This is a genomic window from Candidatus Latescibacterota bacterium, assembly GCA_020633725.1.
Taxonomy (GTDB): domain Bacteria; phylum Krumholzibacteriota; class Krumholzibacteriia; order JACNKJ01; family JACNKJ01; genus VGXI01.
Genome location: JACKDC010000006.1, coordinates 1 through 57,671, shown reverse-complemented (window position 1 = coordinate 57,671; position 57,671 = coordinate 1). Strand labels below are relative to the sequence as shown.

At 70.9% G+C, this 57,671-nt stretch carries 47 protein-coding genes (1 of these 47 running past the window's edge); 24 read left to right on the top strand and 23 right to left on the bottom strand.

The features are described from left to right. From H6693_12660 to H6693_12630, 7 genes are all read right to left on the bottom strand, one after another. A protein-coding gene (locus H6693_12660; protein MCB9517033.1) for an aminopeptidase crosses the window boundary here: on the bottom strand, positions 1–1,047 show its 5' portion. It extends 456 nt beyond the left edge of the window; the window shows 1,047 of its 1,503 coding nt (coding positions 1–1,047); the start codon lies at positions 1,045–1,047; the stop codon falls past the left edge of the window. A gap of 100 nt (positions 1,048–1,147) precedes the next feature. Beyond that, positions 1,148–3,046: a hypothetical protein gene (locus H6693_12655; GenBank protein ID MCB9517032.1), complete on the bottom strand. Its 1,899-nt coding sequence runs from the start codon at positions 3,044–3,046 to the stop codon at positions 1,148–1,150. Between the two features lie 173 nt (positions 3,047–3,219). Continuing rightward, positions 3,220–4,227 carry a methyltransferase gene (locus H6693_12650; protein ID MCB9517031.1) on the bottom strand — a complete coding sequence of 336 codons (1,008 nt, stop codon included), beginning with the start codon at positions 4,225–4,227 and terminating at the stop codon, positions 3,220–3,222. Positions 4,228–4,307: 80 nt separating this feature from the next. After that, on the bottom strand, positions 4,308–5,000 hold the full coding sequence (locus H6693_12645) for a hypothetical protein (GenBank protein MCB9517030.1): 693 nt from the start codon (positions 4,998–5,000) through the stop codon (positions 4,308–4,310). A gap of 215 nt (positions 5,001–5,215) precedes the next feature. Continuing rightward, positions 5,216–5,407 (bottom strand): ferredoxin, encoded by a 192-nt coding sequence (locus H6693_12640; GenBank protein ID MCB9517029.1) that lies wholly within the window; start codon positions 5,405–5,407, stop codon positions 5,216–5,218. A gap of 153 nt (positions 5,408–5,560) precedes the next feature. Next, positions 5,561–5,935, bottom strand: coding sequence for a hypothetical protein (locus tag H6693_12635; protein ID MCB9517028.1), 375 nt, complete (start codon positions 5,933–5,935; stop codon positions 5,561–5,563). A 361-nt stretch (positions 5,936–6,296) separates the two neighbouring features. Then, positions 6,297–7,841 (bottom strand): 2,3-bisphosphoglycerate-independent phosphoglycerate mutase, encoded by a 1,545-nt coding sequence (locus H6693_12630; GenBank protein ID MCB9517027.1) that lies wholly within the window; start codon positions 7,839–7,841, stop codon positions 6,297–6,299. A gap of 96 nt (positions 7,842–7,937) precedes the next feature. Between H6693_12630 and xseA the strand changes: the two genes are divergently transcribed. The 4 genes from xseA to H6693_12610 are packed head-to-tail and all read left to right on the top strand — an operon-like array spanning position 7,938 to position 13,028. Continuing rightward, positions 7,938–9,440 (top strand): exodeoxyribonuclease VII large subunit, encoded by a 1,503-nt coding sequence (gene xseA / locus H6693_12625; GenBank protein MCB9517026.1) that lies wholly within the window; start codon positions 7,938–7,940, stop codon positions 9,438–9,440. Then, positions 9,437–9,709 (top strand): exodeoxyribonuclease VII small subunit, encoded by a 273-nt coding sequence (xseB, locus tag H6693_12620; GenBank protein ID MCB9517025.1) that lies wholly within the window; start codon positions 9,437–9,439, stop codon positions 9,707–9,709. Before xseA ends, xseB begins: the two co-directional genes overlap by 4 nt. 32 nt (positions 9,710–9,741) lie before the next feature. Then, positions 9,742–10,290, top strand: coding sequence for a DUF1648 domain-containing protein (locus tag H6693_12615; GenBank protein MCB9517024.1), 549 nt, complete (start codon positions 9,742–9,744; stop codon positions 10,288–10,290). 50 nt (positions 10,291–10,340) lie between these two features. Beyond that, positions 10,341–13,028, top strand: a complete 2,688-nt coding sequence (locus tag H6693_12610) for a protein kinase (protein ID MCB9517023.1) — start codon at positions 10,341–10,343, stop codon at positions 13,026–13,028. On the opposite strand, the gene H6693_12605 is transcribed toward H6693_12610, so the two are convergent. Then, positions 13,025–14,566 (bottom strand): alpha/beta hydrolase, encoded by a 1,542-nt coding sequence (locus H6693_12605; protein MCB9517022.1) that lies wholly within the window; start codon positions 14,564–14,566, stop codon positions 13,025–13,027. The genes H6693_12610 and H6693_12605 overlap by 4 nt on opposite strands. Before the next feature lie 112 nt (positions 14,567–14,678). On the opposite strand from H6693_12605, the gene H6693_12600 reads away from it, so the two are divergent. Continuing rightward, on the top strand, positions 14,679–15,419 hold the full coding sequence (locus tag H6693_12600; protein ID MCB9517021.1) for an alpha/beta fold hydrolase: 741 nt from the start codon (positions 14,679–14,681) through the stop codon (positions 15,417–15,419). A 70-nt stretch (positions 15,420–15,489) separates the two neighbouring features. Continuing rightward, positions 15,490–17,193 (top strand): glutamate formimidoyltransferase, encoded by a 1,704-nt coding sequence (ftcD, locus tag H6693_12595; GenBank protein MCB9517020.1) that lies wholly within the window; start codon positions 15,490–15,492, stop codon positions 17,191–17,193. Positions 17,194–17,322: 129 nt separating this feature from the next. Here ftcD and H6693_12590 read toward each other — a convergent pair whose 3' ends face one another. Next, positions 17,323–18,258 carry a hypothetical protein gene (locus tag H6693_12590; GenBank protein ID MCB9517019.1) on the bottom strand — a complete coding sequence of 312 codons (936 nt, stop codon included), beginning with the start codon at positions 18,256–18,258 and terminating at the stop codon, positions 17,323–17,325. A 162-nt stretch (positions 18,259–18,420) separates the two neighbouring features. On the opposite strand from H6693_12590, the gene H6693_12585 reads away from it, so the two are divergent. The 4 genes from H6693_12585 to H6693_12570 all read left to right on the top strand — a co-directional run bounded on the left by H6693_12585 (position 18,421) and on the right by H6693_12570 (position 22,840). After that, entirely contained in the window at positions 18,421–19,668 is a 1,248-nt protein-coding gene (locus H6693_12585) for an aminopeptidase P family protein (protein MCB9517018.1), read from the top strand. A gap of 8 nt (positions 19,669–19,676) precedes the next feature. Continuing rightward, positions 19,677–21,005 (top strand): GTPase HflX, encoded by a 1,329-nt coding sequence (gene hflX, locus H6693_12580; GenBank protein MCB9517017.1) that lies wholly within the window; start codon positions 19,677–19,679, stop codon positions 21,003–21,005. A 141-nt stretch (positions 21,006–21,146) separates the two neighbouring features. After that, a complete protein-coding gene (locus tag H6693_12575) occupies positions 21,147–21,722 on the top strand; it encodes a hypothetical protein (GenBank protein ID MCB9517016.1) in 576 nt (191 codons plus the stop codon). Between the two features lie 125 nt (positions 21,723–21,847). After that, positions 21,848–22,840, top strand: a complete 993-nt coding sequence (locus H6693_12570; protein ID MCB9517015.1) for an HD domain-containing protein — start codon at positions 21,848–21,850, stop codon at positions 22,838–22,840. 2 nt (positions 22,841–22,842) lie between these two features. On the opposite strand, the gene H6693_12565 is transcribed toward H6693_12570, so the two are convergent. The 9 genes from H6693_12565 to H6693_12525 form a co-directional block, all read right to left on the bottom strand. Continuing rightward, positions 22,843–25,650 (bottom strand): hypothetical protein, encoded by a 2,808-nt coding sequence (locus tag H6693_12565; GenBank protein ID MCB9517014.1) that lies wholly within the window; start codon positions 25,648–25,650, stop codon positions 22,843–22,845. Positions 25,651–25,659: 9 nt separating this feature from the next. Next, positions 25,660–26,613, bottom strand: a complete 954-nt coding sequence (locus H6693_12560) for a hypothetical protein (protein ID MCB9517013.1) — start codon at positions 26,611–26,613, stop codon at positions 25,660–25,662. A 23-nt stretch (positions 26,614–26,636) separates the two neighbouring features. After that, positions 26,637–26,777 carry a hypothetical protein gene (locus H6693_12555; GenBank protein MCB9517012.1) on the bottom strand — a complete coding sequence of 47 codons (141 nt, stop codon included), beginning with the start codon at positions 26,775–26,777 and terminating at the stop codon, positions 26,637–26,639. A 206-nt stretch (positions 26,778–26,983) separates the two neighbouring features. Beyond that, positions 26,984–28,459, bottom strand: coding sequence for an HD domain-containing protein (locus H6693_12550; protein MCB9517011.1), 1,476 nt, complete (start codon positions 28,457–28,459; stop codon positions 26,984–26,986). After that, the gene (locus H6693_12545) at positions 28,456–30,288 is read right to left on the bottom strand and encodes a hypothetical protein (protein MCB9517010.1); all 1,833 of its coding nucleotides are present in this window, start codon (positions 30,286–30,288) and stop codon (positions 28,456–28,458) included. The genes H6693_12550 and H6693_12545 overlap by 4 nt, the downstream gene beginning before the upstream one ends. A 150-nt stretch (positions 30,289–30,438) precedes the next feature. Continuing rightward, entirely contained in the window at positions 30,439–32,031 is a 1,593-nt protein-coding gene (locus tag H6693_12540; GenBank protein ID MCB9517009.1) for a hypothetical protein, read from the bottom strand. Between the two features lie 85 nt (positions 32,032–32,116). Next, positions 32,117–33,028, bottom strand: a complete 912-nt coding sequence (locus H6693_12535; GenBank protein MCB9517008.1) for a GNAT family N-acetyltransferase — start codon at positions 33,026–33,028, stop codon at positions 32,117–32,119. 39 nt (positions 33,029–33,067) lie between these two features. Further along, entirely contained in the window at positions 33,068–36,571 is a 3,504-nt protein-coding gene (locus tag H6693_12530) for a DNA polymerase III subunit alpha (GenBank protein ID MCB9517007.1), read from the bottom strand. 169 nt (positions 36,572–36,740) lie between these two features. Continuing rightward, positions 36,741–37,406: a hypothetical protein gene (locus H6693_12525; protein ID MCB9517006.1), complete on the bottom strand. Its 666-nt coding sequence runs from the start codon at positions 37,404–37,406 to the stop codon at positions 36,741–36,743. Positions 37,407–37,752: 346 nt separating this feature from the next. On the opposite strand from H6693_12525, the gene H6693_12520 reads away from it, so the two are divergent. The 6 genes from H6693_12520 (at position 37,753) to H6693_12495 (ending at position 41,230) form a co-directional block, all read left to right on the top strand. Further along, on the top strand, positions 37,753–38,283 hold the full coding sequence (locus H6693_12520) for a hypothetical protein (protein ID MCB9517005.1): 531 nt from the start codon (positions 37,753–37,755) through the stop codon (positions 38,281–38,283). Positions 38,284–38,291: 8 nt separating this feature from the next. Then, complete coding sequence (locus H6693_12515) at positions 38,292–38,579, top strand: hypothetical protein (GenBank protein ID MCB9517004.1); 288 nt, start codon at positions 38,292–38,294, stop codon at positions 38,577–38,579. Between the two features lie 76 nt (positions 38,580–38,655). Then, positions 38,656–39,261, top strand: coding sequence for a hypothetical protein (locus tag H6693_12510; protein MCB9517003.1), 606 nt, complete (start codon positions 38,656–38,658; stop codon positions 39,259–39,261). A gap of 11 nt (positions 39,262–39,272) precedes the next feature. After that, positions 39,273–40,229, top strand: coding sequence for a GIY-YIG nuclease family protein (locus H6693_12505; protein MCB9517002.1), 957 nt, complete (start codon positions 39,273–39,275; stop codon positions 40,227–40,229). Positions 40,230–40,398: 169 nt separating this feature from the next. Beyond that, complete coding sequence (locus H6693_12500; protein ID MCB9517001.1) at positions 40,399–40,884, top strand: VOC family protein; 486 nt, start codon at positions 40,399–40,401, stop codon at positions 40,882–40,884. A gap of 4 nt (positions 40,885–40,888) precedes the next feature. After that, positions 40,889–41,230 carry a transcription initiation protein gene (locus H6693_12495; protein ID MCB9517000.1) on the top strand — a complete coding sequence of 114 codons (342 nt, stop codon included), beginning with the start codon at positions 40,889–40,891 and terminating at the stop codon, positions 41,228–41,230. A gap of 24 nt (positions 41,231–41,254) precedes the next feature. Here H6693_12495 and H6693_12490 read toward each other — a convergent pair whose 3' ends face one another. Further along, entirely contained in the window at positions 41,255–41,851 is a 597-nt protein-coding gene (locus H6693_12490; protein MCB9516999.1) for a hypothetical protein, read from the bottom strand. A gap of 43 nt (positions 41,852–41,894) precedes the next feature. Beyond that, complete coding sequence (locus H6693_12485; protein ID MCB9516998.1) at positions 41,895–42,656, bottom strand: hypothetical protein; 762 nt, start codon at positions 42,654–42,656, stop codon at positions 41,895–41,897. Between the two features lie 219 nt (positions 42,657–42,875). Between H6693_12485 and H6693_12480 the strand changes: the two genes are divergently transcribed. The 5 genes from H6693_12480 to H6693_12460 all read left to right on the top strand — a co-directional run bounded on the left by H6693_12480 (position 42,876) and on the right by H6693_12460 (position 50,136). After that, positions 42,876–44,621, top strand: coding sequence for a hypothetical protein (locus H6693_12480; GenBank protein MCB9516997.1), 1,746 nt, complete (start codon positions 42,876–42,878; stop codon positions 44,619–44,621). Between the two features lie 90 nt (positions 44,622–44,711). After that, positions 44,712–45,812: a threonine aldolase gene (locus tag H6693_12475; GenBank protein ID MCB9516996.1), complete on the top strand. Its 1,101-nt coding sequence runs from the start codon at positions 44,712–44,714 to the stop codon at positions 45,810–45,812. A 48-nt stretch (positions 45,813–45,860) separates the two neighbouring features. After that, on the top strand, positions 45,861–46,364 hold the full coding sequence (locus H6693_12470) for a GNAT family N-acetyltransferase (GenBank protein MCB9516995.1): 504 nt from the start codon (positions 45,861–45,863) through the stop codon (positions 46,362–46,364). A 31-nt stretch (positions 46,365–46,395) separates the two neighbouring features. Then, positions 46,396–47,196 (top strand): methyltransferase domain-containing protein, encoded by an 801-nt coding sequence (locus H6693_12465; protein MCB9516994.1) that lies wholly within the window; start codon positions 46,396–46,398, stop codon positions 47,194–47,196. A gap of 516 nt (positions 47,197–47,712) precedes the next feature. After that, positions 47,713–50,136 (top strand): hypothetical protein, encoded by a 2,424-nt coding sequence (locus H6693_12460; protein MCB9516993.1) that lies wholly within the window; start codon positions 47,713–47,715, stop codon positions 50,134–50,136. Here the strand turns inward: H6693_12460 and H6693_12455 are convergent. The 3 genes from H6693_12455 to H6693_12445 form a co-directional block, all read right to left on the bottom strand. After that, on the bottom strand, positions 50,133–51,554 hold the full coding sequence (locus H6693_12455) for an insulinase family protein (protein MCB9516992.1): 1,422 nt from the start codon (positions 51,552–51,554) through the stop codon (positions 50,133–50,135). The genes H6693_12460 and H6693_12455 overlap by 4 nt on opposite strands. Further along, positions 51,551–53,086, bottom strand: coding sequence for an insulinase family protein (locus H6693_12450; GenBank protein ID MCB9516991.1), 1,536 nt, complete (start codon positions 53,084–53,086; stop codon positions 51,551–51,553). The genes H6693_12455 and H6693_12450 overlap by 4 nt, the downstream gene beginning before the upstream one ends. A 113-nt stretch (positions 53,087–53,199) precedes the next feature. Further along, positions 53,200–55,425 carry a response regulator gene (locus H6693_12445; GenBank protein ID MCB9516990.1) on the bottom strand — a complete coding sequence of 742 codons (2,226 nt, stop codon included), beginning with the start codon at positions 55,423–55,425 and terminating at the stop codon, positions 53,200–53,202. Positions 55,426–55,578: 153 nt separating this feature from the next. Between H6693_12445 and H6693_12440 the strand changes: the two genes are divergently transcribed. The 3 genes from H6693_12440 to H6693_12430 are packed head-to-tail and all read left to right on the top strand — an operon-like array spanning position 55,579 to position 57,497. Next, the gene (locus tag H6693_12440) at positions 55,579–56,307 is read left to right on the top strand and encodes a hypothetical protein (GenBank protein ID MCB9516989.1); all 729 of its coding nucleotides are present in this window, start codon (positions 55,579–55,581) and stop codon (positions 56,305–56,307) included. Positions 56,308–56,309: 2 nt separating this feature from the next. Further along, positions 56,310–56,951, top strand: a complete 642-nt coding sequence (locus H6693_12435) for an NYN domain-containing protein (GenBank protein MCB9516988.1) — start codon at positions 56,310–56,312, stop codon at positions 56,949–56,951. Positions 56,952–56,960: 9 nt separating this feature from the next. Next, positions 56,961–57,497, top strand: a complete 537-nt coding sequence (locus H6693_12430; GenBank protein ID MCB9516987.1) for a phosphohydrolase — start codon at positions 56,961–56,963, stop codon at positions 57,495–57,497. The last annotated feature ends 174 nt before the right edge of the window (positions 57,498–57,671 follow it).

The window sequence follows — 57,671 nt, the reverse complement described above, 5'->3', positions numbered from 1 at the left end:
GCCGGCGGCGACGTCGTCGGGACAGACGACGCCATCCAGCAGGAAGCTGCGCTCCATGTCCACGCGCAGGCGCAGGTCAGTGCCCAGGGGACAGGTGACGCGCAGCTCGCCGTCGGCGGCGATCAGCGCCTCGAGCGCCTTGGCGCGACGCGCCAGGCGGCCGTAGTCGGTGTCGATGCACTTCCAGAAGATCTCGATCGCCTCTTCGGGCGTCGCGCCGCGAATGGGCCCCGAACCCTGCACGTCGAACTCGCGGCGCAGGGGCAGCGCGAACTCGAGGTAGCGCACGCGGCGGGCGTGCAGCGACTGCTGCCAGGCGGACACGCACTGCATGAGCGCGGGCAGCTTTGCCATCTGCTCGGGGCTGGGCGGCGCGCCCTGGGCGACGCTGCCGCTGAGGAAGATCACGGCGGCGAGGGCGTCATCGAGAGGGGCCGGCAGGAAGGGCTGCCGCGCCAGCTCCTCGGCGCTGAAGCGCTCGAGCGTGGCGCGAATGGTCTCGGGCGACCACGCGCGCGTGTGCGACAGGCAGCCCGCGGCGGCCAGCTCCACGTGAAGATGCTCGGCGAGGTCGAAGCCCAGCGGCCCGTGCATGACGAGCACCTGCTCGCCGGGCTTCACCATCAGACAGCGCTCCACCATGAGCCGCGCGACGCGCCCGAGATCGATCTGCAGCAGCTCCTCGCGATGCCAGTCGAGGAAGGCGTGCTCGATGGACGCCTTGATCGCGGCGTCGGCGGCGGTGGCGTCGCCGCCCAGCGCGGGATCCACGATGTAGTGCCGCGCGGCGCTGCGGAAGAGCCGCTCCTCCTTCCAGAGCTTGCGACCCTTGCCCACTTCCTCGATCAGCCGCCGTTCGAGCAGATGGTTGAGATGGTAGTGGACGCGATTCGCGGGCAAGCCCAGCTCGCGCGCAAGGTCGGCGCCGGTGCGGGGCTCCTCCCCTAGCGTGCGCAGGATCGCCAGGCGATCCCGATGCGCCAGCGAGGCGATCTGGTCGGGATCGTCAAGGAGCGAGAAGTCCTTGATGGGTTTGAGATTCTCCATGCAGCGGCGCTCCCCCCCAGGATGACGGCAGTGTAATGAACTTTCCTCGCCGAATCCAGGGGAGTGGGGCCGGGCGCGCCGTCGCGCCCAGCCCTTCGCATCAGCGCAGGAGCGTGAACTTGCGCGTCGCCGACGCCGAACCGGTCAGGTCGAAGAAGTAGAGGCCCGACGCCGCGGCGTGGCCGCGGGCGTCGCGGCCGTCCCAGCTGAGCCGCATGTCGCCGGCGGGCGCCACGCCGTCATGGAGAGTCGCCACCAGGCGGCCGGCGGCGTCGAGGACCCGAAGCCGCACCGGTCCTTCCTGAGCCATGGCGAGGTCCACGGTCACGTGGGGGTTCGCAGGGTTCGGCCACGGCAGGCCCAGCCGCGCGCGCGGCGTAGCGTCCACCGGCTCGACCGCCGTCACCAGGCCCTCGACCGCCGCGCAGGCGGAGAACTCGGAGGTCTGCCCGAGGGCGGTCCGTGTTGCGGTGGCGGTGATCACCCAGCCCTCCTCGACCGTCCCGGGCACGAAGGCGTCGAAGCTGGCATCGCCCGCCCCGTTCGTGCTCACGGCTTTGCTGCCGAGGTAGAGGAAGCCCTGGCCGTAGCCCGAGTCGTCGCAGTCCGGGGACGCGAAGAAGTCCAGGTCGAAGTCCTCCTGCGGCGCGCCGTGCAGGGTGCCGCTCACCTGCACGCCGCCCGCGGCATGCGCCGCCGTCGTGATGACGGGGAAGTTCTGCAGACCGTTGCCGCCCTGGTCGGCGTCGAGGACGTCGTTGGGTGTCACGCCGGTGGAGAAGTCGTTCGCGATGAGGTCGATGGCCAGCCAGCCGTTGTCATGGATGGAATTGCCGCGGATGGTCACGCCCTGGACGGTGCGTCCGACCACGATGCCGTCGAAGTAGTGACCGGCGATCGCGTTGCCCTGGCCGGCATCGGGCCCACCGATCGTCACCTGGGCGAAGGAGGAGTAGGCGCTGTTGCCGATGTCGATGCCGCGCACCGCGCCGAGGGTCGGCTGCCCGTTGATGTCCAGGCCGAGCGTATTGCCCACGAGCGTGATGTCGCTGAGGGTGCCCTCCATGAAGATCCCGTAGCCGAAGAGCTGGCCCGCGTGGTGGGGGCCCGTGCCATGGCCGAGGATCCCGGAGATCAGGTTGTCGCGCACGGTCACGCCCGCGCAGACGCCGGAGAAGTCGATGCCCATGGTCGAGGCGAGGTTGCCCTGGGTGAGGCCGTCTTCCGTGCCGATCCAGTTGTTCTCGATCAGCGTGTTCGTCACCTCGAAGAGCTCGACGGTGCTGCCCGCGGGCAGGCCCTCGCTGTTGATCGTGCCGTAGCCGCGCAGGAAGTTGCGGTCCTGGGCGTCGGGGCCGCCGATGACGTTGCCGTCGGCGAGCCACACGCGCACGCGACTCATGCGATTGCCCACGACGACGTTGGCGTCGGAACGGTCGATCTTGATCGTGCCGCCCTCGTTGTCGCGCATCGTGCTGCCGCCGCCGCTGAAGAGCGAGATGTCGGTGGCCGGGCCGCTCAGGCCTTCCACGAGGCAGTTCGCGCCGTCCACGTTGACATCGGTATTGTCGAAGCCGAAGACCTCGCAGTCGGCGGCGCCGAGGCTCAGCGAGCCGCTGTAGATCACCAGCTCCCAGCCGTCGGCGTAGGTGTCGCCGGTGAAGGCTGTCTGGGTGCGACCGTCGACGGTCACGGCGTCCTGCGCGCGATGAAAGCCGCTGACGCTGCTCTCCAGGACCGCGCGCCCGGGATAGAGCCACTGCATCCCCCAGTTGCTCTGGGGAATGGCGAAGGCGATGGTGTCGCGCCCCGCGCTGTGGTTGGTGGCGATGAAGGCTTCGGCCAGGGAGATCTCGCCATCGGGTCCTGGCAGGTCCGCGATCGTGGCGGAGGTCCAGTCGATGTCCACGGCGTTCTGGGAGATGGTGACCGTCACGGTCGCGGCCTGGGCGAGCCCCGTCAGCAGGCAGGCGCAGAGCGCCAGTGCGAATCGTTTCATCGTGCTTCTCCTCGCTGGGGTCCGGTGGTCCGGCACGCAGGGCGCGGGCAGGGGGTAGCGAGGCCCGCGGCGCCTCCAGGCAATATTCAAGCACGACTGAAAATGGCGATCAAGGCAATTCGGGTGCTTTTGATCTTTTTACACACGGTCGGCGGGAAGGCTGTAGTTGCCTTTCAGGCAGGGACTTGGGCGCCTATCGCGTCCCCCGCCCGGAGCGGCCGCGCCGCCCGCCACAGCTCCATGCTGACGTCCGCGCTCAGCCGCTCGGTCTCGCGGAAGCGTGCGCCGAGTCGCTGGGACAGCAGCAGCGCCGGCGGTCCGACGATGAAGAGCCGCCCGCGCGGGGTCATCAGGCGCGCGCTGGCGTCGATCATGTGCTGCAGGTTCAGGCGATCGGTTTCGAAGCCCCGGTGGAAGGGCGGATTGCAGAGGATGAGATCGAAGCTCGCCTCCGGCAGCTCGGCGCCGGCGTCCCCGGCCTGAAGCGTGGCGCGCTCGTCGGCGATGCCGTTCAGCGCGAGCGTGGCGCGGGCGGCCTCGAGGGCGAGGGCGTCGCTGTCCACCAGGGTGGCGTGCTCGACGCGGCCCTCGGCGAGCAGCAGGGCCGACACGACGCCGTTGCCGCAGCCGAGGTCGAGCAGGCGATCGCCGGGGACGGGCGCGCAGTGCTCGAGCATGTGGGCGGTGGCGTCGTCCAGTTCGCGCCAGCTGAAGACGCCGGGGCGGCAGGCCACCTGCGCGCTCACGCCGCGCGCCGTGGCGACGAAGCTGGCCGGAAGCTCCAGCGCGGGGGGTGACGCGTCCGCCCGCGGATGCGCCCGCACGAGGCGCAGGCCGCCGCGCACCACCGGCGCGTCCAGCGCGCAGAAGCCCGCGAGGTAGTCCAGCGCCGGCTCGATGCCCTCCTTGCGTCCCCCGTAGAGGGACAGCGTTCCCGTGGGGCCGATGGCCGCCGCGAGCGCGGCGAGGTCGGCGAAGAGGGCGCGGCGGTCCTTGTCCACGGGCAGCAGCACGTGGTCGCCGGCGGTCGGCGCCGCATGCGCGGCGTGACGAACGCGCAGCGACGGCAGCGCGGCTTCCAGCCGGCGCGCGGCGATGAGGTCGCGCTCCACGGCCTCGACGTTCTCCGCGCCACGCGCCGCGAGCGCGAGCCCGGCCAGGTGCTCCGACCCGGTGTTCACGAGAAATCCCCTCCCCCCGTCGGGGAAGGGGATCCAATCGGCGAAGAGGCGCCGCAGCTTTCGCGCGCGGTCAGTGGCCACTAGAAGCCCAGATCGAGGCCGAAGACCACCGAGGCGAACCTGTTGGTCTCGTCTCCATAGTCGTTCTCGGGCAGGAAGTAGTAGCGCGCTTCGACGCTGAGGCCCAGCGGCAGGAAGGCCGGCTTGAAGCGCAGACCCGCCAGCAGGTGCGCGCCCACGCTGCCCTCCTTGCTCAGCACCTCGCTGGGGTCGAGGGCGCCGCCGGTCTGGCCTTCATCGACCACCTTCTTCTTCAGTAGCTCCTGGCTCATGAGGGGCGAGATGATGTGATAGCCGAGCCCCGCGCCGCCGTAGCCCTTCATCAGCGGCAGGTTGATCAGGTTCATCTTGCCGCTGGCGTAGATGCTCACGCGGCCGAAGTAGACGTCCTCGTCGAACGGCTCGCTGATGGCGTCGGGAATGTCGTAGAGCAGATGGTACTTGCGCAGGCTGCCCTCGACGCCGAGTTCGACGTCGACCATGGGCGCCGCCGTGATGAGCAGGTGGATGCCGCCCATGAGCGGCGCCTTGATTTCCTCACGCTGAAGTGAGAAGTCGGTTCCGTCGCCGAGGTCGCCGGCGAGGTCCTTGGCGTCCTGGCTGTTGAGGTCGAAGCCGGCGTGAACGCCGAAGCCCACCAGCGCGGCGGCCGGGCTGGCCACGAGCGCGCTGAGGCTGAAGACGAGGGCGGCAAGGACGAGTGTGCGGCGCATGATCGCTCCTTTCGGCGGAGATCCCGTCATCCCCACAGCACGGCGGAGGCCGATCCCCTCCTGGGACGTTCTCTCCACGCCGCGCAACCGCCGGGCAGTATAGGCCCAGGCTCCGCGGGGCATCCAGCACTCTTCCTGCCCTGCCGGGGGGAAAAAGGGACGCCCGGAGTCTGCGACTCCGGGCGGACACGGTCGGTCACGATCGAGCGCGAGTGCTACTCGTACTTGATGATCTCGACAGGGCACTCTTCGGCGGCCTGGATGATCTCTTCCTCGTGAGCGTTGAAGTCAACGCCCTCGCGCACCTCGCAGGTCTCGTCGGTGACGTTGAAGACTTCGGGAGCCGTGTCCTCGCAGAGATTGCAGACCGTGCAGCCCTCTTCGACCCAGACTTTCGTGATAGCCATGCGAAGACTCCTGAGTGTTCCGGATGCGAATCCGCGTTAGCCCAACGGCGCTACGCGCCAGCACTATGCAGGGCTAAAGGTAAGACCCGCCTCCCGGAGAAACAAGGCCCACAAGCCCTGTTTTTCTCGTCGTACAGTTTCCGGTTTGTGCGACTACGCGCTTTCCTTGGCCTTGCCGGCGGCCTTGGCCTTGCCGGCCTTCGCGGCCTGGTTGCTGCGGACGGAATCGGCCCGCCAGCGCTGGTAGTGCATGCTGCACAGGCCCCTGGCCACTACGGGTCGATTGCAGTTCGCCTCGGAGCAGATGCGCTGGGCGCCAGGCTTCCGGCCGCGATTCGACTTCCGGAGAGGGTTCCCCCCCGACTTCTTCAGGATGTGGTTGAGCGTGACTTCGATGCTCTTGGTCCGCTCTTCCAACCCCTTGAGCTGCTCCTCTGATGGAAGCTCCTTGGCCACGGCCTTGGCCGTCTTGGCCACGATCTCTTCGATGAGCTGCTCAAGGGACTTCCCTAGTTCCTTCGAATTCATGTGCACCATCCTTTCCAGTTGCAAGCGTGACGTCGCTGGCCATCTTAGTCAAAATCGTGATCTTTGCAATACACTTTTCCCAGGAAAACGATTCCAGGAATCGTTTCCGAGAAGCGCCAAAATGCCGGGCGGGGGAGGGAAAAGTGGACGTGCTGCCCGTCGCAGGGTTCCGGAGCTGCCATCAGCGCGCGTCAAGAGGAGTGGGCCTGAGAGGGAAGCCGGCCACCTCTGGACGAGCAGCACGAGAATCGTGAGCGCCGTTTCCAGGGGTGCTTGCCGGCGGTGGCGCCGCAGGGGAGGCGGCACGCCAGGAACCGGGTGCGTGTAACATAGCGCCGCCCCCTGCCCGGGGGCAAATATCTCAACGCCGCCGGAGGTCCGCGCCGGTCATCGCGGACGACGGCTCGAGCCCGGCGTGCTGGAGCAGGCTGGGCACGACATCCGCCAGTCGACCGTCCGCCAGCCCTCCATTATAGGTCGGGTCGACCAGGAGCAGCGGTACCGGCGTCGTGGTGTGTGCGGTGTGCGGTCCGTGGGTCGCGGGGTCCCACATCTTCTCCACGTTGCCGTGGTCGGCGGTGATGAACAGGAAGCCGCCGACGTCGAGCGTGGCCTCCACCACCTGCTTCACCGCGCGGTCCACCGCCTCGACGGCCGCCACCGCCGCCTTGATGACGCCCGTGTGCCCCACCATGTCGCAGTTGGCGAAGTTCACGACGTGCGCGTCGAAGTTAGCCCCATTAACCTGTTCGAGGTAGCGCGCCGTGACTTCGGGCAGGCTCATCTCCGGCTGCAGATCGTAGGTGGCCACCTTGGGGCTGGGCACCAGGATGCGCTCCTCGCCCGGGTAGGGCGTCTCGCGGCCACCGTTGAAGAAGAAGGTCACGTGCGCGTACTTCTCCGTCTCGGCCAGGCGCAGGTTGCTGAGGCCGGCGGCGGCCATCACGTCGGCGAAGAGGCCGTCGAGGCTGATGGGCGGAAACGCCTCGGGCAGGTGCAGCGTGGCGTCGTACTGGGTCATCGACGCGAAGTGGACCTGCGGGAAGCGCGCGCGCGGGAAGCCGTCGAAGTCCAGCTGCGTGAGGGCGCGCGTGAGCTGGCGCGCGCGATCCGCGCGGAAGTTGAAGAAGAAGACGGCGTCATCATCCCGCATGGCGCCCAGCGGCCGGCCCTCGCCATCGACAATGACCACGGGCTCGATGAACTCGTCGGTGATGTCCTGCGCGTAGCTGCTCTGCACGGCCTCCACCGGATCGCGGTCCTGCGGCCCCTCGCCGAGGACGATCACGTCCCAGTGCCGCCGCGTGCGATCCCAGCGCTTGTCGCGGTCCATGCCCCAGTAGCGGCCGCCCACGCTGGCGATGGCCACGTCGGCGCCGTCCGCCTGCAGCGACTGCAGCAGCTGCTGCAGCTGCCGCAGGTAGCCCGCCCCGGCGCGCGGCGGGGTGTCGCGGCCGTCCATCAGCGCGTGCAGACGCAGCCGCAGGCCGGACTTCGCCAGCTCGCGCAGCAGCTCCTCCAGATGGGCGAGCGAGCTGTGGACGCCCCCGTCCGACACCAGGCCCAGCAGGTGCAGCGTGCGCCCCTTCGCCTGCGCGGCGAGCGTCGCGAGGGCGGGCTGCTCCATCAGCGCGCCCGCCTCCATGACCTTGTCGATGCGGGTGATGTCCTGGTCCACCACGCGCCCCGCGCCCAGGTTCATGTGGCCGACCTCGGAGTTGCCCATCTGCGCGACGGGCAGGCCCACGTCGCGTCCGCTGGTCTTGATCATGCAATGCGGGTAGCGTTCGAAGAGCGCGTCGAGGGTGGGCGTCTTCGCCAGGTAGACGGCGTTGGTCTCCGAGGGCTCGCCGAGGTTCCATCCGTCGAGGATGAGCAGGGTGGCGGGATGCTTGAGCTGGCGCATGGCAGGTCCTTTCGCAGGGGCGAATCATAGATCCGCCGCGGGATGCTGGCAAGAGCGCCGCTTGCGCACGGCGCGCCGATCGCCTAGCCTGCCGCCATGGCGGACGAGAAGCGGCAGCGCGGGCTCTTCGACGACGGCGCGGACACCCCGGCGCCCGCCCCCGCACGCCCTGCCCCCGAGCCGCCGCCGCCCCCCGAGCCCGCTCCCGCGCTGACGGTGAGCGCCTTCAACGAGCGCGTCGGCAGCTTTCTCAAGGGCCTCTTCCCGGGACGCTTCCGCATCCAGGGTTTCGTCAGCGGCTTCGACCGCTCCTGGGCGCGCGGCTCGCACGTCTACTTCGATCTGCTGGAGAAAGATCCCGCCGACGAGAGCAGCGTCCTCTCCCAGGCGAGCATGGTGCTGTGGCGTGGCGCACGGGGACGTCTCACGCGGGCCCTCGCCGAGCTGGGCCAGAGCCTGGACGACCAGCAGGTCTTCTTCGAGGTCTCCCTCAACTATTACGTGCCGCGGGGGCGCCTGTCGCTGGTGGTGGAAGATCTGGACCTCGAGGCCAGCCTCGGCGCCCAGCGGCTGGACCGCGAGCGCCTGCTGCGCCTGCTGGCGGCCGAAGGGTTGCTGGAGCGCAACGCCAAGCTGCCTCTGGCAGCGGTCCCGCTGCGCCTCGCGCTGGTGACGAGCGTGGAGAGCGCGGCCTATCACGACTTCACCAAGGAGCTGGGCCTGGCGGGCGTCGCGTTCCGGCTCACCTGCATCGACGCGCGCGTGCAGGGCAGCGAGCAGGAGGCGTCGCTGCGGGCGGCCTTCGCCTGGATCGCCCGCAACGCGGCGGACTACGACGCCGTGGTGTTGATCCGCGGCGGCGGCTCGCGCAGCGATCTCGCCGGCTTCGACGCCGAGCCGCTCGCGCGGGACATCGCCGCCTGCCCCCTGCCGGTGCTCACGGGCATCGGCCACGAGATCGACCGCGCCGTGGCCGACGAGGTGGCCCACCGCGCCTTCAAGACGCCCACCGCGGTGGCGCAGTTCCTCGTCCAGCGCGTGGAGCAGTGGCTCGAGCGGCTGGAGACGCAGGCCGAGGCGGTGCAGCGCGCGGCCGAGAAGCAGCTCGTTGTGGAGGGCCGCCGCCTCGAGCAGCGCGCCCGCGCTCTGGGCGACGCCGCCGGCCGCCTGCTGCGCGCCCGCCGCGAACGTCTGGGCGAGGTTGCCGCCGCGCTGCCTTTGCTGGCGCGGCAGGCCCTGCGCATGGCCGGCTTGCGGCTTCGCCACGCGCGGAGCGGGCTGTCGCCGGCGCGGCTCGCCGCGGCCACGGTCGGCGCGCGCCGCCGCGTGGACGCCTCCGTGCAGCGCCTGGGGCTGGCGGCGGGCGGACTCGTCGCGCGGCAGGGCAAGGAGCTGGCGCACCGCGAGGAGCGGCTGCGCCTGCTGGATCCGCAGCAGGTGCTGCAGCGCGGATTCAGCCTGACGCGCGACGCGTCGGGCCGCCTGTTGCGCGAGGCCGCCGGACTGAAGGCCGGCGACAGGATCGTCACCACACTGGCCGCGGGCAGCCTGGAGAGCACGCTGAGCGCCGCGACGCCCACGAAAGGAGAGCGCGAATGAGCGCGAAGAAGGACCAGCCGGTGGAGAAGCTCGGCTACGAGGAGGCGATGGCGGACCTGGAGGCCATCCTCGCCGAGCTGGAGGCCGAGGAGACGGACCTCGACCGCCTCGCCGAGCGCGTCAAGCGGGCCAGCGAGCTGGTGCGTCACTGCCGCGCGAAAATCCACGGCGCCGAGCTGGAGGTGGAAAAGGTCCTGAAGGAACTCCCCGCGCAGGCCGAAGCCAGGGACGAGGCTGCCACCGACGACGGGCAGGATCCGCCCTTCTAACCGCGATGGGGCCTCATGCGACGCGAGGAGACATGGCCCCACCCCGTCGACCCGTTCTCTGGACCCTGCTGACGCCGCCGAGCCTGGGCGTGCTGCCCTTCGTGTTGCTCGTCCTGCTCTGGGCCGTGGCGCTGGCCCAGTTCCCCCGCCTGCCGGACCTGCTGCCCACGCGTTTCATCCCCTGGGGCGAACCGGTGGCGTGGTCGCCCAAGAGCCCGGCCTACTTCGTCCTGCCGGCCACGGGCACGCTGATCCTCTTCACGCTGGGCCTGCTCCAGCGCCTGGCCCTGCGCCACACGGTGGTGGACGGCCGCCAGCTCCATGGCCGCGCCGCCCGCGCGGTGCGCCACGTGCTGCGCCGCTACCTCTTCTTCGTGAAGAGCGCGCTGATGGCCTGGTTCATCAACCTGGAGTTCCGCATCACGCAGCTGGCCTACGGCACCCGCGAGAGCCTCGGCTGGGACAGCTACCTGGTGGCCGGCCTGCTGGTGCTCTACGTGATGGCCGGCGCGTGGATCATGCTGCGGAGCGCGCGCCGCTGGCTGGCGTGGCAGGACGCGCAGGCCGCCACCAAGGCCTAAGCGGCACAAGCCGCTTCAGTTTGACCCCGCCGCGCGCTAGACTCCCCGACATGCCCACCTGCCCCCGCTGCTCCGCCCCCCACGACGCCGACGCCCGCTTTTGCCCGGCCTGCGGGGCGCCGCTGAGCGACCTGCCAACCAGCGCCTCGGGCGCGGACGCGGAGACGCTGGTGGCGAGCTCGTCGCCGCCGTCGCTGTCGTTCGGGTCCAGTCAGCCGGCCGCCGCCTTCGCCCCAGGCGAGATGCTCGCCGGCCGCTACCGCATCGTTGGCCTGCTCGGCCGCGGCGGCATGGGCGAAGTCTACCGCGCCGACGACCTGACCCTCGGCATTCCCGTCGCGCTCAAGTTCCTGCCGGCGGCGGCGGCCGCGGACCCGGGTCTCGTGGAGCGCTTCCGCGCCGAGGTGCGCAGCGCGCGGCAGGTGTCGCACCCGAACGTCTGCCGGGTCTACGACATCGGCGAGGCCGAGGGGCGCCACTTCATCAGCATGGAGTACGTGGACGGCGAAGACCTCGCCACGCTGCTCCGCCGCATCGGCCGGCTGCCCGCGCCCAAGGCGGTGGAGATCGCGCGGCAGGTGGCGTCGGGGCTGGCGGCCTCGCACGCGCGGGGCATCCTGCACCGCGATCTCAAGCCCGCCAACGTGATGCTCGACGGCCAGGGACAGGCCCGCATCACCGACTTCGGCCTCGCGGTGAGCGGCAGCGCGGGCGAGACGGACCTCGCCGGCACGCCCGCCTACCTCGCGCCCGAGCGCCTCGCCGGCGAGCCGGCCACCGAGCAGTCCGACCTCTACGCCCTCGGCCTGCTGCTCTACGAGCTCTTCACCGGGCAGCGCCCCTTCATGGCCAAGAGCCTGGCGGACTGGCGTCGCGCGCACAGCGAGCAGACGCCCAGCGCGCCCAGCACGCACAGCGGCGAGATCGATCCGGCCGTGGAGCGTCTCGTGATGCAGTGCCTGGAAAAGGATCCGGCGCGACGTCCCCGCTCGGCCGCCCAGGTGCTCATGGCCCTGCCCGGCGGCGATCCGCTGGCCGCGGCGCTGGCCGCCGGCGAGACGCCGTCGCCCTCCCTCGTGGCCGCCGCGGGCGGCGAGGGTGGACTCAGCCCGGGGCGGGCGTGGCTGGCGCTGGGCGGGTTCGTCGCCATGCTGGTGGCGATGATCCTGCTCACGCCCGCCGCCACGGATCTCGGCCTCGCGCCCATGCGCTCGAGTCCCGCGGCGCTCACCGAGCGCGCGGAGCAGATCGCGAGCGACTTCGGCTACCCCGGCCCCGTGGCGGACAGCGCGGCCTGGCTCGAGCGCAGCTACGGGATGCTGCGCTGGCTCGCGGACAACCGGGCGTCCACCGAGTGGCGCGCGCAGCTCGATTCGCTGGGCGCGCCCGTGGACCTGAACTACCGCCGCCGCAACTGGCCGCTGAACACGATCAACCCCGACGGGCTCGTCACCCACTACGACCCGCCCGTGGTGCCCGGCGACCTGCGCATGCGCCTCGACTCGCGCGGCCGGCTCACGGCCTTCACCGTGCAGCCCCCGCGCTGGCCCAAGGACTCCACCGTCACCGGCGTGCCGGCGGCGGCGGTCTTCGCGGCCACGGGGCTCGACTCCACCCGCTTTCGGCCGGTGGACGTCACCTGGCTGCCCACCGTGCCCTACGACGAGCGCCGCCAGTGGGAGGGCACGCGCGCCGAGCTGCCCGACCTCACGCTGCAGTTGTGTGCCGCCAGTCGGGGCGGGCGCGTCGCGGAGGCGGTGGTGCTCGGCCCCTGGGAGACCCCCGCGGCGCAGAACCCGCTGAACCAGAGCGCGCGTCGCCGGCTGAGCGTGCCGATCCGGCTGGTGATACAGAGTCTGGTCTACATCGCGGTGCTGATCTTCGCCTGGAGGAACGTGCGGCTGGGCCGTGGGGATCGCCGCGGCGCGATTCGCGTGGCGTCGATCGGGATGGTGGTGAGCCTGCTGCTCTGGCTGACGTCGGGGCACATCGTGTGGATGGGCGCCTCCTTCATGGACGCGCAGCTCTTCCCCGCCATCGCCGTGGGCCTGACCAAGGGCTCCTTCCTGTGGCTGACCTACATGGCGCTCGAGCCCTTCCTGCGACGACGCATGCCGGACCTGCTCATCGGCTGGGCGCGGGCGCTGGAGGGGCGGGTGCGCGATCCCCGCGTGGGGCGGGACGTCCTGCTCGGCCTCGTGGCCGGCGCCCTGACCGCGCTCATCGCCTACGTGGTGAACGGGCTGCCCACCTGGATGTCCCTGTCGTCCCAGACCACGCTGCCCCTGCTCGCGCTGGAGGGAAGCAATCGGATGGCGCCCACGGCGCTGCCCTTCGTCGCGCTGAGCGTGGCGATCATGCGCTCGCTCGGCATGCTCACGGTCTACTTCCTGATGCGGATGCTGCGCTTGAAACCCTGGATGGCGGTGATCCTGCTCACCATGACCACCGCGTCGTTCAACCTCGGGGGCGAGAATCCGTCCATCGAGGTGCCCGCCGCCGTGCTGCAGGGATTCCTGATCGCCGTCACGCTGGTGCGCGTGGGGCCGCTGGCCCTCGGCGCGCTGTGGTTCTGCAACAGCCTGCTGCTCAACGCGCCGCTGCGCGCGGGCGCGGGGCTCTGGTACGCGCCCTACTCCTGGGTGGCGCTGCTGCTGCTGCTGGGCATCGCGGTCTGGGCCTTCCGCGCGGCGGTGGCCGGGCGGCCGCTGTTCGGAGGATTCTCGCTGGACGACTAGAGCCGCGAGTTCAACCACTCGACGATGGCGGTGGTCAGCGCCGGGTCCGGCGGCGCGTCAGGGAGCCCGGCGTTGAGGAAGGGCCCGAGCTCGTCGAGGTCGAGGGACGTCACCAGCGCCCCCGCCGTCTCCAGCCAGTCCGCCTGCATCGCGAGCTCGACGCCCGACAGCCGCAGGTCCTCGCCCGCGCGCACGAGCAGCACCGGCCGGCCGGCCCAGCTCGCGTCGGCGAGGAAGTCGGCGCTGGTGGTCTCGCGCAGCTCCCGATGCTTCCCCGCGAACACCGACAACCCCAGCAGGTCCACCCAGTCGGCGCCGGTCTCGGCCTCGGGGATGGGGGTCACGTTCGCAGGATTCATGAGAGGCGGCACCAGGGCCAGCACGGCGGCGGCCTCGGGGTGCGCGGCGCCGGCCTCCAGCGCCAGCGCGGCGCCCTCGCCGTGGCCGAGCAGCGCGCAGCGCGCGGGGTCGACATCGGGATCGGCGCGCAGGGCGTCCCAGGCGGCGGCGATGGCCGCGCGCCGCGAGTCAAGCGAGAGCGCATCGATATCGCCCGCCGTGCCGCCGGTGCCGGGCTTGTCGTAGCGCAGCGTCGCGTAGCCGGCCTGCGCGAGCAGGTGCGCGAGATGGCCGAAGGCCGCCGCGTCGTTGCGATCGGCCAGCGCGGCGTCGGCGATGAGCAGAACGCCGGGGAAGGGGCCGTCGCCGTCGGGGCGCGTCACCGTGGCGGCCAGCGCGCCCGCGTCGAGCAGCGTGTCGCGCGCGCTGTAGCCCTGGGGCGCGGGGAAGGACGGCGCGAAGGCCTGGTCGCTCACGTCCGGCGCCACGCCACCCCAGTAGCGCAGGTAGATCCGCTGCGGCTCCCACCACACGGCAAAGGGCGCGGGCATGTGCTCGGCGAAGAGGCGGAAGTAGACGGTCCCGTCCGGCAGGTCGAGATGGAAGTCCTCACTATGCACACTGGTGTTGCTTGGGCCATCGCTGACCAGCGTGGCGGTGACGACCTGCGGCGTGCTGTCGGGGTCGGCGATCACCATGACGGTCAGCTCCAGCCAGGCCGGGCGGCCGGCGGCCATCCAGGCGAGGCCGAGGCTGGCGGCGGCCGTGGGGGAGCGGGGGTCGAGGGGGAGGGCGGGCTCGTCGGACGGGGCGAGGTCGCGGTCGAAGGCCAGGTCGCCCCAGCCGGCGCGCAGGGCGGCCCAGGCGCCGGCGTCGGGCGCGAGACGTCCCCGGCGCAGGGGCCCGCCGAGGGGGCCCACGGTCCAGTCGGCGCGGGGGTCGTCGGCGAGTTCGAGCGTGCGCCAGGCGGACCAGGGATGGTGCTCGGGCAGGTAGGTCTCGCCGCGCCAGACGGTGTCGGTGTAGGGCGTCGCGACGCTGGACCAGCCGATCAGGAAGCCGTTGTCGACGCCGGTCTCGACGCTGTAGTAGGTGGGCAGGGGCAGGTCTGGCGGGCCCGGGGTCACGGGGTTATCCTCCCCGCAGCCGGTCAAGGCGAGAGCCAGTAGCAACAGGATGGGGCGGATCAGGCGACGCATGGGGACACTCCAGGATCTTCGGCAATATCGGCCGCGGCGACGGTGGGCGGCAAGGGCATTCCTGCTGGGGCTGCTGCTTGCGGCGGCGGCCGCCGGCTGCGGGCGCCAGACGGTGGAGGTCCCGCCCCCGGGGGCGGCCGAGGCGCCGCGGAATGCCGAGATCCATCGCGTCCTCTTTCTCCACGGCTATCGCGGCGAGCCCTGGCTCTTCGACCGCTTCTGGCTGGCGGCGCTGCGCTTCCTGCCGGCCAACTGCGAGGTCTACATCGTGACGGGTCTGCCGTCGGCCATGGGCGCCATGGACGAGGACGCCGAAGGCCCCGTCGCGGTGCTCGAGGACTGGCTCGCCGCCCAGCGCATCCCCCTCGAGAACCTGCACCTGGTGGCGCACAGCATGGGCGGGCTGCTGGCCCGGCGCTTCGTGGCGGAGCACCCCGGCGCGGTGCGGCAGGTCTTCCTGCTGGGGACGCCCAGCGGGGGCGTGAACGCGCTGAACGCGCTCAACCCGAAGGGCTGGTGCACGCCGCAGGGGATTGCCGCCTTCAATTCGAGCACCCCCCCTGACCCCGCGGTGAAGTGGTACGTCCTCGCCGGCGACCGCTACCACGAGCGCTCCGCCACCGCGCTGCTGGAGGACGTGCCCAACGACGGCGTCGTCTCCGTGGCCAGCGTGCTGCACTTCGTGGCGCTCTGCGGCGACTCGGTGCCGGTGGAGTGGGCGGTGATGCCCGTCAGCCATCCCAACTGGGACTGGGGCGAGAACCTGCAGGAGAGCAAGCGCGTGATCCGCTGGGTGGTCGACCGGCTGCGCGCGGACATCCCCGGCCCACCGGCCGGCGGCGCCCACGACTGACGCCCGCCTTGAACCGCCGCGGCCGCTTCGCTATCCTCCGGGCTTCGTGACGCCGTTCGGGGGAGGAAGCATGGCGACCATCATCGAGTGCGTGCCCAACTTCAGCGAGGGACGCAACCGCCGCATCATCCAGGCCATCGCCCAGTCCGTGCGCGACACGGACGGCGCCACGCTGCTGGACGTGGACGCCGGCGCGGACTTCAACCGCACCGTCTACACCTTTGTTGGCAACCCCGACGCGGTAGTTGAGGCAGCCTTCAACGCCGTGCGCACGGGTCTGCAGCTCATCGACATGACCCGCCACACGGGTGAACACCCGCGGCAGGGCGCCGCGGACGTCGTGCCCTTCATCCCCATCCAGGACGCCACCTGGGAGCAGTGCATCGAGCTGAGCCACCGGCTCGGCAAGCGCGTGGGCGAGGAGCTGGGGATTCCCGTCTTCCTCTACGCCAAGAGCGCGCAGCGGCCGGAGCGCGTGGCGATGCCGGACATCCGCAAGGGCGAGTACGAGGCGCTGGAGGAGAAGCTGAAGCGGCCGGACTTCAAGCCGGATTACGGGCCGCAGGTCTTCGTGCCGCGCAGCGGCGCCATGGTGACGGGCGCGCGACAGTTCCTGATCGCCTACAACATCAACATGAACACGGCCGTGAAGGGGAAGGCGCACGGGATCGCGCTGGACATCCGCGAGAGCGGGCGCGCGAAGCGCGACGAGGCCGGCGAGATCGTCCGCGACGCCGACGGCCGCGCCGTGAACCAGCCCGGCACGCTGCCCACCACCCAGGCCGCGGGCATGATGTACGACGCCCGCACGGCCCAGGTGAGCATGAACCTGCTCGACTACACGAAGGTCGGCCTGCATCACGCCTTCGAGGAGGTGAAGCGCCAGGCCGCCCTGCGCGGCGACGGCCTCGGCGTCACCGGCAGCGAGATCGTCGGCGTCGTGCCCAAGCAGGCGCTGCTGGACGCCGCGCGCTTCCACTGCGAGGACACGGGCGCCAAGCTCCCCACGAGCGAGGTCGCGCAGATGAACCTGGCCGTGGAGTACCTCGGCCTCAGCGACCTCTACCCCTTCAAGCTCGAGGAGAAGGTCATCGAGGTGATGCTCGAGGGCGGCACCGTGTCGCCCAAGGCACTGCCGCCCGAGCCGCCCGGTCCGCTCATGGGCCTCGGCGTGGCGGAGTTCACCGAGGTGCTGGCCTCCAGCTCGCCCGCCCCCGGGGGCGGGTCGGTGTCGGCGCTGGCCGGCGCGCTGGCCGCTGGCCTCGCCGCGATGGTGGCGCGCCTCACCCGCGGCAAGCAGTACGCCGCGGTGGAGGGCGAAATGGCCGACCTCTGCAAGGAGGCCGACGCCCTGCGCGAGCGCCTGGAGAAAGCGGTGGACGAAGACACCGAGGCCTTCAACCAGGTCATGGCCGCCTTCAAGCTGCCGCGGGACACGGAGGCCGAGCAGGCCGCCCGCGCGGAGGCGATCCAGGAGGCCACCAAGGGCGCCACGCGCGTGCCCTACGCGGTGATGGAACTGGGCCTCGAGGCGTTGCGCTTCTGCGAGAGGGTTGCGGAAGTCGGCAACACGAACAGCGCCAGCGACGCCGGCGTGGGCGCCCTGCTGGGGCTGGCCTGCGTCCGCGGCGCCTGTTTCAACGTGCGGATCAACCTGAAGGCCATCGACGACGAATCCTTCGCCGAGGACTGGCATCGCAAGGCGCGGGCGTTGTATACTGACGCCCAGGCCGTTCACGACCGGGCACTCGCCCACATGGAACGGAACCTGTAAACACGCACAAGGCCGCCTCCGGCGGCCATCTTGGCCCCAGGCGGCGGCCGCCGAACCAGGGCCAAGCGGGGTGAGCAGAAAAGGGGCGACGCCGTCAGCGCGTCGCCCTTGCTCTTTGTGGGGCCTCGCCTACTTCGCCGCCTCCTGCCAGTAGCGCCGCGTGGGCGACCACTCCGACAGCCAGTCCATCGTGACGCGCGCCCGCACCCGCGCGTAGTGCCAGCCGGTGGTGTCCACCGGCAGCGTGAGCGCGGTCTCGGTGGTGGTCCGGTGATAGATCGGCGACAGGAAGTCGGGCCGGCGATCGAGCTCGAAGATGTAGTCCGCCGCGGTGGCGAGGCTCGACCAGGCGAACTGCACGGGGGAGCCCGTCACCACCGCGTCCTCCACCGGCGCGAGCACGCTCGGGATGGCGGCGGGCCCGGGCGCCACGCGCACCGTTTGCGCCACCGACGTCAGCGGGTTGTCGTCGATCGCCCGCCCGCGCGCCTGCAGCAGGTGTGCGCCGCCATCGCTCCAGGGATCGGTGTTCCAGCTCAGCGTGACCGGCGGCGCGCCACTCGCGGTGGCCACGGTGCCGTCCACCTCGATCCAGGTCTCGGCCACCAGCTCGGGATGCCAGGTGACGACCCGCACGCCCACCGTGCCCGCGACCGCGGCGTCCGGCGCGGGGGTCGTGACGCGCAGGGCGGTCGGCGGGACGAAGACCGTCAACGGACTGGACTCGCCGCAGTTGCCGGCGGCGTCCCAGGCGGAGGCGACGAGTCGCAGCGTGTCGCGCGCGGTCCCCGCGAGGTCCACGGGGATCGTGTAGGGGAGCGTGACGTCCTCGCCCAGGGAGTCGCCGTCGGCGGTGGCGGACACGCGGATGACGGCCTCGTCGTCGATGGCGGCGATGGCCAGCGTGTCGCGCTCGGCGAGCATGGAGCTGTCGGGCAGGTCGATGAAGAACACCAGGGGCGCTTTGGAGTCGGCCGTGGGGGCCGACTCGGGCGCGCGTCCGCAGCCGGCGAGCAGGGCGCCGGTGAGAACGAGCCACGAACTGATCACGCGCGATGCCGGCAAGGAAACCCCCGTCTCCGTCCACATCCACGGGCCTAGGAACAGCAGGGGGGTACCATACAATTATAGTGGCACGAGAGGGCCGGCGCCAAGGGAACTTCGCGCCCTTGATTTCCCCGCCCGGCTGATCTATTCCAGAGGGGTCGTCAGACCGAAAGGACCGCCATGCCCGCGCCCAAGGATCCGCTGCACGCCCACGTCGACCGCCTGATGGCCGAGCGCAAGCTCGACGCCCTGCTGCTCACCGGTAACACGCCCGAGAGCCCGTCCTTCTGGTACCTCACCAGGAGCCAGAAGCTGGAGGCCGCGACCCTGCTCTGGAAGCGCGGGGGCAAGAAGCTGCTCATCGTGGGCGACATGGAGCGCGACAACGCCGCCAAGACAGGCCTGGACTGGATCGCCCGCAGCAAGACGCCCTACACGAAGCTCGTCCGCGGGGCCAAGAAGCCCGGCGACGCCGAGCTGGCCTGGCTGGCCTGGGTCCTCAAGAAGGGCCGCGCCAAGGGCCGCGTGGCGCTCTACGGGAGCGCCGGCCTCGAGACCGCCGTGAGCTGGCTGCCGCGGGCCAAGCGGGCCTTCACGGAGGCGGGCTGCACGCTGGTGGTGGAGCAGAGCTCCGTGCTGGCCCGGGCGCGCGAGATCAAGACCGAGACCGAGATCGAGGCCATGCGCGCCGCCGGCGTGGGTACCTTCGCGGGCTTCGAGGCCATCCGCAAGGCCCTCGCCGCCTGCCACGCGCGCGGCAAGACCCTGCACACCGCGAGTGGCGAGCCGCTGACGATCCGCATGCTCAAGTCGGCCGCCGACCAGGCCATGGCCGCCCACGGGCTGGCCAACGTGCACGGCAGCATCGTGGCCCAGGGCGACGAAGCCGGCGTCCCCCACAACGCGGGCACCGACACGCGCACCGTGCAGGTGGGCCTGCCCATCGTCTGCGACATCTTCCCCAAGGACACCGCTACGGGCTACTTCTTCGACATGACCCGCACCTTCTGCCCCGGCGAGGCGACCGCCGCGCAGAAGCAGGCCTACGAGGACGTCCGCCAGGCCACCGTGCTGGGCTTCGAGGCCTACGAGCCCGGGCTCAGCTTCAAGGGTCTGCACGACCGGGTGGCGCACTTCCTCGCCGAGAAGGGCTACGAGAACCTCAGCACGCACCCGGGCACGCAGGTGGGCTTCTGCCACGGGCTGGGTCACGGGCTCGGCCTCGAGGTGCACGAGGATCCGTTCATCCGCGGCGGCAACGCGCCGCTGGAGCCGGGGATGGTGATCACCATCGAGCCTGGCATCTACTACCCCGAGAAGAAGCTGGGCATCCGCATCGAGGACGTCGCCGTGGTCCGCGACGGCTACCTGGAAAACCTCACGGACTACCCCACGGTCTTCGAAGTGCCGCTGCGCAAGGCGCCCTAGCGAGGACGATGGCCCAGCAACGCTTCTTCTATCCCGACGAGGCCAAGGGCGGCCAGGAGCGCGCGGTGCTGGTGGGCACCGTGCTGCCCGGCAGCGATCGCGACGACGAGGAGGAGAACCTCCTCGAGCTCGCGCGGCTGGCGCGGGCCGCCGGCGCGCGCGTGCTCCACGCGCTCATGCAGGAGCGCAGCGCGCCGGACGTGTCCACCTACATCGGCAAGGGCAAGGTGGAGGAGCTGGCGGAGCTCTGCCGCGAGCGCGAGGCCAACCTGATCATCGTCGACAACGAGCTGAGCCCGGTGCAGGCGCGCAATCTGGAGAAGCGCACGGACACGAACGTCTGCGACCGCACCGAGCTGATCCTGGACATCTTCGCGCGCCGCGCCCGCACGCGTCAGGCGCGCCTGCAGGTGGAGCTGGCGCAGCTCGAGTATCTGCGCCCGCGGCTGCGCCGCATGTGGGAGCACCTGTCGCGGCAGGCCGGCGGCATCGGCACCCGCGGCCCCGGCGAAACCCAGCTCGAGGTGGACCGCCGCCGCCTCGGCGACCGCATGGCCCAGCTCAAGCGCGAGCTGGAAAAGGTGGCGCGCGTCAGCGAGACCAAGGCGCGGCAGCGCCGCCGCCGGGCCTTCAGCGTGGCGCTGGTGGGCTACACCAACGTGGGCAAGAGCAGCCTGCTCAACGCGCTCACCGACGCCGGCGTCCTGGTGGAGGACGCCCTCTTCGCCACGCTGGACTCCACCACGCGCCGCCTCGACCTGGCCGACGGCGAGCCCGTGCTCCTCACCGACACGGTGGGCTTCGTGCGCAAGCTGCCGCACCACCTGGTGGAGAGCTTCAAGGCCACGCTCGCCGAGGTGCGCGAGGCCGATCTGGTCCTCCACGTGGCCGATCTGGCGGCGCCCGACCGCGATCGTCAGATCCACGCCGTCGAGGAGGTGCTGGGCGACCTGGACGTGGACCCCGAGCGCTGCCTCCGCGTCTTCAACAAGCTCGATGCCGCGGAGCCGGGGACCGGCGAGCGCCTCGAGGCGCGCTGGCCCGGCTCGCTGACCGTCAGCGCCAGCACCGGCGAAGGGCTCGACGCGCTCTGCGAGGCCATCCGGCAGCGCCGCCGGGAGGCCTTCCGGCAGACCGTCCTGTTCCTGCCCGTCAGCGCGGGGGCGTTGACCGCGCGGATCTACGGGGAGTGCGAGGTGCTGGACGTCCGCTACGAGCCCGAGGGCGCCTACTACCTGTTGCGGCTGCCGGAGCCCGCGCGGGCCCGCCTGCTGGCCGGCGGCGCCGAGGAGCGGCCCGAGCTGCTGGGAGGCTGGGAGCCTCTCGAGGCCGGCTAGGCGGGAACCCCATGGAGGGGGCGGTGTTCGTCTCCCCGCATACGCGGTGGGCCGCTCGGCCTTGCCCCGCCGGGCGTCGCCGGCTATCCTGGACGCTGCCCCCGCCGCCACCGATCCCTGATCCCCTCGGAGTCGCACCCGATGTTCAAGAGCCTCACACTCGCAGCACTGCTCGCGCTTCTCGCGGCCCCCGCCTTCGCGGATGACCCGCCCACCGTCTTCTGGAACGACGGCGAACCCGAGGTCAGCCTCGGCGTCTACTTCGACGCCGCCGGCCGGGACAGCGTCTGGGAAGGCGAGGTGCCCGACACGCTCACCGTCTACCTGATGATGTGGAACGGCAGCCGCCGCAACGAAGGCGGCATCCGCGCGCTCGAGTACATGGTGGAGCTGCCCTCCGGGCTGATGCTCATCCACGACGCGCTGCCCGACTACTCGAACCTGGCCATGGGGCGCGTCCTCACCGGCTTCACGCAGGCGGTGCAGGACAAGATCGGCGACGGCCTGCTCATCAACACGCTGACGCTGCTGCGCACGAGCGACATCGCCTACGACGCGCGGATCCGCATCCTGCCGCACCCCGACAGCGGCTATCTGCGCTACGTCCACGGCAAGGGCGGCCCGCGCAACGTGGACATGCACATGCTCGAGGCCCGCGACGGCCTCCTGAACCCCAAGCTTGCCGCGACCACGTTCAAGCCCATCCGCAGCCACTGACGGCCCTTGGCCGAAGTCTTGCACCGCCCATCCCTTCGGGGGTGGGCGCGCGTGCAGACGCCGCACTCCCCTGAACATGGAGGTCGGCCCCCGCGGGGGCCACAGCCGCAGCAGGGGGTGACGCCATGCGGCAAATCGCCGAGGACGCGGGTCTGTTCGAGACCACGCTCCTGGAGGCGCTGCCCTTCGGCCTCCTGCTCCTCGACGCCGCCGGCCGCGTTCGCCGCGCCTCGCCCCGCTTCGCGGAACTCACCGGTTGTTCGCAGGACGTCCTGGAACAACTCGACACGCTGCGCAACGCTCCGGTGCTGGTGGAACTCGGGCTGGCGCCGGCCGTGGCGCGGCTGCTCGAGACCGGGCAGGACTTCAGCCTGGACCAGGCGCCCGGCGTGGCCTTCGCCGGCTCGCGACACTTCCTGCGTTTCACCGGGCGCTGCCTGCGCGAGGACGGCGTCCTGCGCGGAGCGCTCGTGGTGGCCGAGGACATGACCGCCCTGGGCGATCCCAGCGGCCGCCTCAAGTCGAGCCTTGGACAGCTGCGCCGCGTCATGCTCGGCGCCGTGGAGGCCATGAGCAGCATGGTCGAGCGGCGCGACCCCTTCGTGGCCGGCCATCAGCGGCGCGTGGCCCAGCTGGCGGTGGCCATCGGCGGCGAGCTGGGCATGGACGCCTTCGCCCTCGAGGGGCTGCGCATCATGGCCTTGCTCCACGACATCGGCAAGGTGGGCGTGCCGGCCGAGATCCTCTGCAAGCCCGCGAGCCTGAGCCCCGCCGAGCGCGCCATGGTGCGCAAGACGCCGCAGACCGGCCAGCGCATCCTCAAGCGCGTGGAGTTCCCCTGGCCGGTGGCCGAGGCCATCGGCCAGCACCAGGAGCGTCTCGACGGCAGCGGCTACCCGGACGGCCTCAGCGGCGAGGCGATCCTGCCCCAGGCGCGCATCCTCGCGGTCGCCGACACGGTGGAGGCCATGCTCACCTATCGGCCCTACCGGCCGGCGCATCCGCTGGAGACCGTGCTCGCCACGCTCGCCGAGCAGCGCGGACGGCAGCTCGACCCCGAGGTCGTGGACGCCTGCCTGCGCCTCTTCCAGCGCGGCTTCACCTTCGAACCGATCTAGTCCTACTTCAGCAGCAGCAGCTTTTGCGTGGCCTGCTGCCCCGCCGCCTCCACCTTCGCGAAGTAGACCCCCGCGGCGACCGGCCTGCCGCGCTCATCGCGGCCGTCCCACTGCCACTCGGCCACGCCGAGCGGACCTGGCGCCAGCTCGACCTGCCGCAGCGAGCGGCCGAGGACGTCCAGCACGCGCAGCGAAGCGCGCCGCGCCCCCGGCGCGCGCAGGCGCAGGGTCACCGAGGGATTGAAGGGATTGGGATGGGCGCTGAGCCGCAGGCCGCCGACAGCCGGCGCGAGCTCGGCGCTCACCAGCGAGCCCGTCACCGGCGCCGGCCAGCCGAGGATCGAGACGCTGGCGAGGTAGTCGAGGCGGCGGGGATCGGCCAGGGCGAGGTCGCGCAGGGCGTGGAAGGCCACCTCCTGGTGAAAGCGATCGCCGCGCAGGCTGCGCCGGGCCGCGAGCGACTCGGCGTAGAGCATGTGCTCGCCCACGGGACGGCTGTGCTTGTGCCCGACCACGGCGATGGCGCAGGCGCCGGGCTCGGCGTCGGCGTCGTGGAAGAGCCAGTCCATGAAGAGCGCGCCCGCGCCGCTTGCCGGCACCGAGAGCCGATCCCAGGCGGTGCTGCAGCAGACGAGGTTCAGCACGTAGGCTCGATCCGGCCAGTCGGCGAGGTCGTAGCCGCCGAGGCGAAGGAACTTGCCCGGCAGCAGGTCCTGGCCCGATTCGGCGCCGAAGGCGAAGAGCTCGCCCACGCCGGCGGCCATGGCATCGCGCAGGGCCGCGGCCTTGGCGGGAGTGTCCACGCAGGGATCGCCGTCGGGCACGTCGTCGGGATCGAGCACCGCCACCGGCATGCCGGTGCTTGCCAGAGTGTCCGCGAGGGCATGGTTGAGCGCGGAGATCGCCGGATGGTCGAAGCAGTGGTAGCCGCCGGCGCCGTCGTAGAGCTTTTCCGAATGGCCGTCGATCACGAGCGCGCCGTCGCCCCCGCGGGTCTCTCCGCTGTAGTAGCGGAGCGCGTTGCGCACGGCGACCCTCTCGCTGTGCGAGAAGTCGAGCTCGCCGGCCACCAGCTCGGGGTAGACGGGCACGCGCGTCCACGGCAGGTCGGGGATCTGGTCGCCGTCGAGGTCGAAGATCAGCGCGTCGGAGTAGTCCGACCAGCCCAGTTCGATCCCGCGGACCACGGGTCCGCCGGGGGCGAGCTGGTCCGAGTGGCCGACGATCACCACCAGCGGCGGATGCCCCCAGCCCTCGGCGGCATTCGCCGCCGTCACGGCCGCCGCGATGTCGTGGCAGTCGGTCGGGGCCGACGAGGCGCCGAGCACGAGCTGCGACGAGAGTTGCCAGCGCGCGAGCAGCTCCTGGGCGACGAGATCCGCGTGCTCGAGGCAGCGCGCATCGGCGGAGTAGATGACCACGTCCAGCGCGATCGGGTTGGCGATCAGCTCCGCCGCGGGAACGATGGGCAGCGGCGCGCCGCGTCCGGCGCGCCGCGCGTCGAGACGCTGCCGCAGCAGCGCGCGCGCATCCGCCCCCGGGGGCGGGCGAAGCCGTGCGGTGGCCGGGGCCAGGCGACGCGAGTAACGCTGCCGGCCGAGGCGATCGAAGCCCAGCAGCCAGAGCGGCTCGTCCACCGGCAGGTCGGCGACGAGATCCAGCGGCCCGCAGTCGTCCTGCCCCCGGGCGGCGAAGCGCGCCGAGCGGCGCAGCGTCCAGGCCGCGTCGCGCAGCTCGATCCGGGCGAGGCCGCAGGGGGCGTCCTCGGGCGAGAGCGCGGCGTCGAGGGGCGTGCCCGCGGCCGCGGGGTAGATGGGGACGTAGTCGCTCACCACCGCGGGCGCGCTCATGTTGCCGCCCCAGTCCACCGCGACGATGTGGTAGTCCCCGGCGAGGCCGGCGTAGAAGGTGATCTCCGCGCTCGTCGCCGGGGGGAAGGACTCCGCGCCCAGGCCCGGGAAGCCCTCGGCGTTCCAGTCGTAGAGCTGGGGCGCCTCGCCCGGGGGCGTCTGCGCCACGCGCAGATAGGCGATGCCCGAACTGGGGTCGCTCGCGTTCACGCGGATGACATCCCCGCCGTCCGGCTGCACCTCCACCGACAGGATGGACGGCAGATCCACCGCGCCCCGCGCCTCGAACCACGTGTAGCTCTCGCCGCTGCCGCAGCCCTGGGCGCCGCGCTGCGTGCGCGGGTAGAAGTAGCAGCCGTCGCAGGGCGCGCCCAGGGGCGGCAGGTCGTTGTGGATCGCGTACTCGCTGTCGGCGGTGATGTCCCACGCGCCATCCCTCACCCACACCGGCAGCTGCAGCGCCTCGTAGCAGTACTCCACCAGGCCGTCGCAGCGCAGCGCGTCGATGTCGCCGATCGAGCCGTCCCAGACGCCGTTGCTCAGGTCGGGCACGAGCGCGTCCAGCGTGTTGAACTGCCCGTCGTGGATGCAGAAGGTGGGATAGGCAGTGCCCTCGAGCTCGAGGCCCAGCGCCGCCAGCTGCCGCCGATCGGCGTAGCTGCAGTCGGGACGCCAGGTGGCGCCGAAGTCGGGCCCGAAGTCGTCCAGGTCCACCTGCCGCGCCGAGGGGATGTAGCCCTCGACCACCTGGATGTCCGGTTCGGCCCACGCTCCCGGCACGACGCCCACGACGATCCCGCAGTGGTCGTAGCAGGTGTCGACACAGCCCAGCGAGATGCCGCGGACGGCCACGTCGCCGAGTTCATAGGCGTCGACGGCGGCGGCCGTCGCCGGCGTGAGCAGCGCGAGCAGGGCCACGACGACGGGGCGCCGCGCGCGGATGAGACGTAACGTTTGCATGCCGTGGATTCACTCCAGCAGCGAGACGGCCTCCAGCCGGGACTGCAGCGCGTCAGCCTGGGCGCGCGTCAGCCCCAGGGCGCGCAACGCATCCGCGCGCTCCTCCAGGGACTCGCCGGGTCGCGAGAGGTCGGCGTGGGCGGGGGCGTCCCGCAGGATCACGTCGATGAAGGCGGCCCGCAGGGACGGACAGGCCGGCTTCGGGTGCGCCAGCAGGTAGTCGAGCGCGGGGAAGGGGCCGAGGCGCGCGGCCAGCCGCTGGAAGTGGGGCGCCATGCGGCAGTCCGCGTCCGCGGCCAGGGACTCCGCCAGCGCGGGCCAGCAGACCTCGACGCGCGGCGCGGGCAGGGGCTTGGCGGGATCGTCCGGGAGACGCGCGCTCAGATCGAAGAGCGCGCAGAGCTCGGTGTAGCCGGCCTCCGCCTGTCTTGCGATGGCGATGGCGCGCATCACCTCCGCGTCGCGGGTGTGCTCGGCGATGCGCAGCAGCCGCGGCACGGGGTCCTCCGCGCGCGCGATCGCGTAGATGAGCGGCTTGATCGCCCCGTCCACGCGTCCGCGCCAGGCCGGCGCGAGGAAGAGCGCCGTGTAGTCGTCGGCGACCCGCGTGGGCGCGAGCGTGGGCAGGCTGCGGGCCAGGGCGCTGCGCGCGGCGGGGGTCCGCGCGCGGTCCCAGGCGTCGAAGAGAACGCCGTAAAGCGAATCGCCGAAGGCCGGCTCGAGACGCGGCGGCTGGCCGTCGCGGCGGGCGTCGGCCCAGAGGCGGCGGATCTCCCCGTGCAGACGCAGCGCCGCGTCCTCTTCGCCGTCGCGACCCAGGTTTGCCAGCAGCTCGCGCGCGCTCAGGCGCAACGCCTCGCGCATCGCGCTGCCGTCAGCACCGGCCCCGCTGGACGCCATGGGCGCCAGCAGGGCCAGGATCATCGCACCGAGTCCGATCAGGCGGGGCACGGTGATTCGCATGGCGGCTCCTTCGTCCAGAGCGCTCAGTAGAGCGACTTCAGCCTGGACATCGTGATGTGCGTCGGCGGCTGGTTCTCCTCGCGGTCCTGGACCGGCGGGCTGACCATCGCCAGACCGAGGGTGAGGGCCAAGAAGGTGAACACGACGATGGAAGTGCTGTGCATGGCAGCGCGCTCCTTCTTCGAACGGTCGAGGAGGGGCGGCGAGCCGCGGGGGACGGGACGGCGGCCGTGGCGGCCATCGCAGCTAGCGTGCCAGCGCGGCGGAGGGGCGCGGACGTTGGAAACGCGTCGGTTGCGTGAGGAGCGATCCCGGTGCGCGCGCGGCGGGCGACGGTCCACCGTCGCAGCGACCGGGCAGCCGGACGCCCCTAGTCGCCGGCGGCGGGATCGGCTTCCACGGTGACGAGGGCCTCGTCGCCGCTGTCGTCGGCGTCCTTCGCGTCCTCCACGACCAGCTCGGGACCGGCGGAGCCGGACAGCAGATCGGCCACCGCGAACGCCCGGCCGGCGGCGCTGCTGAGGTCGATCGTGGGCTGGTCGTCGTGGGCGAGCAGCACGCCCGCGGCGTCGCGCGTCACGCGGACGAGCGGACGGTCCGGCTGCTCGCCGGCGCGCACCACGATGGCGCGGGAGCCGTCGTTCAGGGTGACGCGGCTGCCGGGCGGATAGAGACCGAGCGCGCCCACGAGCGCACGCAGGGCCCCGGGGTGGAAGGCGCCCGGGTCGGCGAGCATGATCTCGAAGGCGCGCAGGGGCGTCACCGACTTCTTGTAGGGGCGCACGGCAGTGAGCGCCTCGAAGACGTCGCAGGCCTGCAGAAGCGCCGTGGCCTCGCCCTGCACGGCCCAGCCGGGGACGTCCGGGTAGCCGCGCAGGTCGTGGCGCACGTGGTGGCCCCAGGCGGTGCAGACCGTGGTGCTCGACGCGTCGCCGCTCTCGATCAGGATCTTCGCGCCGGCGTCCGGGTGGATGCGCATGATGCGCAGTTCGTCGGCGTCCAGTCGCCCGGCCTTGTAGAGGATCTCGGCCGGCACCTTGGCCTTGCCCACGTCGTGCAGCAACCCGGCGGTGGCGAGTTCGCCGAGCCGCGGCCGCGGCAGGCCCATGTGCTGTCCCACGAGGACGCAGAGCAGCGCCACGCGCACCGAGTGCCCCACGGTGTAGCTGTCCGAGTCGGTGTAGCGGACGAGCTGCATCATGTCCGTGAAGCCCGCCTCGGTGGCGCCGAGAAAGCGCTCGCTGGCCGTGCGCGCCCCGGCGATGTCCACGGCGTGGTCGCCCGTGGCGCGGCCGTGGCTCGTCTCCACCACCTCGAAGAGCGACTGGTAGACCGGGATCAGGTCGGCGAGCTCGTCGACGCCCTCGGCGTCTTCCTCGTCGCCGCCGCCACTTCCTCTGCCCTTGTGCCCGAACCAGTCCTCGTCTTCGTAGCGGGGCGACAGCTCGATGTTGCGCACGCCGCGTGACGCGAGCAGCTCGCGGGCCGCCACGAGTCCGCCGTCCAGGGGTTCGCCCTGCTCAACCGCGATGGTGAAGAGCGTCGACAGCTCCGCGGCATCCACGCCGCGGCGGAAGAGCAGGCCGCCGCTGCTCAGGCGATCGAGCGAGGACGCGATCTTGTGTCCCACGATGGACGCGCCGAGCAGCATGCGCCCCTCGTGGATGAGCCGGCCTTCCACCGCGCCGAGGAAGAAGTCCGCGCGCTTGGCGGCGATCTCCTGGCCGAGGTCGCGGGCGAGCTCCTGCGCGCAGCTGCGCACGTTGGGGTGCTCGGCGAAGTAGAGCGCGCGCTGGGCGATGCCGCGGGCGAGCAGGGTGACGAGAGCGTCGACGCGCGCGTTCATCGCGAGACCTCCGCGTGGCTCGCGCCGTGGGCACGGGTGGACGGGCGACGGGACTGCAGGCGCTCGGCCTGCCTGCGGGCGGTGGCGGGCCACGCCGACAGGAACAGCAGACGTCGCTCCGTCTGGATGCTGGCGAGCAGCGCGTCGGCGTCGCCGGGGGGCGCCGCGGCCAGGGCGGCCAGGGCGTCGGCGACCTCGGGGCGCTGACGCTCCCGGCGCGGCAGGCGCTGCAGTGCGCGCAGGGCCAGCGTGGCGGCCTCCTGGGCGCGGGCGGCGTGGTTGTCGTCGCCGTCGAGCAACAGGCGGTAGTACTCGCGATACTGCGGACGATACGCGCCGAGCAGCGCCAGCAGCCCGGCGTGGGGAGCGGGCAGCGGCGGCGTGGCGGCCAGGAGGGCGTCGCGCAGCAGCGGGCCCATGCTCGCGCTGCGGGAGCTGGCGAGGAGGACGAAATGCAGGTCGCGCAGCTCGGGCCGCAGCGGCTGGACGATGGCCACCGGCAGCGGACGGGACTGCAGCGCGGGGCGCGCCTCCAGGCGCGTGACCGCCCGTGCGCGCGCCTCGGCGGGGAGCGCGAGGGCGGCCTCGCCGTCGAGGCCGCGGATCTGGGCGAGCCCGGCCGGCACCAGCTCGCGCAGGATCGCGTCGGCCAGATGCGGCCACAGGCCCTCGCGGCCCGCGGCGTTCACGCCTCGGGCCAGCGCGGCCAGCACGCGCTCCAGCAGCTCCGGCTGCGCGGCGAGCGGCTCGAGGACGAGCGGGAGCAGGGCGTCGGCGCGGTCCAGGTCGCCGCCCTCGAGCAGGTCCTCGGCGGCGGACACCACGGTCTGCAGCTCGTGGAGACCGAGTTCGCGCGCGAGCACCCGCGGGAGAATGTGCCGCGCGCGCTGGGCGTGGGGGACGTCCTCCTCGGTCTGCGCGAACTGAAGCAGCAGCGCGAGCCACTCGGGCTGACAGGGGCCGAGCTGCTGGCCCTCGAAGGGCAGCGCGGGATCGAGCGTCTTCACCTTGGCGACGAGATCCGCGGGGCCGAAAGGCGCGTCGACGCGGTCGCGGCGCGTGTGCGCCGCCTCGTCGGGCCTGGGCGTCACCGGATGGGGCAGGGCCTCGGGCACGACGTCGCCCGTGAGGGCATCGAAGAGCCGCGTGGCGCGGGCGGTGAGTCGCTCCTCGAGCGTCTCGGCGGCATGGCCCTGCCCGCCGATGTGCGGGTTGCTCACGGCGGGGTAGGCCCCGACGAGCGCGGGAGCGTCTTCGTGGCCGCCCACGCCAGCCCTGCCGAGCCCGCCGGGTCCGCCGCCGGGATTCCCCGTGGGGGCGCCCAGACCCGGCGCGGACGCGCCGGGACTGCCGAAGCTGCGCAGGCTGATGCTCACGCCGGCCGGCAGCGGCGGCAGCTCGGCGCGCTGGAAGCCGATGGCGCGCTCGGTGATGCGATGCGTCTCCTGCAGCAGGGACAGCGTGCGGTGCAAGGCCTCGGGGGACAGCTCGGTGGAGAGGACCATGCTCTCCACGCCGATGCCCACGAGCAGGGGATAGAGCCGGCTCCGCGCCACGCGCTCGGTGGACTGGACCTGTCCCTCGTGGGCCAGGCGGTCGTCGCGGCCCACCTCGACGCAGAAGGTGCCGTCGCCCCGCGACACCTGCCGCATGGCGGCGCGCCAGAGCTCCACGGCCTCGAGGAAACGGGAGTTCCCTGCAGGGTACAGCGAGGCGATGGCCATGAGGCGATCCCATGCATTCAGCAGGGTCTCGTCTCGGCTTGCAAGAGCCGGCTGCGCGCTCTCATCGCCGCTGGGCGGTCGGTTGACGTCCCGATCGGGGCGCAAGCTGTCGCGTCCTTTCGCCATGTGCCCGCGCGCGGTGGCAGGAGTCGCCCCATGCCACCGCGCGTGTGGTTTCCCATCAGGGGATATGCAGGGTCGCGGCCACAGCAGGCGATGTCTCGACTTTGTTGCAAAACCTGATGGGCCGGCCGCTCACTTGACCAGCGCGACCCGCGTCGCCTGACGCAGATCCCCGGCCGTCACCACGGCGAGGTAGATGCCCGAGGCGACCGGGTTGCCGTCGGCGTCCTCGCCGCGCCAGGTCGCCTGCTGGCGGCCCGCGTCCAGGGTCCGATCCAGCAGCCGCCGGACGAGCCGGCCGCGCGTGTCGACGATGTCGACGTGGGTTCGAGCCGCCCGGGGAAGATCGAAGTACACGGTGGTCGCGGGGTTGAAGGGATTCGGCGCGGCCTGCACGGCGAGCTGCGAGGGCGCAGGGGTGGCGTCGTCGACCGGCGTGGTCAGATCCAGCGTGTGGACCTGGAGCTTGTCGATGCGCATCGCGCCGTCGAAGTCCGCGTCGAAGTCGCAGCCGAAGACGAGGCGCCCCACCTCGCGGTCGGTGATGCCGTGGTTCGCGCGGTGCAGGATGCGCGCGTTGTCCCACCAGACGCTGAACTCGTCGCGGTCGGGCTCGAAGGCCATCTCCACGTGGATCGGCACTCCGAAGGCGCAGCTGTGGACGACCCAGGTCTGGCCGTTCGCGTCCTTGAGGAAGACCTGGCCCGCGCTGTTGATGGTGATGTTGAGGAAGATGCGCGTCGAGGAGCCCTGCTCGCGGACGTAGATCACGTAGCCGTCGGGCGTGTCGAGGGTCATCCAGAAGGAGACGGACAGGGGCGTGGTGGGCTCGGCGCCGCCGAGGAATTCCCAGCGCGTGGAGGCGACGCCGACGTCCGATCCGTCCGGGATCAGGAGCGCCTTGTTGCCGAGGGGCATCCCCACTTCGACCGTGGGCACGCAGCCGCCGATGGCGATGGGCTCGCCCTGCTCCGCGCCGCCCGTGCCGATGGGCTGGCCGGCCGCATGCGAACTGAAGTCCGCGTGCAGGATCTCGGAGATCGCGCCGGGCCGCCAGGTCCAGGACGGCGCGTCGAAGCGCAGGGAGCCGGCGGTGTCGCCGTCGTCGCGGTGGCCGACGACGAGCGTGCCCAGGCCCTCGTCCACGACGCCGTGCGTGCCACCCACCACGACGGGCGCGCCGTTGAAGCTGAAGTTGTAGATGCCGCCGTCCATGTCGAACTCCCACTCCAGGTCGCAGGGGACGCCGATCGGGTAGAAGCCGATGGTCGTGGGGGTGAGGTCGTCGGCGTCGCGCCAGGAGACGTTGCCCGCCGCGTCGAAGAGCAGCACGAAGAAGGTGGGGCCTACGGGGTCCTCGTTGCGCAGCACGACGCGGTACTCGCCGGGGTACTCCAGCTCCAGTTCGCAGGAGATGAAGAGCTTGCCGTCGCGGACGGCCAGGCCGTCGCGCAGGGTCCAGTAGAGCTCGTCCAGGCCGTTCAGCTGGGTGTCGGGTAGCTGGATCGAGTTGTCGCCGGGGTTGTCCTGATAGACGACCTCGTTGCCGTAGTCGTAGGGGCCGGGCACGGGCTCGCCGAACAGGGCGCCGCGGCGGTCGAGCTGGCTGCCCACGGCGCGGGCGTCGAAGTTGGCGTCCAGCATGATGATGCGGGCCGCGGCCGTGTCGGCCAGGAGCAGCGCGGCCAGGGCGGCGATCAGGAGGATCGATTTCAGGGGTCTCATGGTTCACCTCGCGGTTGGGGGGTACATCCCTTTACGCGAGGTTTGGCCGCGAACCGGACCACGGCATTTCCGACCGGGGGCCGCGCTACCGGGCCCGCGGCTTCTCGTAGTTGCCGAACGCGTGCCGAGGCAGGAAGCCGCAGGATCGGTAGAGCGCGCGGGAGGCCTCGTTCTTGCCCTCGTTCACGACCTCCGCGCTCTCCAGGCCCAGCCCGCGCATGTGATGCAGCACGGTGAGGAGCAGCGCCCGCCCCAGGCCGAGGCGCCGGTAGCCCGAGTGGGTGCCGACCGGCTCGAACAGGCCGCGGCGGTTGAGGGCGTCGTGCCAGGTCAGGGTGAAGGCCGCGAACTCGCCGTCCGGCGCGACCACCACGAACTCCCGCTCGGCGGCGTAGCCGGGCGACTCCATGACGCGGCGGTAGACCTCGGGCGTCCAGGGCACGCCGAAGGCGGCCTTGTGCACCGCGGCCAGGCCGGCCGCGTCCTCGACACCGCGGGCGGCGCGCACGGTGTAGCCCGCCGGTAGCGTCGGCTCGTCCAGCGCGGTCAGCGCGATGCGATTGACCACCCAGGGCGGGTCGCCGTCGGGGGTCCAGCCGCGGTCGGCCAGATAGCGCTCGAGGGGCGCGTCGCCGCGATAGGCGGTGGCGACGATGCGATCGCCCGTGATGTCGTGGCGGTCCATCAGCTCGAGCAGGCGGGCCTCGGCGAAGTCCATGACCTCCCACTCGAAGTCGCTCCCCTTCAGGTCGGGGCGCAGCTGGACGTCGGACTCCCGGTGGCGAGGGCCGGCGAGCACCCAGGCCGCCACGCCGTCGGCGTCCTCCCAGATCGACACGACGTCGGCGGTGTCGTACATCCGGTTGCCGTTGAACATGTGGTGGGGGATGTCGCCGGGGTGCAGGTAGCCGAAGCCGTCGGTGACGGCCGCGGCGCGGGCGTTGAACTGCTGCAGAAGGGCGACGTCGGACGCGTCACGGTAGGGTCGGCGCTGCATCTGCGCTCCTTTGGCGGAGTGCGGGCGATCATCGGCACCCTAGCGGCCCGCGCTGGGCGGCGCAAGCGCTGCGGGCGCGGGCCCGCCCCCCAGCGCCGCGACGCCCTTCACCTCCAGCAGCACCTCGCCCAGCTCGGCCTTCGCCACGCCGCTGATCCTGAACGGCCCCGGCCCGCGCAGGCGGCGGGCGAGGCGGTCGTAGTCGTCGGGGTAGAGCACGGCCTCGAAGATGCCGGTCTCGTCGGAGAAGGTGATGAAGGACATCAGCCGACCGTCCTTCTCGGTGCGCGTGCGCTTGCCCGCCACCTTCACGCCCAGCAGCTCCATGCGCCCCAGGGTGACGCTCTCCGTGCCCGCCACCGCCTCGCCGCGCGCGGCCAGGTCGCGGGCGCTGGGGAGCCCCGCGCGCGCCGCGCGGAAGGCCGGCGAGAGCAGGAGCGGGTGCAGCGAGGGCGAGAAGCCGAGGCCCTCCAGCTCCAGGCGGCCGCGGGCGCGCAGGATCGCGGACGCGTCTCCGGCGGCGGGCCAGGCCAGGGGGGCGAAGGCCTCGGCGTTGGCCTTGGCGCCGGTGGCGTCCTGCCAGAGCGTGGCCAGCGCGCCGAGCAGCACCGAGCGCGCGGGCGTGCCGTGTTCGGGGCTGCCGTCCACGGGCAGGTCGTCGAGCGCGCCCACGCGCACGAGCCGCGCCAGCTCGTAGCGGCGCGGCGCTTCGGCGCCGTTTGCCCGCGCGCGCTCCACCAGCTCGCGCAGGGTGACGAAGGGACGTCGCGCGGCGGCATCCGCCAGCCAGTCCAGCGCGGACTGACGCACGCCCTGCACGAAGGACAGCCCGATGCGAACCCGCCCCCGGGGGCGGGCGGCACGCAAGGGCGGCACGCCGGCATCCCCCGCGGGATCCGGCGCCGGGGCGCCCGCCGTGAAGCCCAGCGTGCGCAGGGTGCCGGCGTTGACGTGCGGCGGCAGCAGCTCCAGGTCCAGGCGCCTCGCCTCCTCGACGTACTCCGCCGTGCTGTAGTAACCCCCGCGCTCCTCGATCACCGCGGCCATGAACTCCGCCGGGTAGTGCGCCTTCCAGTAGGCCGACTCGAAGCTCTCGCGCGCGAAACTCGCGCTGTGCGCCTTGCAGAAGGCGTAGCCGGCGAAGCTCACCACCTGGCGGCCCAGCTCCTTGGCCACGTGGCCCGCCCGCTCCGGGTCCTCGCCGGCGGCCTCGAGCCGCGCGAGCGCCGCTTCGAGGAAGCGCCGCGCGAACTCGTTGGGATCGCCGCCGCCCTTGTTCGACATGATCTTGCGAAAGCGATCGGCCTCGCCCAGGCTCATGCCGCCCATGACCTGCAGCACGCGCATCACCTGCTCCTGGTAGATGAGACAGCCGTAGGTGTCGCGCAGCACGGGCTCGAGCAGCGGGTGCAGCACGCTCACCGCCTCCTCGCCGCGGTGGCGCATGAGGTAGCTGCGCTTGCCGCCGTAGTTGCTCACGCCGGGGCGGATGATCGAGCTGAGGGCGGTGAGCGTCTCGAAGTCCTCGCAGCGGGCCTGCCGCAGGATCTGCATCATGATGGGACTCTCGATGTAGAAGCAGCCCTCGCTCGCGCCGCGGGCGAGGAGGGCGCGGGTGGCGCCGTCGAGGAAGGGGTTCACCGCGCCGGCGGCCTCGCCGTGGGCGTTGCGGCGCGGCCCGCCCGCCGCGGCAAGGGGCGGATCGCCGGCCAGGCGCGGCGCGCGGCCGAAGTTGGCGCGCACGCGGGCGTGGGTGTCGTCGATCACGGCGAGGCCGCGCTGGCCGAGGACGTCCAGCTTCACCAGGCCCGCGGCCTCGACCGCGTGCATGTCCCACTGCGTGATCGCCAGGCCCTGTGCGCCCGGCTGCACCGGCACGAAGTGCGCGATGGGCCCCGGCGCGATGACGATGCCGCAGGGATGCGTCCCCAGGTGCTGGGGCAGGCCGTCCAGGCGCACGGCGAGGTCGAGGAGGCGGGGCCAGTCGCCGCGGGTGAGATCGAGGTGCCGCGTGCGCGGGTCCTCGGCGAGCTGCTCGCGCAGCGTGGCGCAGCCGCCCCAGCGCGGCATGAGCTTGATGATCGGGCCCCAGCGCTTCTCGTCCAGGCCCAGCGCCGCCACCAGGCGGCGGAAGGCGCCGCGCGGGCGGAAGGTCTGGTAGGTGCCGATCATGGCCGTCGACTCGCGCCCGTAGCGACGGAACGCGTAGTCGAGGATCTCGTAGCGCGCCAGCGAGCCGAAGTCGATGTCGAAGTCCGGCAGCCCCGCCCGCTCCAGATTGAGGAAGCGCTCGAAGGTGAGCCCGTGCTCCAGCGGGTTCACGTGCGTGATGCCCAGCGCGAAGGACACGAGGCTGCTGGCCGCGCTGCCGCGTCCCAGGCTGGCCAGGTGGCGGCTGCGCCCGTAGCGCACCAGATCCCAGGCGATGAGAAAGTAGGCCGACACCTCGCGGCGGCGGATCACGTGCAGCTCGCGGCGCAGCGCGGCGAGGGTGCGGCGCGCGCGCGGGGAGCTGTCGCCGGGGGCGAGGCCGAGCCGCTCGCGCAGGCCCTCGTGCGCGAGGCGGTAGAGGAAGGCGTCGGTGTTCTGCGGGCGGCCGTCGGGGCCGGGCGGCAGGGCGAAGCGTGGCGGGCGGGGACGTCCCAGCGGGATGCGCACCTGGCAGTCGGCGGCGATCGTGGCGGTGGCTTGGAGCGCGGCCTCGAGGCGGGGGTCGGTGAGGCGTGAGCCGCCCCCGGGGGCGAGGCCGAGGCTGCGGCGGAGGGCGGGTTCGTCCATGAGCCAGGCGCTGGGGGGCGCGGCGGCGCCGTCGGGGAGCTGGGTCACGACGCAGTTCATGCGCATGGCGCAGAGGAGGCGGTGGATCTCGTGGTCGTCGGCGTCGGCGAAGAAGGCGCCGGTGGTGACGACGGCCGGCAAGCCGAGCGAAGCGGCGAGCTGCAGGTTCGCCTGGAGGCGCAGGCCGTCCAGGATGGTGGCGCCGGCGCCCGCGCGCAGCTCGACGAAGAGGTGCGACTGTGCACGGGGTGCAAGCGAATGCAACAGGCCCTCGCCGGCCGTGATGACGTAGAGCTCGCCCGAGTCGAGGGCGGCGGCGAGGGCGTCCTCGAGCGAGAAGCCCTGGTCGTTGTGGCGCGCCGTGAGCAGCTCGCCCAGCAGACGGTAGCCCGCCTCGCTGCGGGCGAGCAGCGTGGCGCGGTGACGGGGGTCGCCCGGCCCGGCGGGACGCTCCCGCGCGAAACCGCCCAGCTCGCGCGTGGCGGGACCGAAGCGGGCGGGCTCGGGTTCGTCGAGGGCGAGGGCGCCCTGGACCGACGCCTCGCGACGCTGCCGCGGCCGCGTGATCTCCGCGCCCAGCAGGGCGTGCACGCCCTCGCGCTCGCAGGCGCGCTGGAAGGGCACGGCGGCGAAGAGGCCGTCGGTGTCGGTGAGGGCGAGCGCGTCGAAGCCACGCCGCCGGGCGAGGGCGGGGATGTCCTCGGGCTTCATCGTGCCGGCCAGCAGCGAGTACGCGCTGTGCACGTTCAGGTGTACGAAGGCCATGGCGCTGCCAGGGCGGGCGCGGCCGCAGCGGGGAGGGCTGCTCGGGGAGGGGAAACGCGCTCAGCGCACGGGCCGCCAAGCGCGGAAGGGTGAGTGGAGTGTAGGGGGTGGAGAGGAGGAGGTCAAGGGGGTGACCGTCACGCCACGGGCGAGTTCCGCGCCACCGGGCTCAATCCTCGTAGTAGAGCTTGACGTAGTCCCGCGCGACGTCCCGGATGCGCTGGTCGCGGGGGTCGATCGCATCGCCGCCGGAAAGCGCCGACCGGTAGGTCATCAACTCACGGGCGGTACGTTCGTCGAAGGCGCTTGCGAGGATATGGAACAGCTCCCAGCTGAACTTGTAATTGCCCTCGGCATACAAGGACGAGAACGGCGTGATCGGGAATTGGGTGTCGTAGCCGTACACGTCGAACGTGCCAGTGAAGAAGCGTCGCTTCATCGGCTTCTTGTCGCCCATGCCGAGGTAGATGTCGCCGTCGATGCCCACCTTGCGGTAGCCCACGTAGGTGCTGCGAGAGGTCTTGCCATCGACCATGGAAACGCTGACGCGTTCGGCCGGATCTTCGAACACCGTTTTCGTGCGGACCTCGAGGGTCCAATCCGAGGCTTGCGTGCTGTCGGCGACAGGAATACCGAACGCGGCCAAGCAGTCGCGCGCGAACTCGTCGACGAGGTCACGAACGGCAGTCACGTCCTTGGTACGCGGCGAGCCCTCGACCTTGTGCCGGTCCGAGACGTAGCGCACGGGTCCACGCTGGGAGACGATGCCGACTTCGTCCGAACGGAACTTCGCGCCGTTCATGAAGACGGCGCAGCCGGCGAGGGCGACGAGCATGGAGAGCAAGGCCGCGCGGGCGAAGGGCGACCGCGGCGTCAGCGAATGGAATCCACACCACATCTTCGATCCTCCCGAGGCTCCAGAGTGCCATCCACCCGGAAAGACTCTGCCACGCCGAGCGAACGGTTTCAAGCGGGCACGCAGGCGATCGGCCTCAATCCCCCGGGCGGCCGCCCTTCCCAGCCCGGCGGGCCCAGGAAGCTGCTTGCCGGCCAGCACCGCGGAGAGTCCCGCCGAAGGCCAATATTGGATCTGGCAACAACCGGTTCCCGCAAGTATGCTTGTCGACACGGCTGATGGATGCCCGTTGATCCCGAGACCACCGAAACGCCCCGAGGCGCCCATGTGCACGAAGCTCCTCTCCGCCCTGATCCTGTGCGCTGCCTTGACGACTCAGGCGACGGCTGAGGCCGATCCCTTCAACGCCGCGCAGGCGAACCACGTGCTCAAGGAGCTGGAGCGGCTGCCCAACACCCTTGTGGTTACGCACAGCCCCAATCCCGCGGTCGCCGTCGAGGATTCGACGGCGCGCTATCGCTACACCTGGCAGTTCAGCACGACGGTGGAGTCCACCGCGGGTGATGTCACCATCGTGGAGTTTGGTTCGCTCAACCTCGAGGGAGATCGGTGGCTCTTCGCCAACTTCGGCGGCAAGTCCTTCACCCGCGAGCAGTTTGCCGAGTGGTACGGGTGCGAAGGCGCGGTGCTGCACGAGGGCACGGCGTGCACCGATGCCAAGAACTGGAGCCGGGCCAACGAACTGCAGCGGAAGCGCTCCCTCTGGTACTACTTCGGGGTGGACGAAGCGGGACAACGGGTCGCAGGGTCGGCCGAGATCGTCGAGGACGCGAGAGTCGCGCCTGCAGAGGAGTGAGCCAGACCATGAACGTGATCGAGACGTACCGTGTGCTTCGGCTGTCCAGCCGCAAGGGCACCTCCACGTCGTACCGGGTGAAGGTTGACCGAGTGGGTGCAGACGACGTTCTCCACGTCAGAATCGCTGAAGAAGGGGATCCCGAGGGTGCGCTCGGAGTCTTCGAATTCTCAGGCGCCGAACTGGAGGGCCGATCGTCGCTCCACCTCGATGTCCGCCGGGTGGACGGAAGGTGGCATCTTCGCTTCGTCGGGCCACGGCCGATCGCGATCGCATTCGGCAAACCCAAGGGCTAGTTTGCCACCTAAGCGGTCCGGCTTCCGGAGCTGCGGCCGTCTGCGGGCACAGCGTCCAGAGAGCGAAGGTTGGGAAGTGCTGACGACAATGCCCGACACCTATCTCGAACTCGCCGCTTGCCGCGCCGCGGTGAAGTGGCCTGGATACCTGCAGCCAGAGGATTTCGGCTACGACTTCCGAGACTGGGTGAGTCCCTACAGCAAGGGTGCGCACGCGCTTGGAGGCATTGCGATCGTCCTCCAGGACTGGTCGAGCACGGACGCGCTGGGCCGAGGCCTCGATCCAGATGTCCAGGAACATGGCCGGACAAGAGGCCTGCTGACGAACCGAAGGTTGGAAACCCTGGTGGGGAGAGTGTTTGGTTTGGAGCTGCAAGAGGTCTTCGTCACGAACATCTTCCCCTTCATCAAATCGGGGTGCATTTCGAGTCCGATACCTCGCCGTGACGCCATTCGAGCCGCGACCGAGTTCGCCAAAGTGGAACTCGAAATAGTACGGCCGACCCTGACCCTGGCCTTGGGACGAGTCCCGCAGAGCGTCTTGACCGCCGTTGGCGTGCAACATGTTGGCCTGCCGCATCCGGCTGCGCGGATCGGAGACGCGAACGCTCACGAAGAGCGCTGGCGCGCGGCGCTTGCGGGGCGGGTCGCGGTGCAGTCTGCCGGCAAAGGCAACAACTGAAGGGGGAGGCGATGGCGAGGCCCTATACCATCCGCGTGTTCGTTCCCGACGGCGATCCGGACGGCGTGAAGGTCGTCAACCTGCTCAACTGGACGGGCGTGGGCGTTGCCTTTCCCCGGTCGGCATGGCCCAAGGTCAGCGCTCGTCCCGAGTTCGGGCAGGCCGGCGTCTACATCCTCACCGGGTTCGACGAAGGCATGGAGGATGAGCTGCCCACCGTGTACGTCGGCCAGGGCGACGAAATCCGCACCCGCATCGACTCGCACTACGTGAACAAGGACTTCTGGGACTGGGGCTATGGTTTCGTTTCCAGTTCGAACGCGCTGAATCGGGCCCACATCACCTGGCTCGAGTATGCGCTGCTCAGGAAGGCTCGTGAAGCGGAGCGTTGCCACTTCGACAACTCGGTCAATCCCAAGGAGCCGCGTCTCTCGGAGTCGGAACACGCCGACACCGAGGGCTTCCTGCGAGAGATGCTGCGGATCCTACCCCTCCTCGGAGTGGGGGTCTTCGAACGCCCGGTGCCTGTGGCAGTACCCGCTGTGGGGACGCACCAAGAAGACAAGCCGCGACCGTCGGCCGATCTGCGGGACACGATCGTGGTTCCCGCCCAGGAAGAGGGCTTCCAGGAGGTCTTCCTCGGCGAGGACTGCTGGTACGCCATCCGGATCGGCGGTGGGATGCTGTCGAAGATCAAGCACATCGCGGCCTACCAGACCTCGCCCGTCTCGGCGGTCACGCACTACGCCGACGTGGCGCGAATCGAACCCTACGGCGACAGGGGAAAGTACCGCGTGGTGTTCTCCGGCCCTGCGAAGCCCCTGGACAAGCCGGTTCCCTACGGGGATGCGCCGAAGGGATCGATGCAGGGTCCGCGCTACACGAGTCTCGCCCGCCTCCTGTCGGCGACGAAGATCTCCGACCTGCTCGTCCCGAGCGGCCACTCCCCGATCAACGAGCAGACCTAGAACGCCGGATCGCCCACGCTTTCGGCAACGCGGGAGAAGGTGCAGCGGACTTGCCCGCCAGCGAACAGGGCCGCAAACACCGAATACCCGCATGGCGCTGGCGGCGATCGGCGTCTGGCTGTAAGCTCATTCTCGCGGTGGGCGCGACGTCCGCCGACGAAAGGACGCCATGACGACCATCGCCAAGAACACGATCTGCCTCTGGTACGAAAGCGAAGCCGAGGACGCGGCGCGGTTCTATGCCGAGACCTTCCCCAACTCGTCGATCGACGCCGTGCACCGCGCGCCGGGCGACTATCCGTCGGGCACGGAGGGCAACGTGCTGACGGTGGAGTTCACCGTCATGGGCATCCCCTGCCTGGGACTCAACGGTGGGCCGGCATTCAAGCACAGCGAGGCGTTCTCCTTTCAGGTCGCCACCGAGGACCAGGACGAGACCGATCGCTACTGGAAGGCGATCGTCGGCAACGGCGGCCAGGAGAGCGAGTGCGGATGGTGCAAGGACAGATGGGGAATCTCCTGGCAGATCACGCCGACGGCGCTGACCAAAGCCTACACCAGCAGCGATCGCGCGGCGGCCAAGCGGGCCTTCGACGCGATGATGACGATGAAGTGCATCGACATCGCCGCTATCGAAGCTGCATTCCGCGGCTAGCCCCATGGCCAGGTACCTGATCTCGTTCCCCAGCGCAGCGATGAACGTGCCCGACGACGAGTTCGAGACGGTCGGCCGTGACGCGCACGCCGTGATCGCCGAGGCGAAGGCCGCGGGCGTCTACGTCTTCGCCGGGGGCATCGACGAATCCGTGCCACCGGCGCTGGTGTCCGCCGATGGCGCGGTGGCCGACGGCGGCTACCCCTGGGCGCCCACGCTCGACGGCGGCTTCACCGTGCTCGAACTGCCGTCGAGGGAAGAGGCCGTCGCCTGGGCCGCGCGCATCGCGAAGGCCTGCCGCTGCGACCAGGAGCTGCGCGTGTTCCAGTTCGACCCTGAGTCGTGACGCGAGCGTCGAGGCCTCTGCCGCCTAGTCCCCGTGCGGGCCGCGCTTCTCCGCGACCGGCGTCAGGAAGCCGAGTTTCACCAGCTCCTTCTCGATGCCCGAGGCGAGCGCGCCGCCGACGGAATCGAGGCCGTTCACCAGGCCGTAGTCGGCCGGATCCACCTGCACCACGCCCTTCCAGACGACTTCACGGCTGCCGCACGCTTCGAGGGTGCAGGCGAACTGCAGCAGTCTCGAATCCCAGTTGGCATTGCTGCGGCCTAGCAGGTCGGGGTTGTACTGCTCGGACACCTGGGCCACCGCCAGGATGTGGGTCGACGCGTTCTGCGTGGCGGCGTCCTCGACGAGGCGCTGGGGGTTCAGCGTCTCCTCGGTCAGGATGACGTAGTCGGCCTCCACGCCGTGCTTCCCCAGGGCCTTCTTCACCGCGCCCGCCACCTGCTTGCGATGGCGGTCTCCCCAGGTCGGATAGGTCTGCAGCTGGATCGTGGCCCGTTCGAAGGTGACGGGCGCGTCGACGAGCGCCTTGCTGGACAGCAGCGTGGACTTGGCGGTGCATCCGGCCAGCATGGCCGCGCCCGCGAGAAGGCCGATCAGGGTTCCCAGGGTCGCTTTCGTCATGTCCGATGTCTCCGGGATTCAGGTTGCGGGTCGGGGGTTGGCCTCAGCGAGAGGCGTCCTTCAGATCCTTGTCCAGGCGCTCGAGAACCGCGTGCGCGAGGGTGCGTGCGGAACCGTCGCCACGAACGATGCACTTCCACAGCTCCAGCTGTGACTCGGGGTCGACGAGCGTAGCGGTGAAGTAGCCGCGGCTGTCGCGCCTCGCGGCGACGCCCAGGCTGTGGGAGACGTCCATCTCCACGAAGTCGAAGTCGAGCAGGTAGCGGTCGGCGCGAGCTTCGCCCTCGCCGAGCGAGGCGAAGTAGGCGCGGCGATCGATTTCGGCCGTGCCGCCGGCGAGACTGCGGGCCGCACGCTCCGCGTCGATGGCCGCGCGAAGCTCGCCATCCTCGTAGACCCGGCAGGTGGTCGACTCGACAATGACGTCGAGGGTGCCACGCGTCTGGCCGAAGCTGGGGTCGCGGGTGGACGAGAGCGAGAACTTGTCGTCGCGTTCGGGAGCCGCGACGTCCCAGGTGTCCCACCGAGTCACCCTGCCGAAGATCGAGTTCAGATCGATCTCCATGGCGTCCGCGAACTCGACGCGGCCATCCGGGTAGGTCCAGGTCAGCGCCCGAGTCGCGGGATCCCACCGGAACACCGAAGGCGTTCCCAGCAGGTCGTGAACGTCATGCGGGCTCATCCCGAGTTGCATGGCGTCCCAGTTCGCGGCGTTGATCGTGGTGGTGGCGTATCCGGATTCGTTGGGCGGAGCGCAGCCGCCGAGCTCGACGGCGAACGCTGCGAGGAGGCCGAGCAACGTCATGAGGCCGCCGGCAGGGCGGCGCCCCGCGCGGGGGTGGAGTACAAGACGTGGCATGCGTCGGCCAGACCCCTTGTTGATGTCCCCTCACCTCACCGGCGCGAGCCTAGCACCGCGGCCGCCCGCAATCAAGCCACGGCAGTCTTGAATCTGGCGAAGGATGGTCTAGAATGATCGTGGCGGCAGGGGCCGCCGCTGGGGTGAGGACACGGGAGGTGCGTGATGACGACGGCGAAGCGCTTCGGTTTCCTGGCCACGCTGCTGGCCCTGCTCGCGCTCGTGGCGGGCCTTGCCTGCGACGGCTCCAAGGACAGCACCGGTCCCGGCGACGACGGCGGCCCGGATCCGGTCGGCGACGCGCCCGTCGACTGGGGGCTGACGATCATCGCCCGCCCCTTCGGCGGCTGGGGCTACGCCGTCTGGGCCCTCTCGCCCGACCTCGCCTACGCGGGTGCCGAGGAGGACGTCCTCGTCTGGGACGGCTCCACCTGGCAGCCCGAGCTCCACGTCACGGGGCTCTTCGTGCAGGACATGTTCGCGCTCGGACCGAACGCGGTCTACGCGGTGGGCACGCATCTCTATCGCTACGACGGCTCGACCTGGACCGACATGGGCCTGCCGGGCACCTGCTGGTCGGTGTGGGGCAGCGCCGAGGACGACCTCTGGGCCTGCGGCAACGCCACCGTCCACCACTGGGACGGCGCCGCCTGGACCACGATGTCGGTGGGCAGCTACACGCTCTGGGCGCTCTGGGGCACTGGCCCCGACGACGTCTTCCTGGTGGGCAACGGCGGCGAGATCTTCCACTGGGACGGCGCCGCCTGGTCGCCCATGACCAGCGGCACGACGTCGAACCTCTGGGACGTCTGGGGCTTCGCCGCGAACGACGTCTGGGTCGCCGGGCCGGCGGGGGGCGTGCTGCACTACGACGGCAACGTCTGGACCACGGTCCCCAGCGAAACCGCCGCGCGCTCGCTCTGGGGCAGCGCCGCGAACGACCTCTGGGCCATCGACGGCAACGCCTCCCTCATGCACTGGGACGGCTCGGCCTGGGGTGCCTCGATCGACATCGACGCCCTGGGACTCCAGAGCCTCGGCGGCTCCGGCGGCACGCTCTTCGCCGCCGGCAACAGCCTGGGCATGATGGAGGACGGCCACTGGACGCGGCAGCTCTGGACCTTCGACGAGAGCTTCGCCGCGATCGGCGGCAGCGCCGCGACCAATCTCGTCGCCACGGCGGGTCGCTACTTCCTGTACTGGGAAGGCAACGCGTGGAGCATGGAGCTGCTGAGCGCGCTGCCCTCGCCGGCGCGCGTGGTCTGGACCGGCGCGCCGACGCAGGACGTGGTCTCCTGCTACGGCACCATCGCCTACCGGAACGGCAGCGTCTGGCAGTACCTGAACATCGGCACCAACTCGCCCACCTGCGCCTGGGGCACCGCCGCGGGTGGCGTCTGGCTGGCCTGCAACAACGGGCGGCTCTACCACACGGACGGCAACACGACCCCCGCGCTCACGCAGACCACGGTGAACTACGACCTCTGGGGCATCCACGGACTGGCGGACGACGCGATCTGGGCCGTGGGCCGCGCGGGCACACTGCTTCACTTCGACGGAACGAGCTGGAGCGAGCAGGACTCGGCGACGCCCTTCGACCTGCTCGCGGTCTGGGCCGCGGCCGACGACGACCTCTGGGTGGCCGGCGACAACGGCGTCTGCCGCCACTGGAACGGCGCCACCTGGACCGACCACGACTTCACGGGCCTCGACATCAACCAGCTTCTGGGCTGGGCGAGCGAAGGCATCCTGGCCGCGGGCGACGGGGGCCTCTTCCGCTGGGACGGCAGCGCGTGGACCGCCGTACCCACCGGTGATGTCTTCGACATCGAGGCCGTCCACCTGGCGCCCGACGGCAGCACGCTGGCCTACGACCAGGCGGGCTGGCTGTACATGGGACTTCCGGACTAGCGGCCAGCGCCGTTCAGGCGGCGCTTGCAAGGGAGTGCGTGGAGACGCCATGCTGTCCCTCTCGCCATCTCGCAGAGAGGACCCCACGGCATGGAGAACGCTGCGCCCACCAGGGCCGACTACCTCGAGCGCCTCAAACGGAGTCGGCCCGCGTGCACGCGTGCCCTCTTCGGCCACGGCTTCAGGACGGCCGCCGAGCTGCTGGCCGAGGTTCCCACGGACCTCGGCCTGGACGTCTATGGGGCCGGCGGCGCCGTCGAAGCGCTCGAGGGCGAGATCTGTCGTGTCCTCGGCAAGCCCGCGGCGGTGTTCATGCCGAGCGGGATCATGGCCCAGCAGATCGCCCTGCGGATCCATGCGGATCGGCGGGGCGTCAGGGCCTGCGGGTTTCATCCCACGTCCCATCTGGATCTGCACGAGGAGCGCGCCTACGAGCGCCTCCACGGTCTGGCGGGAGTTCCCATCGGCAGTGCGCGGGAGCTGATCACGCTGACGGATCTCGAGCGGATCCCGGAGCGCCTGGCCGCCGTGCTCTTCGAGCTGCCCCAGCGCGAGATCGGCGGTCGCCTGCCCGAGTGGGCGGATCTGGAAGCGCAGGTGGAGTTCGTGCGGCGGTCGGGAGCGGCGGTGCACCTGGACGGCGCGCGGCTCTGGGAGTGCACCCCCTACTACGCGCGGACACCCGCGGAGATCAGCGCGCTCTTCGACACGGTCTACGTCTCCTTCTACAAGGGGCTGGGCGGGCTCGCCGGCTGCTGTCTGGCCGGGGACGCGGACACGATCGCCGAGGCGCGCATCTGGCGTCGCCGACACGGCGGCACTCTCCATGGGCTCTGGCCGCATGCCGCCTCCGGTCTGGCGGCGCTGCGCAAGCGGCTGCCGCGCATGGCCGACTACGCGCGGCATGCGCGGGACATCGCGGACAAGCTGCGAGGCGTGCCGAACGTCGAGGTCGTGCCCGACCCTCCGCAGACGCCGATGATGCACCTGCACCTGCGAGTCACGGAGCTCGACTTCCTGAAGGCCGCGACGCGCCTCGCGGAGGAAGAGGGCATCTTCACGTCGGGCTGGACCGCTCCGGGGATCGTCCCCTCGATGCGAGTCGCCGAACTCAGCGTGGGCGACGCCACGCTGGACTTCACGCCCGACGAGGCCGCGGCCATCGTGGCGGAGCTCGCCGGCGGAGCCTAGCCGCGCGCAAACATCGACGTGCACGGCGCCAACAATTGAGGGGGGACAGTGGTCGAGCTCCGGGAGCCGGACATCGCAGAGGCCGCGGCGATCGCGGAGCTTCTCAACCGCGACATCCAGCTGCGTGCGGACCTTCGCTGCCGTGACGACTTCAGCACCAGCGCGGAGGGCGTCCTCGGTACGCTGGCGGAGTGGTGCCAGGCCAAGCGCGCCGTCAGCTACGCGATTCTCGCTGACGGCGTCGCGGTGGGCGTGATCTCGCTGAGCCAGATCGATCCGATGACGCGCACCGGGCGGATCGGCTACTGGGTGGGCAGCGCACATCGGCGGCGGGGGCACTGCCAGGCGGCGTTCGAGCTGGTCCTGCGGGAGGCGCGCCGCCGCGGCCTGCGCGAGGTGTCCGCCTCGATCCGTCGCCGACACCTAGCGTCGCAACGGCTTTGGGAAAGCTTCGGCGCGACACCCGAACCCAAACCGACGGGACACCTGCTCTACACGCTGAGCCTTCGCAGCGTAGTCTCCGACCAAACTTCGCGGGACCGGCGCCCGTAGCCGGACTCTGCGCTTCGCGGGAGGCCGAGCCATGTCAGGCGTTCGCGATCAGTGGGCCACCGGATCCAGCTACGAGGACTTCATGGGCCGGTGGAGCCGTCGCCTCGCCCCGGAGTTCGTCGCCTGGTTGCGCTTGCCCCCGGATCTCCACTGGCTCGACATCGGCTGCGGCACCGGCGCGCTCAGCGACGCGATCTGCAAGCACGCCAGCCCCGCCAGCGTCGTGGGCTGCGATCCGGCCACGCCCCTCATCGACTACGCGCGGGAACACAGCCGCGATGCGCGCCAGTCCTTCACGGTCGCCGGCGCGGGCAGCCTGCCGCGGCGCGCGGACGGCTACGGCAGCGTGACCTCGCTGTTCGTCCTCAACTTCATGCCCGATCCCGAAGCCGCCGTGCGCGAGATGCTGACGGTGGCCCGGCCGCGTGGCGCGGTCTCCGCGTGCGTGTGGGACTACGCCGAAGGCATGCAGTTCCTCCGCAGCTTCTGGGACGTCGCCGCGTCGCTCGACCCCGCGGCCTCCGCGCTCGACGAGGGCGCCCGCTTTCCTCTCTGCCGCGTCGACGCGCTGACCGCCCTGTTCCACGCCTGCGGGCTCGGCGAGCTGCGCTGCGAGCCGATCGAGATCCGCACCGACTTCGCGGACTTCGACGACTACTGGCGTCCGCTGCTGGGAGGGACCGGGCCCGCGCCGTCCTACGTCGCGTCGCTCGACGCCGATCGGCGGGCGCTCCTGGAACGGAAGCTCCAGCGCGCCCTGCCCCGCAGCGCGAGCGGGGCAATCGCGCTCAAGGCGCGAGCGTGGGCCATCCGCGGGGCCGCGGAGCGCTGATCCTGCCGTCCGACTCCGAAAACACTGTCGCGCAGGCGCGGAACGCGTTGGGCCCCGCGACCAGAATGCTGTTATAATGGTGGGCCAGCACGCCGCCGAACCGGCACCCCAGCCGCCCCGGCCCCCAGGGCCTCGAACATCAGGGCAACGGCTGAGCTCTACCGTCAGCTCGACAGCGAACTCCGCCACTGCGCCGACCCGAGGCCTGGCACGATGCCTTCCTCCGGGCCGACCCCCCGGCCGTCCCGGGGAACACTCTTTGCTGTGAACTGACTCGCCTCCCCGGCCGCGGGTAGTGCAGGGAACGATTCTCCGGGCGCCCGAAGGACGCGCCCGAATCACCCACGGATGGGAACTCGGGGCACTCGGCAAGGTGCAAGGCCACCTTTGGGCCCGAATTGCACATGCAGCCTGGCGGCGGGCGGCGGAGCGCCGAACCGAGTCAGGGCGGATGGGGCGACACACATTCAATCGCGGACTTGGTTGCAAGCCCGTCGCAACCTTGGAGTAGACACCATGCTAATCGGGAAACGCCTCGGCTTGATCACGTTGCTCGCGATCCTCGTCCAGACCTGCGCCTTGCCGGCGCTGGCCCAGGATCGCAGCACCGGCGAAAGCCAGAACCTCCTGCTCGACTCGCGCTGGCCCGACGGCCCCTGCTATGGCGTCGTCTATGCGGACAGCATCGCCTACTACGGGAACGGCGGCTCGGTGTCGATCGTCGACGAATCCGACCCGTCCAACCCCGTGCCCCTGAGCCAGGTGCAGGTGCCCGGCCCGGTGCTGGGCGTGGACAAGCAGGGCGACTACATCTACGCGGCCGCCTGGACCGACGGCCTGCGCATCATCAACGTCAGCGATCCGAGCGATCCGGTCGAGGTCGGCCGCAGCGTGCTGGTGCAGTACACCTACGACGTGGCGGTGGATGGCAACTACGCCTTCCTCGCCGAGTACCAGAGCGGCCTGCGCATCGTGGACGTCAGCGACCCCGCGCACCCGGTCACCGTGTCGCAGCTCGACACGCCGGACCGCGCCCACGGCATCTGCGCCGCGAACGGCTACGCCTACGTGGCGGACTGGAACGGCGGCCTGCGCATCATCGACGTCAGCGATCCGAGCAATCCGGTCGAGGTCGGCGTCTACGACACGCAGAACGCGGCCTTCCACGTGGACGTCGCCGACACGCTGGCCTACGTGGCCGACCAGTTCGACGGCGTGCGGGTGATCAGCATCAGCGACCCGGCCAATCCCTACGAGGTCGGCTTCTACGACACCCCCGACTTCGCCTGGGAGGTGGCGGTCCAGGACACGCTCCTGGCCGTGGCCGACGGCATTTCCGGCGTGCTCATGTTCAGCGTCAGCGACCCCAGCAACCCCACGCTGCTGGGCAGCTACAACACCGACGTGGCCGCCTACGGCGTCGACATCGGCGACGACCACGCCTGGGTGGCCGACTACGGCGGCGGCATGGTGGCCGTGAACATCAGCGACCCGTCGGCGCCGACCTTCGACAGTCAGGTGGACTCCGGCGACTATGCCGAAGGGATCGTCACCGACGGCTACTACGCCTACGTCGCCGCCGACCGGCTCGGCCTCGTGGTGCTCAACCTCAGCAACCCGCTGGAGATCTACCTCAGCAGCCGCTTCGACACCGAGGGCTACGTCTATGGGCTGGCGCTGCAGGGGGATCTCGTCTACCTGGCGGACTACTCGCCCGGCCTCAAGATCGTGGATGTGACCGACCGCACGACGCCGGTCCTGCTTTCCAGCCTCAACATCGGCGGCGGCGCGAGGGCGGTGGCGGTGAACGACAGCATCGCCTGCATCGCGGCGTCCGAGACGGGCCTCGTCGTGGTGGACATCAGCAATCCCGCCGCGCCCGTGAAGCGCGGCACCTGCGACCCGGGGGTCTACGCGAACGGTGTCGCCCTGAGCGGCAACCTTGCCTTCCTGGCTGACGCCCAGGGTCTGTTCATCGTGGACGTCAGCGATCCCGACCTTCCCGTGCAGATCGGGAGCGTGGCGGTCGGGGCGGCGATGGGCGTGGACGTGTCCGGCGACTACGCCTACGTGGCCGCCACGGGCGGGGGCCTGCGCATCGTGGACGTCAGCGATCCCGGCGCGCCCTTCGAGCTGAGCTACTTCGACACCGTCGACCTGGCGCGCAACGTCTGCGTGGCCGGGCCCTTCGCCTACGTCGCGGACTACGGCGATGGCGTGATCGTGGTCGACGTGAGCAACCCCGAGTTCCCCTTCCAGACCGGCTACTACGACACCGGCGGCCGCGCGCTCGACGTGGACGTGCTCAACGACAAGGTCCTCGTGGCCGACGATCGCAACGGCGTGGCCCTGCTGGGCAACGAGGCGATTCCCGTCTTCCTGGCCTATCTGCGCGCCGATCGCGTGTCCGACGGCGTGATGCTGCGCTGGCAGGTGGCCTGGCAGGACGGCAACGAGGGCTTCCTGGTGGAGCGCCGCGTGGCGGATGGCATCTGGCAGCGGCTCACGGGCGTGGCGATTCCGTCGGCGGGCGGCATGGACTTCAGCTACCTGGACAGCACGGCGCCGTCCGTGGCGCTGGAGTATCGCCTGATCGAGCAGGACGACCTCGGTCAGGAGCGCGTGCTGCGCTCGGTGAGCGTGGGCGCCACGGCCGGGGCGCTCGCCCAGGCCAGCCTGAGCGCCTTCCCCAACCCGTTCAATCCGCAGACCACGCTGAAGTTCACGATGCCGATGACGGAGCACGCGCGGCTGTCCATCCACGACGTGATGGGTCGCCGTCTTCGCCTGCTGCACGACGGCCCCCTGGCCGCCGGCGCGGCGACCTTCAGCTGGAACGGCCGTGACGAGGCGGGCAACGCGCTGCCGTCCGGCGTCTACCTGGCGCGGCTGCACACGCCGCAGGGCGACTGGGAGCGCAAGCTCGTGATGGCGCGCTAGTCGTCCACTGGCAGGGGCAGGGGCTCGAGCACCGTCACCGGTCCGAGCCCCAGCCCCTCCAGCGCCTCGGGACCGCCCTCCGGCGTGCCCAGCACCATGACCACGGGCTCGTCCCCGAAGCTGGCCCAGCGCGCGGCTGTGGCTGCGAGCGAAGCCTCGTCCGCGGCCTGGTACCCGGCAACCATCCGCCGCGCGTAGTCCGCGCCGCGCCCGGTCACCCGATCGGCGATCTGACTCTCCAGGAAGTAGCTCGGACTCTCCTGCACGCTCAGCGCGCTTCCCAGCATGAAGAGCCGAATGGACTCCACTTCCTCCGCGGTCAGCGGCCGGTCGGGCAGCGCCGCCGTTTCCTCGCGCACCGCGCGGATCAGCGGCAGGATGCCCTCGGGACGCGTATTGCCCATGGCCCAGAACTGCCCGCGGTCGGCGTCCTGTGAGAGAAGGGTGGTGGTGCCGTAGCTGAGGCCCTCGGACCGCGTGCGCATGAAGACGCGCAGGTAGCCCAGGCCGTAGCTGAGCATGCGGGCCAGCGAAACCTCCGGGGAGGTGTCGGTGAGGTCGGGGATCGGCCGGCCCATCCGCAGGTGGCACTGGCTGAACTCCCCCGGGAAGACGAAGACGCCCGGCCGCGTGACGCGCGGGGCCAGGCGCGCGACGGGCGCCGCTTCGCGACCGGCGCCGGTCCAGGTCCCCACGAGCCTCTCGAGCAGGGCGCGGATCTGCGGCTCGGTGACGTCCCCATGGACACCGAGCACGAGCGTGCCCCCGCCGAGGAAGCGCCGGTAGAGCGCGCGCAGCGTCTCGCCGTCGATGGCCTCGATCTCCTCGCGGGATGCGATGCGACCCTGCGGTGACTCCGGACCCGAGAGCAGGCGCTGATAGTAGGTTGCGACGAGCAGCCAGGGTTCGTCGGCCAGGCCCTGGAGCTCCTTGATCATCTGCGCGCGCGTGCGCGCGATCCGTTCCTCATCGAAGGCTGGCGCGAGCAGCAGATCGCGCCAGAGCCGTGCGCCCGCCTCGAGATCCTCCGCGAGCATGAGCGCGTTCAAAAGGGCGCAACCCCCGGACACCTTGGGCTTGAGTTCGAGGCCGAGGGCGGACACGGCCGCGTCGAAGTCCTCGGGGCCTCGTTCGCCGGCGCCGCCCGCGCCCCACAGCGCTTCGAGGGCGTCGAGCGCCGGGTACTCCGCGGGCTCGAGGTAGCGTGTGCCCATCGCGAAGCCCGCCGACAGTGAGACCAGCGGCAGCTCGTGGTTCTCGAAGAGGATGACGCGGAGTCCGTTGGGGAGGGTGAACTCCGCCGGCGTGGGCAGGGTCAGTTCGACGCGCACCGGGTCCAGCGCGTCGGGATGCCGCGGCGTGGCCGCATGGCCGGGTGTCGCCAGGACGAGGGCCGAGAGCAGGGCCAGGGTCTTCACGGGCGGCCTCCTTTCGCATCATCGTCGGCCGGTTCGAGATGGACCACAGCGGCCCGCTCGGGCGTGAACAGCGTCCGCGCAAGAGCGCGGATCGAGGCCGGCGTCGCCTCGGCATAGTCGGCCACGCGGCCGTAGGCGTTGCGCCAGTCGCCGGTGCCCGCCTCGCTCTTGACGAGCAACTCGGCGATGTCCTCGCTGCGCTGCAGTCCGAAGATGAAGTCCTTGCGCATCACCCGCGCCAGGGCCGCCAGGGTCTCCGTCGACACGGGCTGTTCCTGAAGGCGCCGCAGCTCCTCCCAGACCAGCGCCTCGGCCTCCTGATTGTCGTGATCGGGCATGACGTCCACCTCGATGACGAAGAGGCCGCGCTCGCGCTTGCAGCCGCCGTCGGGGTAGGCGTAGACGTTGCGCGCCACACCCGCCTCGAGATCCAGCCGCTTGACCAACGCGGACGTGCGGTCGCGCGCCAGCAGTTCGGCGAGCACGTCGGCGAGCGCGCGTTCGGGGCTCCCCGGCTCGACTCCCGAGAAGGCCATGATGAGCTGTCGCTCCTCACCCTGCCGGTGGACGGCGCGGCGCGGACCGTCCGTGGCGATGGTCGGCGGCGGCAGTGGCGGCGGCAGCGGCCCCGCGGGGATGTCGCCGAAGTAAGCCTTGATCAGGCGCCGAGCGTCGGCGGGATCGAAGTTGCCCACGAGGGCGCCCACCATGTTCCCCGGCACGTAGTGGCGCGCGTGGAAGTCCGCGGCCTGACCCGGGGTGAGGGTCTCGAGCTCGGCCATGTAGCCCACGGTCGGGTCGGCATAGGGGTGCTCGCCGTAGGCCAGGGCCTGCATCTTCTCCCACGCCGCGCCCTCGGGATTGTCGTCCGTGCGCTGGCGTCGCTCCTCCTTGACCACTTCGAGCTCCGCGTAGAACTGCCGGTAGACGGGATCCTGCTGACGCTCGCTCTCCAGCAGGGCCCACGCCTCCAGTCCGCTGGGCGGGAAGCTGGCGTCGTAGATCGTGTAGTCCTTGCCGGTGCTCGCGTTGTACATGGTGGTGAAGCGTTCCATGAGATGGAAAAAGTCCATGGGGTCGGCGAGGGCATCGGCGCGGGCCTCCGCCGCCACGACGGCCTCGCGCGCCGCAGCCACGGCGGCGCTGTCGGCCGGTGGTGTGGCGGTGACCGCGCGACGCAAGGTCTCGCCGAGGACGGCCACCGAGTCGAGCAGGGCGGCTTCGGCCGCCGCGTCGTCCGTGCCCATCGCAGTCGTGCCCTTGAAGGCCATGTGCTCGAACATGTGCGCCAGCCCCGATGCGCCGTCGGGGCTGTCCGCGTTGCCCGCCTTCACCAGTAGACGGGCGCTGACCTGCGGCGCGGCGGGGCGCGGCAACAGCAGGAAGAGCAGCCCGTTGTCCAGACGATACTCCTCCACGTTCGCGAAGAGCTGCGGCAGGTCGCCCGGCACGGCCTCGTCGGCGCGTGCGGGGGGGGAGAGAGCGAGGGTAGTGAGAAGCAGAACGGAGATACGCAGCCGACCACTGGACATGCCTTCACGCTCCCTGCACCAAGGCGCCGTCGGCGCCGTCCCGAATCCTACTAGTGAATGCGCAGGCTCAGGCTACAGAAGGCGTGACAAAAAAGATAGAGAAATCGAGCCGGTCAGACGTGGGCGAGGATCGTGGAGATCAGCGCGCCGCGGTCGATGGGCTTGGTGCAGTGGGCGTTGCAGCCGGCCTCGAGGGCGGCCTCGCGGTCGCTGTCCATGGCGTGGGCGGTGAGGGCGATGATGGGGCCCTCGTAGCCGCGCTGGCGCAGTTCGCGGGTGGCGGCGTGGCCGTCCATGCCGGGCATCTGGATGTCCATGAGCACCACGTCGTAGGTCTCGCCACGGTCGTGGGCGGCGAGGGCCGTGTCCACGGCCTCGCGGCCGTTCTCCACAACGCCGACCCAGGCGCCCATCTTCTCGAGGACGTGACGCACCAGGCGCTGGTTCGTCCGGTTGTCCTCGGCCAGCAGGATGCGCAGGTTCAGCCGCTCCGGGCCGAGCGGCGGCTCCTCGGGCGTGTTGAGGAAGGCCAGCCCCTCTTCGGGCGTGATCATCTTGAGATCGTCCATCAGGCCGGTGGCCACCACGACCCTGAAGGTGCTGCCCTTGTTTTCCTTGCTGTCGACCGAGATCGTGCCGCCCAGCATCTCGGCCAGACGACGGCTGATGGACAAGCCAAGCCCCGCGCCGCCGTACTGCCGGCGGGCGGTGCCGTCCACCTGGGTGAAGGGCTCGAAGAGCGCGGCCAGCTTGGCCTCGCTCATGCCGACGCCGGTGTCGCGGATCTCGATCTCCAGCGTGGGCAGGCTGGGGTCGTGCCGGTAGATGGGACGGATCCGCACCCCACCGCGCTGCGTGAACTTGATGGCGTTGCTCACCAGGTTGATCAGGATCTGCCGCAAGCGCACCGGATCGGTGCGCACCACCGCGGGCAGATGCTCGGGGTAGTCCACGATCAGGGACAGCCCCTTCTCGTGCGCGCGCACCCGCATGAGCTCCTGCACGTGGTGCAGCAGCTGGAACATCGACACCCGCGTGAAGTTGAGCTCCATGCGGCCGGCCTCGATGGTGCTGAGATCGAGGATGTCGTTGATGATCTGCAGCAGGTAGCGGCCGTGCTCGCGAATGATTCCCAGCGCCTCGCGGCTTTCGCCGTCCACGAGTCGCTCGTTGAGGATGTCCGCGTAGCCCAGGATCGCCGTCATGGGCGTGCGGATCTCGTGGCTCATGTTGGCGAGGAACTCGGTCTTCGCGCGGGTGGCGGCCTGGGCCTTCTCGGTGACGTCCGTCAGGCAGCGGTTCGTCTCCTCGAGCGCGCGCGAGTACTCGGTGAGCTGCGCCTCGGCCTCCTTGCGCTCGCTGATGTCGAAGGCCGTGCAGGTCCACAGGCGACGCCCCTCGCCCTGGTCGGCGGAGCGGGCGAAGACCTCCATCCAGCGCTCCTCGCCGCGCAGCGTTGCGCGGAACTCGCCCTGCAGGGGCTGGCCGTCGCGCACGGAGGCCAGGACGCTCTCGCGCAGGCGCTCCAGGTCGGCGGGGTGGACCAGGTCGAAGATCGCGTCGGCGCTCTCGCGGATGCGCGCGACGGCGTCGGGCCCCACGGCCGAGAGGGCGTTGGGGCCGAGGTAGCGCAGCTGGCGGCGGCCTTCGGCAGTCTGCAGATAGGAAAAGACGATCCCCGGCAGGTTCTCGGCCAGGCTCCGGAAGCGCTCCTCGCTCTCGGTGAGGGCCTGGATCGCGCGCACGCGCTCCAGCTCCGAGGCCGCCCGCGACGCGAAGATCTCCAGGATCGAGGTCAGCCAGCTCTCGTCGGCCGCGTCCAGGGGGTCCTTGTCCATGATGCTGAGATTGCCGAGCACGCGCCCGTCGCTGTCGCTGAAGCTCAGGCCGAAGTAGGAGTCCGCCCCGAGCTTGGGGAGGTGCTCGTTTTCGGGGAAGGCCGCACGAACCCCGGTGGCGCAGAAGTACTGGCCCTGCCGCAGGGTCCGCTCACAGGCCGTGCCGACGAGGGCGAACTCGTAGTTGGGGATCCAGTCGTCCCCGCTCCAGAAGGAGAGCGTGCGCAGGCGCGGGGGGGCGCCGGGAATGCGCTCGGTGATGAAGGCGCAGTCCACGTCGAGGACCTGCGCGAGCTGCCGGGTCAGGCCCTCGAAGAAGGCCTCTCCCGTCAGCCCCGCGGTGCTCTCCACCACCTTGAGCAAGATCTCGCGCGCGAATTCGCGGCCCGCGCGCGCGTCCTTGGTGTTTCGTGGCATCCTGCCGTTGCCTCCGTGCTCTCCGTGCTCGACGTTGACCAGGCTTTCCTCGAAGGGGCCGTCGCTGCCCGGTCTAGTCAGCACTGTAATAATCGACCGCTAACCGGGCATTCTTTAGGAGAATCCCGGCGGTAGAGGAGCCGGCGTCAGCAGCGTCGGACGGCTGCCGCTGGACAGAGTGGAGGGGGGGTGCTAGGCTGCAGCCCGAACTCGGCCCCTGGAATCCCATAGAGGACCATGACTTACCAGCGTCGGCTTCTGATGATTCTGCTGGTGATCGGGGTGGCGACGACCGGTTGCGTCTATTGGCGGCTCCTGAAATTCAAGCATCAGCTCGATGATTTTCACGAGAACTTCGCCTTCCAGAGCGACAGCACCTACACCCTGGTCAGCCGGCATCCGCTGCTGAGCGGCGGCGACATCGACGGCATCATGGAGGTGGAGCCCACCGAACGCGCCACGCGCGGCGCGCTCGAGTGGCGCGACTACGCCTTCGCCAAGGAGCCGCCGGACGGCTCGCCGCCGCTGGTCTACCGCTTCGGCTTCGAGGACGACCTGCTCGAGCGCATCGAGTTCCCCACGCAGTTCACGCTGCTCTACCCGGACACCATGCTGACGTCGCTGCTCGCCTCGCTCGGCCAGGCCGACGTGGACAAGGGCGAGCGCTCGGCACGCGCGCGACTCATGCGCGAGCAGCTGGCGACGTCGCTGCCGGACCGACGCCGACTCGCGGCGGTGCTCGGCCCGCCGGTGGAACGCGACAGCAGCGAGACGGGCGAGCGCTGGATCTACCGCTACCGGCTCGACACGACCACCCAGGGCAAGGCCGAGCGGAAGCGCCGCGCCCGTGGCGAGTTCGTCTTCGGACCGAACGGGGACCTGCTCTCGCTGGAGGCCGCCCTGGGACGGCACGCCCTCAGCTTCGACGTGGAGGCGGCCCGCGCCGCCGACGACCGGAAGGAGTGACCATGCGAGCCGCCCTCTTCATCGACGGCGCGTTTCTCGAGGTGCTCATCATCAAGGAACATGAGCGCGCGCAGGTGGACTATCACAAGCTCGCCATGGGTCTGATCAAGCGCGTGTCGCGCAACGCTGGCCAGCCGGTGGATCTGCTGCGCACCTACTACTACCACGCGCTGCCCTGGGCGCCGCCCGAGCCCGACGACGACGAGCGCGAGCGCGTGACGAAGAAGCGCGGCTTCTTTCACCGCCTCGAGTTCCTGCCGCGCTTCACGGTGAAGCTGGGCCGAACGCAGCGCGTGCTGGCCGACGACGGCAGCGTGACCTACCAGCAGAAGGGCGTGGACGTGATGCTTGCCGCCGACATGGTCCACCTGGCCAGTCGCGGCGTGGTGGACCATCTGATCCTGCTGGCGCCGGACGCGGACTACGTGCCCGCCGTGCGCCTGGTCAAGGACCTGGGCGTGGTGGTGCACCTCGTCCACGGGGCCAACGTGGCGGCCTGCGCCGAGATGCGTCGCGAGTGCGACGAGCGCATCGAGCTGGACGCCGACTTCGTGCACCAGGCGCGGCGCAGCGGCAACGTGCGCCGCAACGAGACATCGCCCGAGTTCAGGGACGAGGGCGTGAGCGACTACTTCAACCGCTAGCGAGGAGCCATGGACCCCGTCGTGCACAAGCTCTGGCCGGAACTGGACTGGATCGAGGACGAAGACCTGCGCGAGAAGACCGCCGCGGTCTGGGGCTACGCCATCGAGCAGAGTCCGCTGTCGGCCGAGGACCTGGAGACCATCCCCTTCACGCTGCTCACGAAGAAGGCCGTGAGCTTCATGGCGCACAAGCGGAGCGTGGTGCACGTCTGCCGCGACAGCGCGCGCACCATGCGCGAGTTCTACGGCGACACGCTGCCGATCAACATGGACCACCTGATCAGCGGCGCGATCCTGATCGACGTGGGCAAGCTGCTCGAATACGAGCGCGACCCGAGCGGCAAGATCGTCCAGAGCCGCTACGGCTCGCTGGTGCGGCATCCCTTCAGCGGCGTGGGCGTGGCCATGCGCTTCGACCTGCCCGCGGAGGTCTGCCACATGATCGCGATGCACGCGAAGGAAGGCGACTCGGGGCAGCGGACGATCGAGGGGCTGATCGTGCACCACGCGGATTTCATGACGTTCGAACCTTTCAAGTTGCTGTAGACATGCGCGCACTTCCGCTCGCTTCACACGCAGACGTGAGGCGCTCGCGGAAGCGCGCGCACGTCTACTGCAGCTCGACGGAGCGCTCATGAAGGCCCAGGTGCTTCGCAAGACTGCGCCTGTCGGCCAAGAGCCGCTGCGGGTCGAAGAGCGGGAGCTGCCGCCGCCGGGGGT

Bases quoted from the DNA above. Each gene is read 5' to 3' on its own strand.
- H6693_12575 (MCB9517016.1), top strand. From the start codon at position 21,147: ATGTTCAAGAGCCTCACACTCGCAGCACTGCTCGCGCTTCTCGCGGCC.
- H6693_12630 (MCB9517027.1), bottom strand. From the start codon at position 7,841: ATGCGCCAGCTCAAGCATCCCGCCACCCTGCTCATCCTCGACGGATGG.
- H6693_12535 (MCB9517008.1), bottom strand. From the start codon at position 33,028: ATGCAGCGCCGACCCTACCGTGACGCGTCCGACGTCGCCCTTCTGCAG.
- H6693_12475 (MCB9516996.1), top strand. From the start codon at position 44,712: ATGGAGAACGCTGCGCCCACCAGGGCCGACTACCTCGAGCGCCTCAAA.
- H6693_12520 (MCB9517005.1), top strand. From the start codon at position 37,753: ATGTGCACGAAGCTCCTCTCCGCCCTGATCCTGTGCGCTGCCTTGACG.
- H6693_12585 (MCB9517018.1), top strand. From the start codon at position 18,421: ATGCCCGCGCCCAAGGATCCGCTGCACGCCCACGTCGACCGCCTGATG.
- H6693_12430 (MCB9516987.1), top strand. From the start codon at position 56,961: ATGGACCCCGTCGTGCACAAGCTCTGGCCGGAACTGGACTGGATCGAG.
- H6693_12525 (MCB9517006.1), bottom strand. From the start codon at position 37,406: ATGCTCGTCGCCCTCGCCGGCTGCGCCGTCTTCATGAACGGCGCGAAG.
- H6693_12605 (MCB9517022.1), bottom strand. From the start codon at position 14,566: ATGCGTCGCCTGATCCGCCCCATCCTGTTGCTACTGGCTCTCGCCTTG.
- H6693_12565 (MCB9517014.1), bottom strand. From the start codon at position 25,650: ATGCAAACGTTACGTCTCATCCGCGCGCGGCGCCCCGTCGTCGTGGCC.
- H6693_12550 (MCB9517011.1), bottom strand. From the start codon at position 28,459: ATGAACGCGCGCGTCGACGCTCTCGTCACCCTGCTCGCCCGCGGCATC.
- H6693_12450 (MCB9516991.1), bottom strand. From the start codon at position 53,086: ATGTCCAGTGGTCGGCTGCGTATCTCCGTTCTGCTTCTCACTACCCTC.
- hflX (MCB9517017.1), top strand. From the start codon at position 19,677: ATGGCCCAGCAACGCTTCTTCTATCCCGACGAGGCCAAGGGCGGCCAG.
- H6693_12560 (MCB9517013.1), bottom strand. From the start codon at position 26,613: ATGCGAATCACCGTGCCCCGCCTGATCGGACTCGGTGCGATGATCCTG.
- H6693_12615 (MCB9517024.1), top strand. From the start codon at position 9,742: ATGGCCCCACCCCGTCGACCCGTTCTCTGGACCCTGCTGACGCCGCCG.
- H6693_12610 (MCB9517023.1), top strand. From the start codon at position 10,341: ATGCCCACCTGCCCCCGCTGCTCCGCCCCCCACGACGCCGACGCCCGC.
- xseA (MCB9517026.1), top strand. From the start codon at position 7,938: ATGGCGGACGAGAAGCGGCAGCGCGGGCTCTTCGACGACGGCGCGGAC.
- H6693_12495 (MCB9517000.1), top strand. From the start codon at position 40,889: ATGGCCAGGTACCTGATCTCGTTCCCCAGCGCAGCGATGAACGTGCCC.
- H6693_12435 (MCB9516988.1), top strand. From the start codon at position 56,310: ATGCGAGCCGCCCTCTTCATCGACGGCGCGTTTCTCGAGGTGCTCATC.
- H6693_12465 (MCB9516994.1), top strand. From the start codon at position 46,396: ATGTCAGGCGTTCGCGATCAGTGGGCCACCGGATCCAGCTACGAGGAC.
- H6693_12540 (MCB9517009.1), bottom strand. From the start codon at position 32,031: ATGAGACCCCTGAAATCGATCCTCCTGATCGCCGCCCTGGCCGCGCTG.
- H6693_12635 (MCB9517028.1), bottom strand. From the start codon at position 5,935: ATGAATTCGAAGGAACTAGGGAAGTCCCTTGAGCAGCTCATCGAAGAG.
- H6693_12515 (MCB9517004.1), top strand. From the start codon at position 38,292: ATGAACGTGATCGAGACGTACCGTGTGCTTCGGCTGTCCAGCCGCAAG.
- H6693_12480 (MCB9516997.1), top strand. From the start codon at position 42,876: ATGACGACGGCGAAGCGCTTCGGTTTCCTGGCCACGCTGCTGGCCCTG.
- ftcD (MCB9517020.1), top strand. From the start codon at position 15,490: ATGGCGACCATCATCGAGTGCGTGCCCAACTTCAGCGAGGGACGCAAC.
- H6693_12530 (MCB9517007.1), bottom strand. From the start codon at position 36,571: ATGGCCTTCGTACACCTGAACGTGCACAGCGCGTACTCGCTGCTGGCC.
- H6693_12505 (MCB9517002.1), top strand. From the start codon at position 39,273: ATGGCGAGGCCCTATACCATCCGCGTGTTCGTTCCCGACGGCGATCCG.
- H6693_12485 (MCB9516998.1), bottom strand. From the start codon at position 42,656: ATGACGTTGCTCGGCCTCCTCGCAGCGTTCGCCGTCGAGCTCGGCGGC.
- H6693_12655 (MCB9517032.1), bottom strand. From the start codon at position 3,046: ATGAAACGATTCGCACTGGCGCTCTGCGCCTGCCTGCTGACGGGGCTC.
- H6693_12570 (MCB9517015.1), top strand. From the start codon at position 21,848: ATGCGGCAAATCGCCGAGGACGCGGGTCTGTTCGAGACCACGCTCCTG.
- H6693_12490 (MCB9516999.1), bottom strand. From the start codon at position 41,851: ATGACGAAAGCGACCCTGGGAACCCTGATCGGCCTTCTCGCGGGCGCG.
- H6693_12645 (MCB9517030.1), bottom strand. From the start codon at position 5,000: ATGCGCCGCACACTCGTCCTTGCCGCCCTCGTCTTCAGCCTCAGCGCG.
- H6693_12640 (MCB9517029.1), bottom strand. From the start codon at position 5,407: ATGGCTATCACGAAAGTCTGGGTCGAAGAGGGCTGCACGGTCTGCAAT.
- H6693_12440 (MCB9516989.1), top strand. From the start codon at position 55,579: ATGACTTACCAGCGTCGGCTTCTGATGATTCTGCTGGTGATCGGGGTG.
- xseB (MCB9517025.1), top strand. From the start codon at position 9,437: ATGAGCGCGAAGAAGGACCAGCCGGTGGAGAAGCTCGGCTACGAGGAG.
- H6693_12555 (MCB9517012.1), bottom strand. From the start codon at position 26,777: ATGCACAGCACTTCCATCGTCGTGTTCACCTTCTTGGCCCTCACCCTC.
- H6693_12460 (MCB9516993.1), top strand. From the start codon at position 47,713: ATGCTAATCGGGAAACGCCTCGGCTTGATCACGTTGCTCGCGATCCTC.
- H6693_12500 (MCB9517001.1), top strand. From the start codon at position 40,399: ATGACGACCATCGCCAAGAACACGATCTGCCTCTGGTACGAAAGCGAA.